This window comes from Streptomyces sp. NPDC020192 (assembly GCF_044388685.1).
In the GTDB taxonomy this organism is placed as follows: domain Bacteria; phylum Actinomycetota; class Actinomycetes; order Streptomycetales; family Streptomycetaceae; genus Streptomyces.
Window position 1 is genome coordinate 1 of sequence record NZ_JBIRXG010000028.1, and the last position, 55,743, is coordinate 55,743.

The 55,743-nt window shown below is 72.3% G+C and carries 55 protein-coding genes and 3 pseudogenes (1 of these 58 only partly in view); 26 read left to right on the top strand and 32 right to left on the bottom strand.

The annotated features are described in order from the left end of the window. The 4 genes and pseudogenes from ACH47Z_RS37335 to ACH47Z_RS37350 all read left to right on the top strand — a co-directional run. Nucleotides 1-244: pseudogene (locus ACH47Z_RS37335) on the top strand (hypothetical protein); the annotation flags it as partial. Next, a pseudogene (locus tag ACH47Z_RS37340) lies at nt 199-1,057 on the top strand (AMP-binding protein); the annotation flags it as partial. The pseudogenes ACH47Z_RS37335 and ACH47Z_RS37340, both read left to right, overlap by 46 nt. After that, a complete protein-coding gene (locus ACH47Z_RS37345; protein WP_228617475.1) occupies nt 1,054-1,401 on the top strand; it encodes a DoxX family protein in 348 nt (115 codons plus the stop codon). The pseudogene ACH47Z_RS37340 and the gene ACH47Z_RS37345, both read left to right, overlap by 4 nt. 72 nt (nt 1,402-1,473) lie before the next feature. After that, the gene (locus ACH47Z_RS37350; RefSeq protein ID WP_399081882.1) at nt 1,474-2,178 is read left to right on the top strand and encodes a hypothetical protein; all 705 of its coding nucleotides are present in this window, start codon (nt 1,474-1,476) and stop codon (nt 2,176-2,178) included. A gap of 70 nt (nt 2,179-2,248) precedes the next feature. Here the strand turns inward: ACH47Z_RS37350 and ACH47Z_RS37355 are convergent, their stop codons facing one another. Continuing rightward, on the bottom strand, nt 2,249-2,464 hold the full coding sequence (locus ACH47Z_RS37355; RefSeq protein WP_399081884.1) for a hypothetical protein: 216 nt from the start codon (nt 2,462-2,464) through the stop codon (nt 2,249-2,251). Nucleotides 2,465-2,984: 520 nt separating this feature from the next. On the opposite strand from ACH47Z_RS37355, the gene ACH47Z_RS37360 reads away from it, so the two are divergent. Together ACH47Z_RS37360 and ACH47Z_RS37365 are read left to right on the top strand one after the other, a co-directional pair. Continuing rightward, a complete protein-coding gene (locus ACH47Z_RS37360) occupies nt 2,985-3,875 on the top strand; it encodes a PP2C family protein-serine/threonine phosphatase (RefSeq protein WP_399081886.1) in 891 nt (296 codons plus the stop codon). Then, nucleotides 3,760-4,422 (top strand): ATP-binding protein, encoded by a 663-nt coding sequence (locus ACH47Z_RS37365; RefSeq protein WP_399081887.1) that lies wholly within the window; start codon nt 3,760-3,762, stop codon nt 4,420-4,422. The genes ACH47Z_RS37360 and ACH47Z_RS37365 overlap by 116 nt, the downstream gene beginning before the upstream one ends. Before the next feature lie 547 nt (nt 4,423-4,969). Here ACH47Z_RS37365 and ACH47Z_RS37370 read toward each other — a convergent pair. Continuing rightward, nucleotides 4,970-6,148, bottom strand: coding sequence for an acyl-CoA dehydrogenase family protein (locus ACH47Z_RS37370; protein WP_399081889.1), 1,179 nt, complete (start codon nt 6,146-6,148; stop codon nt 4,970-4,972). 185 nt (nt 6,149-6,333) lie between these two features. On the opposite strand from ACH47Z_RS37370, the gene ACH47Z_RS37375 reads away from it, so the two are divergent. Beyond that, the gene (locus tag ACH47Z_RS37375) at nt 6,334-6,699 is read left to right on the top strand and encodes a DUF6479 family protein (protein ID WP_399081891.1); all 366 of its coding nucleotides are present in this window, start codon (nt 6,334-6,336) and stop codon (nt 6,697-6,699) included. A 19-nt stretch (nt 6,700-6,718) separates the two neighbouring features. Here ACH47Z_RS37375 and ACH47Z_RS37380 read toward each other — a convergent pair whose 3' ends face one another. From ACH47Z_RS37380 to ACH47Z_RS37390, 3 genes are read right to left on the bottom strand one after another with little or no spacing between them, the layout of a single operon-like run. Then, nucleotides 6,719-7,174: an RpiB/LacA/LacB family sugar-phosphate isomerase gene (locus tag ACH47Z_RS37380; RefSeq protein ID WP_399081893.1), complete on the bottom strand. Its 456-nt coding sequence runs from the start codon at nt 7,172-7,174 to the stop codon at nt 6,719-6,721. 26 nt (nt 7,175-7,200) lie between these two features. Beyond that, entirely contained in the window at nt 7,201-8,466 is a 1,266-nt protein-coding gene (locus ACH47Z_RS37385) for an ANTAR domain-containing protein (protein ID WP_399081895.1), read from the bottom strand. Next, nucleotides 8,463-8,957, bottom strand: coding sequence for an anti-sigma factor antagonist (locus tag ACH47Z_RS37390; RefSeq protein WP_399081897.1), 495 nt, complete (start codon nt 8,955-8,957; stop codon nt 8,463-8,465). The genes ACH47Z_RS37385 and ACH47Z_RS37390 overlap by 4 nt, the downstream gene beginning before the upstream one ends. A 286-nt stretch (nt 8,958-9,243) precedes the next feature. Between ACH47Z_RS37390 and ACH47Z_RS37395 the strand changes: the two genes are divergently transcribed. The 4 genes from ACH47Z_RS37395 (at nt 9,244) to ACH47Z_RS37410 (ending at nt 12,195) form a co-directional block, all read left to right on the top strand. Beyond that, nucleotides 9,244-9,981 carry a response regulator gene (locus ACH47Z_RS37395; protein ID WP_399081899.1) on the top strand — a complete coding sequence of 246 codons (738 nt, stop codon included), beginning with the start codon at nt 9,244-9,246 and terminating at the stop codon, nt 9,979-9,981. A gap of 124 nt (nt 9,982-10,105) precedes the next feature. Further along, nucleotides 10,106-11,098 (top strand): dihydroxyacetone kinase subunit DhaK, encoded by a 993-nt coding sequence (gene dhaK / locus ACH47Z_RS37400; protein ID WP_399081901.1) that lies wholly within the window; start codon nt 10,106-10,108, stop codon nt 11,096-11,098. A gap of 83 nt (nt 11,099-11,181) precedes the next feature. Beyond that, nucleotides 11,182-11,781 carry a dihydroxyacetone kinase subunit DhaL gene (dhaL, locus tag ACH47Z_RS37405; protein WP_399081902.1) on the top strand — a complete coding sequence of 200 codons (600 nt, stop codon included), beginning with the start codon at nt 11,182-11,184 and terminating at the stop codon, nt 11,779-11,781. A 3-nt stretch (nt 11,782-11,784) separates the two neighbouring features. Beyond that, complete coding sequence (locus ACH47Z_RS37410) at nt 11,785-12,195, top strand: PTS fructose transporter subunit IIA (RefSeq protein ID WP_399081904.1); 411 nt, start codon at nt 11,785-11,787, stop codon at nt 12,193-12,195. Nucleotides 12,196-12,350: 155 nt separating this feature from the next. Here the strand turns inward: ACH47Z_RS37410 and ACH47Z_RS37415 are convergent, their stop codons facing one another. Beyond that, nucleotides 12,351-13,079 (bottom strand): glycoside hydrolase family 75 protein, encoded by a 729-nt coding sequence (locus tag ACH47Z_RS37415; protein WP_399081906.1) that lies wholly within the window; start codon nt 13,077-13,079, stop codon nt 12,351-12,353. 456 nt (nt 13,080-13,535) lie between these two features. Here ACH47Z_RS37415 and ACH47Z_RS37420 point away from each other — a divergent pair, with 456 nt between their 5' ends. Further along, entirely contained in the window at nt 13,536-14,510 is a 975-nt protein-coding gene (locus ACH47Z_RS37420) for a fibronectin type III domain-containing protein (protein WP_399081908.1), read from the top strand. Between the two features lie 176 nt (nt 14,511-14,686). Continuing rightward, a complete protein-coding gene (locus ACH47Z_RS37425) occupies nt 14,687-15,214 on the top strand; it encodes a hypothetical protein (protein WP_399082087.1) in 528 nt (175 codons plus the stop codon). A gap of 16 nt (nt 15,215-15,230) precedes the next feature. Here ACH47Z_RS37425 and ACH47Z_RS37430 read toward each other — a convergent pair whose 3' ends face one another. From ACH47Z_RS37430 to ACH47Z_RS37445, 4 genes are all read right to left on the bottom strand, one after another. Further along, a complete protein-coding gene (locus tag ACH47Z_RS37430; RefSeq protein ID WP_399081910.1) occupies nt 15,231-15,776 on the bottom strand; it encodes a PadR family transcriptional regulator in 546 nt (181 codons plus the stop codon). A 31-nt stretch (nt 15,777-15,807) separates the two neighbouring features. Beyond that, nucleotides 15,808-17,823, bottom strand: coding sequence for an FAD-dependent oxidoreductase (locus ACH47Z_RS37435; protein ID WP_399081912.1), 2,016 nt, complete (start codon nt 17,821-17,823; stop codon nt 15,808-15,810). A 190-nt stretch (nt 17,824-18,013) separates the two neighbouring features. Then, a complete protein-coding gene (locus ACH47Z_RS37440; protein ID WP_399081914.1) occupies nt 18,014-18,385 on the bottom strand; it encodes a hypothetical protein in 372 nt (123 codons plus the stop codon). Between the two features lie 106 nt (nt 18,386-18,491). Continuing rightward, the gene (locus ACH47Z_RS37445) at nt 18,492-19,373 is read right to left on the bottom strand and encodes a hypothetical protein (RefSeq protein ID WP_399081916.1); all 882 of its coding nucleotides are present in this window, start codon (nt 19,371-19,373) and stop codon (nt 18,492-18,494) included. 341 nt (nt 19,374-19,714) lie between these two features. On the opposite strand from ACH47Z_RS37445, the gene ACH47Z_RS37450 reads away from it, so the two are divergent. Then, complete coding sequence (locus tag ACH47Z_RS37450) at nt 19,715-21,793, top strand: SpoIIE family protein phosphatase (protein ID WP_399081918.1); 2,079 nt, start codon at nt 19,715-19,717, stop codon at nt 21,791-21,793. 3 nt (nt 21,794-21,796) lie between these two features. Here ACH47Z_RS37450 and ACH47Z_RS37455 read toward each other — a convergent pair whose 3' ends face one another. Continuing rightward, entirely contained in the window at nt 21,797-22,585 is a 789-nt protein-coding gene (locus ACH47Z_RS37455; protein ID WP_399081920.1) for a putative protein N(5)-glutamine methyltransferase, read from the bottom strand. A gap of 312 nt (nt 22,586-22,897) precedes the next feature. On the opposite strand from ACH47Z_RS37455, the gene ACH47Z_RS37460 reads away from it, so the two are divergent. The 3 genes from ACH47Z_RS37460 (at nt 22,898) to ACH47Z_RS37470 (ending at nt 26,905) form a co-directional block, all read left to right on the top strand. Continuing rightward, nucleotides 22,898-24,361, top strand: a complete 1,464-nt coding sequence (locus ACH47Z_RS37460; RefSeq protein WP_399081922.1) for a hypothetical protein — start codon at nt 22,898-22,900, stop codon at nt 24,359-24,361. Between the two features lie 67 nt (nt 24,362-24,428). Beyond that, nucleotides 24,429-25,658 (top strand): AAA family ATPase, encoded by a 1,230-nt coding sequence (locus tag ACH47Z_RS37465; RefSeq protein WP_399081923.1) that lies wholly within the window; start codon nt 24,429-24,431, stop codon nt 25,656-25,658. Further along, nucleotides 25,655-26,905 carry a VWA-like domain-containing protein gene (locus tag ACH47Z_RS37470; RefSeq protein WP_399081925.1) on the top strand — a complete coding sequence of 417 codons (1,251 nt, stop codon included), beginning with the start codon at nt 25,655-25,657 and terminating at the stop codon, nt 26,903-26,905. The genes ACH47Z_RS37465 and ACH47Z_RS37470 overlap by 4 nt, the downstream gene beginning before the upstream one ends. A gap of 413 nt (nt 26,906-27,318) precedes the next feature. On the opposite strand, the gene ACH47Z_RS37475 is transcribed toward ACH47Z_RS37470, so the two are convergent. Further along, nucleotides 27,319-28,413, bottom strand: a complete 1,095-nt coding sequence (locus ACH47Z_RS37475; RefSeq protein WP_399081927.1) for a hypothetical protein — start codon at nt 28,411-28,413, stop codon at nt 27,319-27,321. 82 nt (nt 28,414-28,495) lie between these two features. Here ACH47Z_RS37475 and ACH47Z_RS37480 point away from each other — a divergent pair, with 82 nt between their 5' ends. Then, nucleotides 28,496-28,936 carry a MarR family winged helix-turn-helix transcriptional regulator gene (locus tag ACH47Z_RS37480; protein WP_399081929.1) on the top strand — a complete coding sequence of 147 codons (441 nt, stop codon included), beginning with the start codon at nt 28,496-28,498 and terminating at the stop codon, nt 28,934-28,936. Nucleotides 28,937-28,966: 30 nt separating this feature from the next. Here ACH47Z_RS37480 and ACH47Z_RS37485 read toward each other — a convergent pair whose 3' ends face one another. Further along, nucleotides 28,967-29,728 (bottom strand): GNAT family N-acetyltransferase, encoded by a 762-nt coding sequence (locus ACH47Z_RS37485; RefSeq protein WP_399082090.1) that lies wholly within the window; start codon nt 29,726-29,728, stop codon nt 28,967-28,969. Between the two features lie 50 nt (nt 29,729-29,778). Further along, nucleotides 29,779-30,702, bottom strand: coding sequence for an NADP-dependent oxidoreductase (locus tag ACH47Z_RS37490; RefSeq protein WP_399081931.1), 924 nt, complete (start codon nt 30,700-30,702; stop codon nt 29,779-29,781). 191 nt (nt 30,703-30,893) lie between these two features. Between ACH47Z_RS37490 and ACH47Z_RS37495 the strand changes: the two genes are divergently transcribed. The 5 genes from ACH47Z_RS37495 to ACH47Z_RS37515 all read left to right on the top strand — a co-directional run bounded on the left by ACH47Z_RS37495 (nt 30,894) and on the right by ACH47Z_RS37515 (nt 35,215). Then, the gene (locus ACH47Z_RS37495; RefSeq protein ID WP_399081933.1) at nt 30,894-31,499 is read left to right on the top strand and encodes a sulfite oxidase-like oxidoreductase; all 606 of its coding nucleotides are present in this window, start codon (nt 30,894-30,896) and stop codon (nt 31,497-31,499) included. A gap of 97 nt (nt 31,500-31,596) precedes the next feature. Further along, a complete protein-coding gene (locus ACH47Z_RS37500) occupies nt 31,597-32,316 on the top strand; it encodes a ferredoxin reductase (RefSeq protein ID WP_399082093.1) in 720 nt (239 codons plus the stop codon). Between the two features lie 293 nt (nt 32,317-32,609). Next, nucleotides 32,610-33,194: a hypothetical protein gene (locus tag ACH47Z_RS37505; RefSeq protein WP_399081935.1), complete on the top strand. Its 585-nt coding sequence runs from the start codon at nt 32,610-32,612 to the stop codon at nt 33,192-33,194. 189 nt (nt 33,195-33,383) lie between these two features. Next, a complete protein-coding gene (locus tag ACH47Z_RS37510) occupies nt 33,384-34,352 on the top strand; it encodes an acetylxylan esterase (protein WP_399081937.1) in 969 nt (322 codons plus the stop codon). Between the two features lie 122 nt (nt 34,353-34,474). Further along, nucleotides 34,475-35,215 carry a GntR family transcriptional regulator gene (locus tag ACH47Z_RS37515; protein ID WP_399081939.1) on the top strand — a complete coding sequence of 247 codons (741 nt, stop codon included), beginning with the start codon at nt 34,475-34,477 and terminating at the stop codon, nt 35,213-35,215. Here ACH47Z_RS37515 and ACH47Z_RS37520 read toward each other — a convergent pair. Both ACH47Z_RS37520 and ACH47Z_RS37525 read right to left on the bottom strand, forming a co-directional pair. Then, complete coding sequence (locus ACH47Z_RS37520) at nt 35,185-35,940, bottom strand: class I SAM-dependent methyltransferase (protein ID WP_399081941.1); 756 nt, start codon at nt 35,938-35,940, stop codon at nt 35,185-35,187. The two genes, ACH47Z_RS37515 and ACH47Z_RS37520, sit on opposite strands and share 31 nt — an antisense overlap. 4 nt (nt 35,941-35,944) lie before the next feature. Next, a complete protein-coding gene (locus ACH47Z_RS37525) occupies nt 35,945-36,508 on the bottom strand; it encodes a PadR family transcriptional regulator (protein WP_399081943.1) in 564 nt (187 codons plus the stop codon). 72 nt (nt 36,509-36,580) lie between these two features. Here ACH47Z_RS37525 and ACH47Z_RS37530 point away from each other — a divergent pair, with 72 nt between their 5' ends. Next, nucleotides 36,581-36,979, top strand: a complete 399-nt coding sequence (locus ACH47Z_RS37530) for a nuclear transport factor 2 family protein (RefSeq protein ID WP_399081945.1) — start codon at nt 36,581-36,583, stop codon at nt 36,977-36,979. A 16-nt stretch (nt 36,980-36,995) separates the two neighbouring features. Here ACH47Z_RS37530 and ACH47Z_RS37535 read toward each other — a convergent pair whose 3' ends face one another. Together ACH47Z_RS37535 and ACH47Z_RS37540 are read right to left on the bottom strand one after the other, a co-directional pair. After that, a complete protein-coding gene (locus tag ACH47Z_RS37535) occupies nt 36,996-37,901 on the bottom strand; it encodes a hypothetical protein (protein ID WP_399081947.1) in 906 nt (301 codons plus the stop codon). Nucleotides 37,902-37,953: 52 nt separating this feature from the next. After that, complete coding sequence (locus ACH47Z_RS37540; RefSeq protein WP_399081950.1) at nt 37,954-39,237, bottom strand: cytochrome P450; 1,284 nt, start codon at nt 39,235-39,237, stop codon at nt 37,954-37,956. A 345-nt stretch (nt 39,238-39,582) separates the two neighbouring features. On the opposite strand from ACH47Z_RS37540, the gene rho reads away from it, so the two are divergent. Then, on the top strand, nt 39,583-40,731 hold the full coding sequence (gene rho / locus ACH47Z_RS37545; RefSeq protein ID WP_399081953.1) for a transcription termination factor Rho: 1,149 nt from the start codon (nt 39,583-39,585) through the stop codon (nt 40,729-40,731). A 124-nt stretch (nt 40,732-40,855) separates the two neighbouring features. Then, nucleotides 40,856-41,659, top strand: a pseudogene (locus ACH47Z_RS37550) (D-alanyl-D-alanine carboxypeptidase family protein); the annotation flags it as partial. 98 nt (nt 41,660-41,757) lie between these two features. Here the strand turns inward: ACH47Z_RS37550 and ACH47Z_RS37555 are convergent. From ACH47Z_RS37555 to ACH47Z_RS37620, 14 genes are all read right to left on the bottom strand, one after another. Further along, complete coding sequence (locus ACH47Z_RS37555) at nt 41,758-43,113, bottom strand: glycosyltransferase family 87 protein (RefSeq protein WP_399082096.1); 1,356 nt, start codon at nt 43,111-43,113, stop codon at nt 41,758-41,760. Nucleotides 43,114-43,124: 11 nt separating this feature from the next. Further along, a complete protein-coding gene (gene mptB / locus ACH47Z_RS37560) occupies nt 43,125-44,528 on the bottom strand; it encodes a polyprenol phosphomannose-dependent alpha 1,6 mannosyltransferase MptB (protein ID WP_399081956.1) in 1,404 nt (467 codons plus the stop codon). Between the two features lie 322 nt (nt 44,529-44,850). Beyond that, on the bottom strand, nt 44,851-45,789 hold the full coding sequence (locus ACH47Z_RS37565; protein WP_399081959.1) for a glutaminase: 939 nt from the start codon (nt 45,787-45,789) through the stop codon (nt 44,851-44,853). A 50-nt stretch (nt 45,790-45,839) separates the two neighbouring features. Next, entirely contained in the window at nt 45,840-47,252 is a 1,413-nt protein-coding gene (gene aspA, locus ACH47Z_RS37570) for an aspartate ammonia-lyase (protein ID WP_399081962.1), read from the bottom strand. Nucleotides 47,253-47,303: 51 nt separating this feature from the next. Then, on the bottom strand, nt 47,304-48,320 hold the full coding sequence (locus tag ACH47Z_RS37575; RefSeq protein ID WP_399081965.1) for an asparaginase: 1,017 nt from the start codon (nt 48,318-48,320) through the stop codon (nt 47,304-47,306). Between the two features lie 40 nt (nt 48,321-48,360). Beyond that, entirely contained in the window at nt 48,361-49,800 is a 1,440-nt protein-coding gene (locus ACH47Z_RS37580; protein ID WP_399081968.1) for an amino acid permease, read from the bottom strand. Continuing rightward, the gene (locus ACH47Z_RS37585) at nt 49,797-50,477 is read right to left on the bottom strand and encodes a FadR/GntR family transcriptional regulator (RefSeq protein WP_399082099.1); all 681 of its coding nucleotides are present in this window, start codon (nt 50,475-50,477) and stop codon (nt 49,797-49,799) included. Before ACH47Z_RS37585 ends, ACH47Z_RS37580 begins: the two co-directional genes overlap by 4 nt. 172 nt (nt 50,478-50,649) lie before the next feature. Further along, nucleotides 50,650-51,486 carry an undecaprenyl-diphosphate phosphatase gene (locus ACH47Z_RS37590; RefSeq protein ID WP_399081971.1) on the bottom strand — a complete coding sequence of 279 codons (837 nt, stop codon included), beginning with the start codon at nt 51,484-51,486 and terminating at the stop codon, nt 50,650-50,652. A gap of 73 nt (nt 51,487-51,559) precedes the next feature. Continuing rightward, entirely contained in the window at nt 51,560-51,934 is a 375-nt protein-coding gene (crcB, locus tag ACH47Z_RS37595; RefSeq protein ID WP_399081974.1) for a fluoride efflux transporter CrcB, read from the bottom strand. Beyond that, nucleotides 51,931-52,311 (bottom strand): DUF190 domain-containing protein, encoded by a 381-nt coding sequence (locus ACH47Z_RS37600; protein WP_399081977.1) that lies wholly within the window; start codon nt 52,309-52,311, stop codon nt 51,931-51,933. Before ACH47Z_RS37600 ends, crcB (ACH47Z_RS37595) begins: the two co-directional genes overlap by 4 nt. Next, on the bottom strand, nt 52,308-52,769 hold the full coding sequence (gene crcB / locus ACH47Z_RS37605; RefSeq protein WP_399081980.1) for a fluoride efflux transporter CrcB: 462 nt from the start codon (nt 52,767-52,769) through the stop codon (nt 52,308-52,310). Before crcB (ACH47Z_RS37605) ends, ACH47Z_RS37600 begins: the two co-directional genes overlap by 4 nt. 83 nt (nt 52,770-52,852) lie before the next feature. Then, the gene (locus ACH47Z_RS37610) at nt 52,853-53,140 is read right to left on the bottom strand and encodes an ArsR family transcriptional regulator (RefSeq protein ID WP_399081983.1); all 288 of its coding nucleotides are present in this window, start codon (nt 53,138-53,140) and stop codon (nt 52,853-52,855) included. Nucleotides 53,141-53,330: 190 nt separating this feature from the next. Further along, on the bottom strand, nt 53,331-54,893 hold the full coding sequence (locus ACH47Z_RS37615; RefSeq protein ID WP_399081986.1) for a glycosyl hydrolase 53 family protein: 1,563 nt from the start codon (nt 54,891-54,893) through the stop codon (nt 53,331-53,333). A 107-nt stretch (nt 54,894-55,000) separates the two neighbouring features. Then, nucleotides 55,001-55,743, bottom strand: the final stretch of a protein-coding gene (locus tag ACH47Z_RS37620; RefSeq protein ID WP_399081990.1) for a beta-galactosidase. 1,279 nt of this gene lie beyond the right edge of the window; the window shows 743 of its 2,022 coding nt (coding positions 1,280-2,022); its start codon lies off the right edge, out of view; it ends in the stop codon at nt 55,001-55,003.

The following is a 55,743-nucleotide window of genomic DNA, read 5'->3' on the forward strand; positions in this document are numbered from 1 at the left end:
CGTCGCGGTCGCCGTGGGCTGGGCCATGACCGGCGGCCAGGGCCGCGGTGCGGCCCTCCGCCGGGCCGTGGTGGGCGCGGCCTGCCGCATCCCCGATGTGACCGCGGCAGTGAGCCGCGACCTCAGCCCCGCACTGACCGCCGGCCCACTCGTACGGCGTCACCCCCGGCCGGCCGGCCGCGCACTGGCCGGGACCTTCTGCCCGCAACCCTGGGCACCGGCGACTTCGCCGACACCTGGATGATGTGGAACCTGGTCGTCTCCACCCTGCTGACCGGTGCCGCCACCTGCACCTACGACGGCAGCCCCGCGCCGCAGGCCCGCCCGGACATCCTGTGGAAGCTGGCGGCCCGCCACAAGGTCACCGTCTTCGGCACCAGCCCCCAGTACCTGCTGGCCATGACCAAGCTCGGCATCGAACCCTCCGCGCACGACCTGTCCGCCGTCCGCGCCATCGGCAGCACCGGCTCCACCCTGCCCGCATCCACCTACCCCTGGGTCCGCGACCACGTCGGCGCAGGCGTCCAGCTGGCCTCCACCAGCGGCGGCACGGCGACTGGATCACCCACACCTCGCACGGCTCGGTGATCGTGCACGGCCGCTCCGATGCCACCCTCAACCGCAACGGCGTACGCCTGGGCAGCGCCGACATCCACGACATCGTCGAACACCTCCCCGAGATCACCGAGGCCCTCGTCATCGGCGCGGAGGAACCCGACGGCGGCTACTGGATGCCGTTCTTCGTGGTCCTCGCCGACGGGGTCGGTCTGGATGAGTCCCTGTGCGAGAAGATCCGCGACGCGATCCGCACCGGCGCCTCACCCCGACACGTCCCCGACACGTCCCCGACGAGATCCTCGCCGTACCGGCCCTGCCTCACACGAAAACCGGCATGAAGCTCGAGGTCCCCGTCAAGCGCCTCCTCCAGGGCGCCCGCGCCGACCAGGTCCTCAACCCCTCCGCGGTCGACAACCCCGACCTGATCGCCTACTTCGCCGGCCTGGGCGCCGAACGCCGCCAGGCCCGCCGCCCGCACACCCCCGAAGGCGCGTCGTGATCCTCTCTGCCTCGCTGACCTGTCTCATCGCGTTGATCTTCGCCCTGCTGGGCGCGGCCAAGATCCTGGCCCTGGGTCCGATGCCCGAGCTCGCCGCCCACGCCGGCTTCACCACCGCGGCCTACCGGGTCATCGGCGGGCTGGAGCTGGCGGGCGCCATCGGCGTGGCCCTCGGCCCGGTCGTACCGCTGTGCGGCGGCCTGGCCGGCATCGGACTGCTGATGCTGCTCGCCGGTGCCGTGACCACGCACGTACGCAAGGGCGACGGGCTGACCAAACTCCTCCCCGCAGTGACATGCGCGGCCCTGGTCGCCTGGTATCTCGTACTCCTCGCCGGCCTCTGACCCGTTCCGGGAGACTGCCGGCGGCCACTCGTCCTGTTAGCGAGCCCACGGCGGGGCTGGCAGACTGAATCTGTGGTTCCGCTGATGGTCGCGGCGGATCAGATCGCGTCCTCATCGCTTACCGGCGCCAGTGTGGTATCAGTCTGCGCACTGCTCTTCACCGTCGCGTCGTTCTGGTGGCTCAACGCCCGACAGGGACGCCTGCAGGCGTGGGAACCTCATTCCTTCGCGGCGATCGTCCACGGTTCCACGGCACGCCTACGACTGCCGCTCGTCCTGCACAACACCGGTCCCAAACCGATCGTCGTGCAGGACCTCATCCTGACCTTCCCCGATGAGCCCGCCTCTCATCTGCCACTCCTGTGGGTGTCCTCCCCGTCCCGGCTCCAACCGGGGCCGGACGAGGAGGCGAAGCTGCCGGCGGGGTTCGTCGTGCCCGGCAGAGAAGCGCAACAGCTCTTCCTCGAGTTCGAGGCACCGTTTTCCGGATTCCTTCCGGAGGCCCGTGACTACAAGGCCCAGATACAGGTGCGGGTCGGCCACCGCAAGGGTTGGCGCCCCTTGCTGACGTTCAGCTTGAGGGCCGCCAACATCATCGATCCAGATCGCTACACCGTTTACAACAACGCACCGCTCGAGCTGACGAAGGAAGACCAGAAAAGAGCGGATGCCGCGCTCGTCGAACTGCTGGAAGAGCACGGGGACGGCTCCCCTCCGGGCGGCAGGAGACAGGGAGACCCTCCGAATGACGAAGGTGACGCCGACACGAGCCGCTGACATCGCCGTCCGTCCTGACGTGGACAGCGGTGGCACCGGCCCCGCCGGGCCACCACAGCCACCGCACCGATCACTCGCGCCAGTCGACGCAACCGGCCGCCGCGAGGTCGAGCGCAATGTCCGTGATCATGTCCGCCTGGCCGCCGACTATCCTGCGCCAGTCGGCTTCGACAAGGATCGCCCGGGTGTCCAGGCCGTGACGGCGCGCCGCGGCAACGGCGTGCCCGAGGAAACCGGAGTCCACGCCCGCGTACCCGGGGGCGAGCGTCTCGCGGTCCGCCCGCACCTCGCGGGCCTGCAGGGGGCGGACGCTGTCGGTCGGCAGCGTCCATCAGGCGGAACAGGTCGCAGCTTCCGCGACCATGAACAGCCTGCCGACCACGCGAGGGCGCAGGGAGGAGACCCCGGGGGGGCAGCGGTGCCGACGCCGGAGCTGCAGCACACCCGCCCAGAAGCCCCCGCCGGCCGGCCTGACCTGCTGTTACGCGCCCGCCCTGGACTGACGTGGACGCCCGAAGACGGCCCCTACAACCTGGTACCGGTGCTGGACATGGAGGCCCATCTCGGCCCGTGGGTCCACCACGACCCGGCGCGGGCGCAGAACGTGCGTGACAGCGGCGTCCATTCCTTGATGGTCGTACCCATCCGCGCGCGACGCTGCGTGCTGGGACTGGCGCTGTTCGGCCGCTCCAGGGAACAGGCACCCTTCCAGGAGGACGTCCTCGTACCGGGCCTGGGCGATCTCGCCGCAGTCGACCTTGCGCACGCGGTGTTCGACCGAGAGGAACCCGCGAAGCACCTGGGTGTTGGAGACATGGACAACGCCGCCCTGGCGCCGGTCGCTGCAGCATGGCCGGCGGGCGTCAACCGGGGGCGACCCCATCCCGTCCTTCCCCGACCACCCCTTCCTGCACAGCTTCCGAGAGGGCAAGACAGTTGCCCTCGACCTTGACGACTTCATTGCCGTGGTCGCCGACCCGCAGCTGGTCGAGTATCTCGTCCCGATGGACGCCCATGCCGTGATGGTGGCACCGTTGCTCGCCCGCGGTCTCACTCTCGGCGCCATATCGGTATGGCGCTGCGGCCGATCCGGCCCGTTCACCGAGGACGAGGCGGATCTCATGACGCAGATCGCCTCGCGGGGGGCACTCGCCATCGACAACGCCCGCCGCTACACCCGCGAGCACCGGGCGGCAGTAGCACTGCAGCAGCGGCTTCTTCCTCCGGCCACGACCGAAACCCCGGCAGCCCAGACCGCCGGCGTCTACCGGCCCGCAGGCGACGGAGCGGAAATCAGCGGCGACTGGTACGACGCCATCGCTCTGCCCTCCCTGCGGCTGGCCCTTGTCGCCGGGGGCGTGGTCGGCCACGGCATGGCCGCCAGCGCCACCATGGGCCGCCTGCGCGCAGCCATCCAGACGCTCGCGGACATCGAACTCGAACCGGACGAGCTGCTCACCCGGATCGCGGATCTGGTCCAACGCCTCGCGGCCGAGGCCCCACCGGGCGACCACGACATCGTCGGCGCGACATGCCTGTACGCGGTCTACGACCCCGTCACCCGCCGCTGCGCCATGGCCAGTGCCGGGCACCCGCCGCCCGTACTGGTGCGGCCCGACGGGACCACCGAGCCCATCGGGATCTCACCCGGCCAGTGTCCTCGCGCTCTACACCGACGGCCTGGTCGAACATGGTGAAGCCGGCAGCGACGAAGGGCTCCGACGCCTGACGGACATGGTCGCCGCCATGTGCCGCCCGGACCGCGCTCTCGATGAAACCGGCCGGGCCCTCCTCGCCGACCTGGTGGACGCCGAGCCGTGCGACGACGCCACCCTGCTGTTGGCACGCACGCGCGCCGTGCCTGTGGAGGACATCGCTCACTGGGAGATCCCGGCGGATCCTGCCGCCGTGTCCAAGGCGCGGGAATGGACGGCCCGCCAACTCACCACGTGGGGGCTGGATGACCTGCTCTTCACCACCGAAGTCATCGTGAGCGAACTGGTCACCAACGCGATTCGCTACGGCCGCGCGCCGGCGGAGCTGCGGCTGATCCGCCACAACGTTCTGGTCTGCGAGGTCACCGACTCCAGCAGCACCCAGCCTCGCATGCGCCGCGCCCAGACCACGGACGAGGGAGGCCGGGGCCTGTTCCTCGTCGCCCAACTCGCCGGACGCTGGGGCTGCCGCCATGGCCAGAACCGCAAAACGATCTGGTCCGAGCAGTCCATCGAGCGCTCGTGCTGATGGAAGCCAGTTCGTCACTGTGAGGTCTTACGGCGGTGGATGACGCGGCGGGGCTTCTACGCGTGTTGCTCTGGCACCGGGCTGGTGATCGTGTGACCGCGCTCGACCTGAGCCGGCGAGGCGCTGACCTGTGAGTCTCCAGGCGGCTCGCCGACACTTCCCGCCATTCCAGGGCCTACGTCAGGGCGACGGAGTCGACCTCCGGTGCCGAGCTGGTCGACGACACCTACAGCCAACAGCATCGCTGACCCGTCGCAGGGGCAGCGATGCTGATCCTGAGCTGCGGCTGGGTGGCCGAACGTAGGGCCGTTGAACTGGGGTGAAGACCAGGTGCCTGACGATGTGCTGTGGACATTGACGCAATCAGTCGTGGCCGTGTGAGCACCCCGAGCACATCGCTGTTTCACGCCCTCCTTGGTCGCTGAAGCCGTGCCGCAGAGGGCATGTGCGCACAACACCAGCTGACCGCCGAGCCAGCTGCCTGCCGACCTTTCACCAAGGTGTAGCGCCACCGTCGATGCCGGCGTGCGTCTGTGGTCGCAGCAGGCTAGCGCCGTACCCGCGGCATCCCCAGGCCGATCCAGGAGATGATCTCGCGCTGGATCTCGTTGTTGCCGCCCCCGAAGGTGAAGATGACCGCCGAGCGGTAGCCGCGCTCCAGTTCGCCGTGGAGCACGGCGCCCGCCGAGCCCTCCTTCAGCGGTCCGGCCGCGCCGACGATCTCCATGAGCCAGGCGTAGGCGTCCCGGCGGGCCTCGGAGCCGTAGACCTTGACGGCGGAGGCGTCCTGCGGGGTGAGGGTGCCCTCCTGGACGGCCGTGACCATCTGCCAGTTCATGAGCTTCATCGCGTCGAGCCGGGTGTGGGTGCGGGCGAGCAGCCGCCGCACCCAGGGCAGGTCGGCGACCCGGCGGCCGTCGGCGAGCTTCGTCTCCCTCGCCCAGCGCTGGACGTCGTACAGGGCGCGGATGGCCATGGTGCCGTGGGCGGCGAGGGTGACGCGTTCGTGGTTGAGCTGGTTGGTGATCAGCCGCCAGCCCTGGTTCTCCTCGCCGACGCGGCGGGAGACGGGGACGCGGATGTTCTCGTAGTAGCTCGCGGTGGTGTCGTGGGAGGCGAGGGTGTTGATGAGGGTGCAGGAGTAGCCGGGATCGGAGGTCGGTACCAGCAGCATGGTGATGCCCTTGTGCGGCGGGGCGGCGGGGTCGGTGCGCACCGCCAGCCACACCCAGTCCGCGGTGTCGCCGTTCGTCGTCCAGATCTTCTGCCCGTTGACGACGTACTCGTCGCCGTCTCGTACGGCCCTGGTCTTGAGCGACGCCAGGTCGGTCCCGGCGTCGGGCTCGCTGTAGCCGATCGCGAAGTCGAGCTCGCCGGAGAGGACGCGCGGCAGGAAGTACGCCTTCTGCTCCTCGGTGCCGTACCGCATGAGCGTCGGGCCGACCGTGTTCAGTGCCATCAGCGGCAGCGGTACGCCGGCCTGTGCGGCCTCGTCGAAGAAGATGAACTGCTCCATCGCCGTCATCCCGCGCCCGCCGTACTCCTTGGGCCAGCCCACGCCGAGCCAGCCGTCGGCGCCGAGCCGGCGGATGGTCTCGCGGTAGAACCGCTTCTGCGCGGCCGGGTCGGCGTACCGGTCGTAGGCGTGGTCCGGGACCAGCTCGGCGAAGTAGGCGCGCAGCTCGGCGCGCAGTCGCTGCTGCTCGGGCGTGTGGTCGAGGTGCACGGCGCCTCCAGGCTCCCCAAGGGCGGTCCTGACGGCGCACACCGTAGAACGTGTTCCAGAAATTGGGAATGACGCGCCCGGGGCGAATTCCGGCACCGGCCCGGCCCCATGGTGTCGCCGTCCGTCCATCACCGGTCACGCAATGTGTCCGGTTCGCCCTGGTTTGAGCGGGGTATTCCTTTGCTATGGAAACCGCATCCACGCAGCTGGCCGCGGCGAGCGGCCTGATGAGCCTTGTCCTGTTCGTCGTAGCCATCGGCGTGCTCGCGTTTCTCGCCGGCGGCTACTGGATGACCTCCCGCGTCAAGTACCGCGAGTCCCCCCGGCCGCGCCCCGAGGAGCAGCCCAAGCTGCCGCCGGAGGGTGCGGTGCGCGAACTACGGGAGAACAGGGAATCCCAGGAGGTTCCCGTGCCCCCCGAGGGCGGCCGCCCGCTCCTCCCGTACGAGCTGAGCAACCAGGACACCAGGCCGAGCGAGTCGAAGGACCGGCCGCGCTGGAGCAAGGGGTCCAGCGGCTCGTTCGGTGGCGGCGGACTCGGCGCCCACTGACGGAGTTCGACGACTGGACCTAGGAGTCCTTCCCGGCGGCGTCCAGACGGCCGACGCGGGCCACGTTCTGCCGGTCCTCGGGGTCGTCGCTGGGCTCGGCGGCGAACCAGGCGTCCAGGATCTCCGTCAGCAGCGGACCGGAGGTCAGGCGCAGGCTGAGCGCGAGGACGTTGGCGTCGTTCCAGCGGCGGGCGCCCTCCGCCGTCACGGCGTCCGTGCACAGGGCCGCGCGGACGCCGGGCACCTTGTTGGCCGCGATGGACGCGCCCGTGCCGGTCCAGCAGCACACCACCGCCTGGTCGGCCGCGCCCTCGGCCACGTCCCGGGCGGCCGCCTCCGAGCAGACGGCCCACTGGGGGTCGGCCCCGGGTCGCAGCGCGCCGTGCGCCCGCACCTCGTGGCCGCGTTTCTCCAGCTCGGCGAGGAGGAGCCGGGCCACGGGTTCGTCCATGTCGGAGGAGACGGAGATCCGCATAGGGAGGAGGGTAGTCGCTCCGCTGTTCAGGGACGGTCCGCCAGAACCCGGTGCAGGTGTTCCAAGGCGTCGAGCAGGACCGAACGGTGGTACCAGCTCAGCCAGGCCGCCGTGTCGGACGCCAGCTGGGCGAGGGCCTCGGTCCGGTCGGCGGGCGGGCGGTGTCCGGCGTCGGGCCAGTGCAGGGTCAGTACGGCGGTGCAGGACCCGGTCCCGGACAGTACGGGGATGCTCTGGACGGCGCGGGTGCCCGTGGCCAGCAGGACGCGCCGGGACTCCTCGGAGAGCAGCGTGTCGGCGGCCACGTCTGGCACGCTCACCCGGCGTCCGCGCAGACACGCGACGGCGTCCGCCGTGCCCTCGTCCCAGCCGCGCACCAGATGGTCCAGAAACGTATCCGCACAGCCGTGGTCGGACTCCAGCACCAGCGCGTTCACGGCCGGGTCGACGCAGCGCAGGTACCCCGACGAGGCGTGCCCGAGGGTGAGCGCCTCGTGCAGCACGGCGTCGATCATCTGGCGCCGGTAGCGGGGATCCCGGCCCTCGCGGGCCAGGATCCGCAGCGGCGGCACGGGCAGCGGGCGGCGGCCCGGGAACCACACCGCGCCGTCCGGCGCTCGGGCCACCACCACGGCGGAGACGAGGACGCGGAGCGGCACGTTGAACCGCTGCGAGACCTCGCGCAGCACCCGGAAGGCGGTGCCGGAGTCCGGCAGGCCGTAGCGGACCATGATCACGCCCTGCGCCATGCCGATGACCGGGGCGGTGCGCACCCGGGCGCGCAGCGCGCGGACCTCCTTGCGCAGGTCCTCGTAGCTGGGCCGCAGCGGGTCCGCCATCTGCGACCGCCAGGCGGGCAGGTCCGCACGGTGGGCGGCGGCGCGGGCGAGCTCACGCAGAGCCTCGTCGAGGGTGGCGTAGAGCCGTACGCCGTCCAGGCGCGCGAGGTGCACGGCCTCGCGCACCCCGGGCCGGGCCCGGACGATGATCAGGTCCGGGCGGCCGGTGCGGGCCCGGGTCGTCTCGCCCAGCGCGCGCAGTACGGCGGCGCCGCCCAGCTGTACATGGGCCATGTCGAGGACGGGCCGCAGCCCCGCGAGGTCCGCCTGTTCCAGGTGGCCGCGCAGCTCCGCCGACCAGGACCGGGCGCCCTCGGCGTCGAGGCTGCCGGACATGCGCAGCAGCAGCGCGCCCTCGGCGGGCAGTCCCTCGACCACGGACGACTCGATCATCAGCGGGGCCGGGACGCCGGGGGTGCTGGAGGCCTCGGAGGTGCCGGAAGAGGGTGTCATGGCCCCGCCCGTCGTCGCGTCGTCGCGGCGTCGGTTCCGGCCCCCGGCTCTGTGCTTCCGTCCGGCACGGCGTCCCTTCGGGCCTCCAGGGCGTTCATGGCGGACGCCATCGTGGCGTGCACCCGGACGCCCGGCAGCCCGGCCGTGCGCAGCGCGTCGCGCGCATGCGGGCGGGGCTGTACGACGGGCAGGGCGCGGCCGGAGAAGGCGAGGACGCCGGTCGCCCGGTCCAGGGAGCGTACGGCGGCGGCGCAGGCGAGGTACATCTCGGTCATGTCCAGCAGGGGGTGTTCTCCGGTCCTGTCGGCGTGGGCGATGTGCTCGGCGAGCACCTCGGAGAACTCCACGGCGTTGGAGGCGTCCACCGTGCCCCGGGCCTTCAGGACGCTGATCCCGCCGACCTCGGGACGCCGCTCGTGCACGGTCTGCAGGAGCAGCGGGGCCGGGCCCAGCGGGTGGGCGCGGGCACGGGACGGCTGACCGTTTTCCATGGGATCGGGCTTCCTGGGTGGGGAAGGATCAGCCAGCCGCGTCTTGACCGGGGCTTCACTGTGCTCCGCGCGTGCGCCCGATGCAACGACTTGCCCCGGGCGTGTCGCCCCCGGGTGGTGGTACGGCGACGGGGAGGGCGTGAAGAGCGGTGCGCGCACCCGGAGTTCCCGCGTCACCGCGACCGCGTCGTGGACATCCGATTCCTGTCGCCGCCAGGCGCGTTGCGGCTGCTGCGCCGGTTCGCGGAGTGCCGGCGGGGCGGCGGGCCGGCTGACGGGCCGGCTCGTGCGGACCGGCTACCGGAACACCAGTGCGCACGCCTCGCCGGGCGCCTGGATCTTGCTGCGCGCCCTGCGGTGCGCCAGTCCCGGCACGCTGGTGCGCGCGGCGGTTCCGGCTCTGTGGGGTCAGGTGGTCAACTGGCCGACCGTGCCGGTGTGGTGGAGGCTCGGGTTCGCCGTGATCGCGACGGCGGTCACTGTGTTGCTGGCGCGGGCGCGTTCCGGGCTGTCCTGGCGGCGGTCACCGACCGGCCGCCCCGGGAACAACTTACCTGACGGAGTACGTGAGTTGGCGGCCAGTCGGGGCGAGGCGCCGCAAGGGCACGACGCCGAGCCGCGGCGCATCGAACGCGATCCGCACAACGGGGTCGGGCCGGGATCGCGGCCGTGTCGCTGCGACTTGGAGGCTCCCCTGCGGGTCCTCGTCTCCGAAGACGACGCCCCGCTCCGTGACGGCCTGGAACTGCTCCTGGCCGGCGAGGGGTACGACGTGTGCGCGACCGTCGACAACGCGGACGACCCGCGCCGATGGTCGGACCGCGAGCGGCTGCCGGTCCTGAATCCCGAGGTTGTCTCCCGGCTGATGATCCGTAAGGCGGCCGGCGATCCGCTGGAGGCGCTGACGCGGCGGGGCACGGGGTGCTCGCGCCGACGGCGCAGGGCATGCCGACCCCGAGAGCGGCCACCGCCGGGGGCTCGCGGTACCGGCCTGTCCGCGGACTCTCGATCACGGTCCGGGTGACGCCCATCGCGCTCCGTGACCACTGCGTCTACGCGTGACCTCGCCCGGTCCAAGGTCGATACTGCCAATAGCTCCGTAGCTCCGTACTCCACCCAGCTCCCGCAAGGCGCACGAGGAGACACCGATGAGGATGTTGATCAACGTTCCGGAGACCGTCGTGGCGGACGCGCTGCGCGGAATGGCGGCCGCGTATCCCGATCTGACCGTGGACGTGGAGAACCGGGTGATCGTCCGCCGGGACGCCCCGGTCGCCGGGCAGGTCGCGCTCGTGTCGGGCGGTGGGTCGGGGCACGAGCCGCTGCACGGCGGGTTCGTGGGGCCGGGCATGCTGTCCGCCGCCTGTCCGGGCGAGGTGTTCACCTCGCCGGTGCCGGACCAGATGGCCCGTGCCGCAGCCGCCGTGGACAGCGGTGCCGGGGTGCTGTTCGTCGTGAAGAACTACACCGGTGACGTGCTCAACTTCGACATGGCGGCCGAACTGGCCGAGGACGAGGGCATCCAGGTCGCCAAGGTGCTCGTGAACGACGACGTGGCCGTCACCGACAGCCTCTACACGGCGGGCCGGCGCGGCACCGGCGCGACCCTGTTCGTGGAGAAGATCGCGGGCGCCGCCGCGGCCGAGGGGCAGCCGTTGGAGCGCGTGGAGTCGATCGGCCGTCAGGTGAACGAGAACTCCCGCAGCTTCGGCGTGGCCCTGAGCGCCTGTACGACGCCGGCGAAGGGCAGCCCGACCTTCGATCTGCCGGACGGCGAGCTGGAGTTGGGCATCGGCATCCACGGCGAGCCGGGCCGGGAGCGGCGGCCGATGATGACCTCCGGGGAGATCGCCGACTTCGCGGTCAACGCGATCCTGGAGGACATGCCCCCGCGCAACCCCGTACTGGTGCTGGTCAACGGCATGGGCGCCACCCCGCTGCTGGAGCTGTACGGTTTCAACGCCGAGGTACAGCGGGTGCTCGCCGAGCGCGGTGTGGCCGTGGCCCACACGCTCGTCGGCAACTACGTCACCTCCCTGGACATGTCGGGTGCCTCGGTGACGCTGTGCCAGGTCGACGAGGAGCTGCTGCGGCTGTGGGACGCGCCGGTGAAGACCCCGGCGCTGCGCTGGGGGATGTGACACGGCGCAGACGCCGGCCGCGACCGACACCTCCCTGCCAGCCACGCACGCCGATCAAGTCCCTTATCACGCAAGGAGATCCAGTGCTCGACGCCGACTTCTTCCGCCGCTGGATGACGGCGACCGCCGCGTCCGTCGACCGTGAGGCGCAGCGCCTCACCGCCCTCGACTCGGAGATCGGGGACGCCGATCACGGCATCAACATGCAGCGCGGCTTCACCGCCGTGACGGCCGCACTGGAGGAGGAGGCGCCGGACACCCCGGGTGCCGTGCTGGTCCTGGCCGCGCGGCAGCTCATCTCCAAGGTCGGCGGCGCGTCCGGGCCGCTGTACGGCACGCTGTTGCGCCGTACCGGCAAGGAGCTCGGCGACACCGCCGAGGTGGGCGAGGAGCAGTTGGCCGCGGCGCTGCGGGAGGGCGTGGACGCGGTGATGAAGCTCGGCGGGGCTGCGCCCGGTGACAAGACCATGATCGACGCGCTGGTGCCGGCCGTGGACGCGCTCGCGGACGGTTTCGCCGCTGCGCGGGCCGCCGCCGAGCAGGGCGCCGAGGCCACGATCCCGTTGCAGGCCCGCAAGGGGCGGGCGAGTTATCTCGGCGAGCGCAGCATCGGCCACCAGGACCCGGGGGCGACCTCGTCGGCGCTGCTGATCGCCGCGCTGGAAGAAGCGGCAGAGGGCTGATCGGTGAGCGAGGAGAAGCTGGTCGGGATCGTGCTGGTGTCGCACAGCGCGGAGGTGGCCGCGGCGGTCGCCGAGATGGCGAAGGGGCTCGCGGGCGGGGCCACGGAGGTGCCCGTGGCCCCGGCGGGCGGCACCGAGGGCGGCGGGCTCGGCACCAGCGCCGAACTGATCTCCGCCGCGGCGGCCTTGGTCGACCGGGGTGCCGGGGTCGCGGTCCTCACCGACCTCGGCAGCGCCGTACTCACCGTGAAGGCGCTGCTCGCCGAGGGCGACGAACTGCCCGACGGCACCCGGCTGGTGGACGCGCCGTTCCTCGAGGGCGCGGTGGCCGCGGTGGTCACCGCCGCCTCGGGCGCCGACGTGGACGCGGTGGAGGCCGCGGCGACGGAGGCGTACGGCTACCGGAAGGTGTGACCCGGCCGCGGGTGCCGGCGAGAGCGGGGCCGGTCAGGGGCGCGCGGCCACTGGTGCGGCTGGTCATCGGCGCGCGGCCGGGACCGGAGCCGGTCATCGGCGTCATCGGCGGACGACCACACCTTCCACCGGCACGCGGCCGGGACGGCACCCGGTCAGCCGTGCGCGACCGGGGGCGGAGCCGGTGAGTGGTCGGTGGTGAAGAGGCGGGCCAGCCGTTGCCCTGCCTCGACCGCGGCCGTGTGGTCCTCGATGGGGTCCACGCGGGTGTTCCTGAAGACGACGTAGGTGACGCCGGAAGGCGCTCCGCCGCCGCGCGGGTCGGCGTGGATGCCGAGGCCGCGGGCGGTGGCGTAGGAGGCCTCGCCGATGAGGTCGCGCGGGCCGGTGTCGCCGACCACCGCGTACTGCACCCGGTCCTGGTAGACGACGGCGGCGACGGAACCGCCCCGCACGCCGGCGGCTCGGTGGTCCCAGATCCGGCTCGGTGCCGGGACGACGATGTAGGGCAGCGTCTCGGCGTTCAGATGGCGGCCGTCGGACTGCTGGAACGAGGTGGTGGCGGCGAACACCGGGTCGGAACGGCGGTTGCAGCGGGCGGTGGCCTGGCCGTCGCAGTCGATGTCCATGTCGGCCTTCCAGAAGACGGCGTCCGGGGTGCCGCACACGGGGACGGTCGCGGGACTGCCGGCGTCGGTGCGGTACCGGCCGTGGGAGATCTGGTGGCACTCGCCCAGCCGGGCCAGCAGGTCGGCGGCGGCGACGGCGCCCTCGCTCCGGGCCACGGACCGCTGCGGCGGCGGGACGGCGGCAGGGCCGTTCAGCACGGCCGGGGCGAGCAGCGCCGCGCCGACCGCGGCCGGCGTCAGCGACGGGACACGCACGATCGGGACCCTCTCGTCGAGGACGGACGGACATCCAGGCCACTGTGGTGCGGGCCCGCGCCCCGGGCCGTCCGGACCGCTGCGAAGGGGCCGGATGGAGCACGCTTCTGACGCCCCGTGAGGGACAGAAGGAATATGCGACGGACACCGACGGACATGGACGCCGGGGACAACAGGGGCCGGGGATCCAGGACGTTTCCGGCCCGGATCCCCCGGCCGCCCGCGTCGGCGCGGCTTCGGCGACGACAGCGTGTCCGCGCCAGCGGCTGAACTCCCCTGCATTCTCGGGTAGTTCAGCCGTAGGGAGCCTCAGCATACGTAACTCTCCCGGGTGCTCACCAACGCGGGGCCCCTGCGCCGGTCACCCCGCACGGCCCCTTGCCGCCGCCGCACCCGGCGGGCATATTGGTCCGGACCTTTGCGTGATGCCGATGCCGTCCCCGGGGAGGCAGAGCCGTGCGACGCGTACCCCTGCCGCTCGTACCGGTCTGCGGAGCCCTGCTGCTGGTCGTGTCCTGCGGCTGGAGCCGGGCCGACGACGGCGCGGAGGGCCGGGCACCCGGCGCTCCGACCGGGATCACCGCGCAGGCGGGCAGTGCCACGAGCGTGCACGTGATGTGGAACGCGGTGCCGGACGGTCCCGGCATCCGCTCCTACGAGGTGTATCAGGGCACCACGAAAGCGACCGAAGTCCCGGGTTCACAGCACATGGTGGACGTCACCAGGCTCAGGCCGTCCACCCTGTACACCTTCACCGTGCGGGCCCGGGACACCGCCGGCCGCCTCGGCCCGCCGAGCCGGGCGGTACGGGCCCGGACACCGGTTCGGGTGGCGGCGGACCGCTCGGCACCGACCCGGCCGTCGTCACCCGCCGGCCGGGTCGCCGGCAGCCGCGCGGTCCAGCTGTCCTGGGGCGCCTCCCGGGACGACCGGGGTGTGGCGTCGTACGACGTCTACCAGGGCGGGGTGAAGATCCACAGCGTGGGCGGGAACCAGACGGCGACCGTGCTCACCGGGCTGCGCCCCGGCACACCGTACGTCTTCACGGTCCGGGCCCGGGACGCGGCCGACAACCTCTCCCCCGCGAGCGCCCCGGTCCGCCTCACCACCCCGGGCACCGACGACGGCCGTGACACCGCCCCCACCGGCTTCACCGCCACGACCCACCGGTCCGGCGGCGCCTCCTACATCGACCTCTCCTGGAACCCACCACGCACGGACGGGGTGATCACCGAGTACCAGATCCAGCTCGACGGCACGGCGGCCACCTCACTGGTATGGGGCGGCACACCGCCGACGGGCCGAGCGGCCTACAGCTTCTACACCGGCGCCACCACCGGCGAGGCACACCGGGTCCGGCTGCGAGCCCGACTGCCGGATGGCACATGGGGCGGCTGGTCACCGGAGCAAACGATGACCACGGGCAGCTGACGGGCACACCAACCAACCCAGCCGGCCGCCAGCCGAAGGAAACCGTCACCTGACCGGGCGCCTCCCGAGTGCGGGCACGCACAGAGAAACGTTGGCTGCTCACAGGCGCACGGACGTTTCCCCACCCTCGGCGGCGCATGGGACGTACCGCCGACCGTGCCGCCGGAGGCCGGCCCATGCACACCAAGCGACTCCTCCTCCGCTCCGGACCGATCCTGGCGGCCACCCTCGCGCTTCCCGTCGGGCAGACCGCCGCGGTCTCGGGCATCTCCGTCAGCACCACCGGCTCCACCGTCTCGGTGGTCACCAGCGCGTGCGCGCGGATCAACGGCAGCTGGGGCAACGCGGCCCTGCTCACCAGCAGGCAGGCGAACTTCGCGCAGGGCCGGCAGGCGGCCCTGGCGGGCACCACCGTCCGCCAGTCCGCGGCCTGGTCGGGAGTGAGCCCGGGGACGTACACCGTGGCCGTGGTCTGCTCCAGCGGCAGTACGGCGGGCTCCCAGTCGGTGATCGTCTCGTCGGCCTCGGCGCCGGCGGTCTCCTCCACATCCTCGTCGGCACCCGGGGGTGTGCTGGGCGGTATGGGCGGCGCCGCCCGGGACTACGGCCCGCTGACGCTGGGCATCGGCTCGGCCCTGGTCGGCACCGGCGTGATCGCCACAGGCTGGTGTATGCGCCGCCACTCGAAGCCGTACCGGCTCTGAACGGAGCGCGCGGGACTCACCCGGTGTCGGGCAGGTCCGCGAACTCCGCCAGAGCGTGCGTGAGCCACTGGATCCAGAACGTCTCCAGATCGATGCCGGCGCGCAGCACGAGATGGCGCAGCCGGTCCTCGGGAGTGTCGCGGTCCGGCGGGAAATCGCGCTGCTCGATCTCCTGGTACTCGGCCAACTGCCGCCGGTGCAGCTCCAGATGGCGGCGCATGTCCGCCCCGAGACCCGCCGTGCCGACCACCGCCGCGGCCCGCAGCCGCAGCAGGAGCACGTCCCGCTGGGGCTTGGGGTCCTGGGCGGCGGCGGTCCAGCGGGCCAGTTCGGCGCGGCCCGCGGGCAGCACCTCGTAGCTCTTCTTCTGCCCGCGGGCCGGCTGCTGCGACGGCAGTGCGCGGATGAGCCCCTCGGCCTCCAGCTTCCCCAGCTCGCGATAGATCTGCTGGTGCGTCGCGGACCAGAAGTAGCCGATCGACTTGTCGAAGCGGCGGGTCAGTTCCAGTCCCGACGACGGCTTTTCCAGCAGAGCGGTGAGGATCGCGTGCGGGAGTGACATGGGCTCATCCTAAGGACCCCTCGTGCGGGGCCTACAGCGCCGCCGCCAGCTCGGTGCCCTGCTTGATGGCCCGCTTGGCGTCCAGCTCGGCCGCGACGTCCGCGCCGCCGATCAGGTGGACGCTGCGTCCGGCGGCGGTCAGCTCCTCGTACAGGTCGCGGCGCGGCTCCTGGCCGGTGCACAGGACGACCGTGTCGACCTCCAGGACCGTGCTCTCCTCGCCGACGGTGATGTGCAGGCCGGCGTCGTCGATCCGGTCGTAGCGCACGCCCGGGACCATCGTGACGCCGCGGTGCTTCAGCTCGGTGCGGTGGATCCAGCCGGTGGTCTTGCCGAGTCCGGCGCCAACCTTGGTGGTCCTGCGCTGGAGGAGGTGGACCTGGCGCGGCGGGGCGGGCCGCTCGGGTGCGGCGAGGCCGCCCGGCACCCGGTAGTCCATGTCGACGCCCCAGGCGCGGAAGTACGTCTCCGGGTCCTCGCTCGCCTTGTCGCCGCCGTCGGTGAGGAACTCGGCGACGTCGAAGCCGATGCCGCCGGCGCCGAGGATGGCGACCCGGTCGCCGACGGGGGCGCCGTCGCGCAGCACGTCCAGGTAGCCGAGGACGCGGGGGTGGTCCACGCCGGGGATGTCCGGGGTGCGCGGGGTGACGCCGGTGGCGACCACGACCTCGTCGTAGCCGGCGACGGTCTCGGGAGTGACCCAGGTGTCGAGGCGTACGTGGACGCCGTGGGCGTCGAGCTGGTGGCGGAAGTAGCGCAGGGTCTCGTCGAACTCCTGCTTGCCGGGGACCTTGCGGGCGACGTTGAGCTGGCCGCCGATCTCGCTCGCGGCGTCGAACAGCGTGACCTCGTGGCCGCGTTCGGCGGCGCTGACCGCGCAGGCGAGGCCGGCCGGTCCGGCGCCGACGACGGCGACGCGCTTCTTCAGCCGGGTCGGGGAGAGCACCAGCTCGGTCTCGTGGCAGGCGCGCGGGTTGACCAGGCAGGAGGTGATCTTCCCGCTGAAGGTGTGGTCGAGGCAGGCCTGGTTGCAGCCGATGCAGGTGTTGATGGCCTCGGGCGTCCCGGCGGCCGCCTTGGCGACGAAGTCGGGGTCGGCGAGCATCGGGCGGGCCACGGAGACCATGTCGGCGTACCCCTCGGCGAGCAACTGCTCGGCGACTTCCGGGGTGTTGATGCGGTTGGTGGTCACCAGTGGCACGGACACCTCGCCCATGAGCTTCTTGGTGACCCAGGTGTAGGCGCCGCGCGGCACGGAGGTGGCGATGGTGGGGATGCGGGCCTCGTGCCAGCCGATGCCGGTGTTGATGATCGTCGCCCCGGCGGCCTCGACCGCCTTGCCGAGGGCGATCACCTCCTCCAGCGAGGAGCCGCCCGGGACCAGGTCCAGCATGGACAGCCGGTAGATGACGATGAAGTCCTCGCCGACGGCCTCGCGCACCCGCTTGACGATCTCGACCGGGAAGCGCATCCGGTTCTCGTAGGAGCCGCCCCAGCGGTCGGTGCGCCGGTTGGTCTGCAGGGCGATGAACTCGTTGATGAGGTAGCCCTCGGAGCCCATGATCTCCACGCCGTCGTAGCCGGCCTGCCGGGCGAGGCGGGCGGCGCGGGCGTAGTCGGCGATGGTCCGCTCGATGTCGGCGTCGGTCAGCTCACGCGGCACGAACGGGCTGATCGGCGCCTGGAGCGGGCTGGGGGCGACGAGGTCCTGGTGGTAGGCGTACCGCCCGAAGTGCAGGATCTGCATCGCGATCCGGCCGCCCTCGCGGTGCACGGCCCCGGTGACGGCCCTGTGCTGCTCGGCCTCCGCCTCGGTGGTGAGCCTGGCGCCGCCCTCGTACGGCCGGCCCTCGTCGTTGGGCGCGATGCCGCCGGTGACGATCAGGCCGACACCACCGCGCGCGCGGGCCGCGTAGAACGCCGCCATTCGCTCGAAGCCGCGCTCGGCCTCCTCCAGGCCGACGTGCATGGAGCCCATGAGGACGCGGTTGGGCAGGGTGGTGAAGCCCAGGTCGAGCGGGGTCATCAGGTGCGGGTAACGGCTCATCGGGCCCTCCGTGCGCGGGTGTCGTCGCCTCTTGTTGTAGAGGACGCGAGCACCTTTATGCAACTAGTTGCATAAACACCGGAGGGTGACACCAGCCACTCTGTGTACCTTCGGCCGCGGGACGGCGCAGTACGCCCCGGACGGCGGGGAGCCGGCCGGGGCGTCGTCGTAGCACCGCGCAGAACTGTCGTCAGGCGCTTTCCAGGCGCAGGTGCAGGTCCCGCTCCTGGTCGCCGGAGGCCGCGCAGGTCTCCCGAACGGTGAAGATCGAGTCCAGGGTGTGCCGGAACCGGTCCACGGCCCAGTAGCCGCCCTGGACGTCCGCCTGCACCGGCGCATCGAGGTGGACCGGCGAGCAGTGCGGCACATGCTCGTCCGCGACGTCGTACGTGCCGAGCCACACCATCGGCCGGACCTCGTGGAGCTGCTGCGGCACCTCGTCCGCGCCCCGGTCGGACGCGAAGCAGGACCTCAGGGCGTCGAAGACGATCCGGGCGTCCTCCTTGGAGCCGCTGATCTCCACCGTGACGGTTTCCGGATGCGACCGCTTCGTGTGTGCCATGGAGCGCTCCTTTCGTGGCCGCGCCGCGGTGGGACGGGGTACCCGCCACGCCGCGTCCCTCCTCAGGAAAGCACCACCGGCCGCGGAACACACCCCCAGCCGGGACTCAGCCGCGCGAGAACTTGTACGTCTTGCTGTCGGTCAGGATGCAGAAGCCGGGCGACATGACGATGACGCGCAGGATGCCCGTGCGCCGGTCGTAGTCGATGCCCTCGACCTCGAAGGTGCCCGAGCAGGAGCTGCGCAGCGGCAGCTGGCGCAGGGCGGTGACATGACCGGTGACGTCCGAGGAACCGCCCGGCGCGGCCGACAGGTCGATGCGGAGCAGGGGCTTGGTCATGCCGAAGAGGCTGCCGTCGGGGTCGTCGGAGGAGCACAGCAGGGTGGTGGGGCCGGAGAAGTCGCAGCCCTGGACGTCACGGACGGGGTGGTCCAGGTCGACCTTCGAGGCGAGCGGGAGGTCGGCCGAGGGCGAGGTGCTCGCGTTGACGCCGGGCGTCGGGAAGACCAGCAGGCGGTTCATCGTGCCCCACTCGCCCGAGAGCATCCACTGGCCGTCGGGCGAGATCGCGTCCCAGGAGTTGTTCAGGGCCTCACCGGAGCTCAGGGTGTGCACGTACTCCGACCAGGTGCCGTCGGGCGCCTGCACGCGGTACATCTTCGAGTTGCCGGAGTCCTGCTGGTAGGGCTCGATGTAGTAGCCGTTGTACGAGGCGTCGGGGTCGCCGACGTGGTTCCAGCCGCGGACGGAGACGCCGATCGGGATGGTGCCGATGCCGGTGTACCGGTTGGGGCTGTTGGCCGGGACCTCCACCGAGGTCAGCCCCTGACTCTCGGTCAGCGGGTCGGCGCGGTCGGAGCCGGTCTCGGTCCAGGTGTCGGCCGCGGAGGCGGGCACGGGCGCGGCGAGGGAGACGACGGCGGCGGTGGCCAGGGTGACGAGTCCGGCGAGGACTGCGTGACAACGTTGCCGGGCGGGCGCGGGCATGGCCGACTCCTAGGGCAGGGGGGCGGTGGTACTCGATCGGCGGACAGTCTGGCGTGGCCCGGTGGTCATGTACAGACCAATAAGCAACATGAGCGTGAACTCTCCCGGCCCGCGCCCGGCGCGTGCAGGATGTGCGGGGCGGGAACCCGTGACGGGTACGGCGGCGCCGGCGCGGGAGCGGACCCCCGGCACGGCGGCTTCGGCGGACGTGTGCCGCCGTGGTGAGAGATGGTGGAGGTAGCCGGCCAAGGCGCCGGGGAGTCGGGTGTGACGCGGTGGACCTGAGGGGAACCGGCACGGGGGACGACGTGCCGAGCCGACGGGCGAAGGCGGTGCAGGGCATGAGTGCAGCCGAGGCTCCGGTGGCGCAGGGCGATGAGCCCGTGCGTGGGCCGGTGCGGGCGGGCGGCCTGCTCGACGTGCTGGGCGTGGCGTCGGTGGTGCTGGACACCGACGGCCGGATCGTGCTCTGGAGCCCCCAGGCGGAGGAGCTGTTCGGGTACAGCGCGCACGAGGCACTCGGCCAGTACGCCGCCCGGCTGATGGTCCACGACCGGCACATCGAGCTGGTCGGCAGGCTCTTCGCCGACGTGATGCGCACCGGGCAGAGCTGGGCAGGCGGCTTCCCGATCAAACACAAGGACGGCAGCACCCGTCTGGTGGAGTTCCGCAACATGCGGCTGCTGGACGACCGCGGTGACGTGTACGCGCTCGGACTGGCCGTCGACCAGTCGACCGTGCGGCGGCTGGAGCAGGACGTGGCGCTGTCCGAGCGGATGGTGGAGCAGTCGCCGAGCGGGCTCGCCGTCCTGGACCCGCACCTGCGGTTCGTCTCGGTGAACCCGGCGCTGGAGCGGATCAACGGACTGCCCGCCGCCGAGCACGTGGGGCGCCCGCTGGCCGAGGTCCTGCCCCAGCTGGAGACCGAGGCCCTGGAGGCGGAGGCCCGACGGGTGCTGCGGACCGGGGTACCGGTGATCGACCGGCCCGTGGTCGGCCGTACGTCGGCCGATCCGGAGGAGGACCACACCTGGTCGCTGTCGCTGTACCGCCTGGAGGACGCGCTGGGCAACGTGCTCGGGGTCGCGGCCTCCATGGTCGACATCACCGAGGCGCACCGGGCCTCCGTGGAGGCGGAGGCGGCCCGGCGCCGGCTCGCGGTCATCGCCGACGCCTCGGCCCGGATCGGTACGACGCTGGAACTGGACCGCACCGCCTGCGAGCTGGCCGACGTCGCCGTACCGGAACTCGCCGACGTGGCCGCCGTCGACCTGCTGGACGCGGTGATGGAGGGCCGGCCCAGCACGCTGGGACCGGCGGAGCCGGCGGTGATCCGGGCCCTCGCGGTGCGCCCGCAGGACGACTCGGACGCGGTACGAGCCGCCGACACGCCCGGCCGGATCGCGCGGTACGGGCCCGACCGTCTGGTCACCGAGTGTGTGCGCTCGGGCGAGGCGGTGCTGGTGCCGCAGGTCAAGGACGACGACCTGCCGCGCATCGCCCGCTCCCCCGAGGCGGCCGCGCTGCTGGACCGGGCCGGACTGCACTCGTATCTCGCGGTGCCGCTGATCGCGCGCGGCGAGGTGCTCGGCGCCCTGGACCTCAAACGCACCCGCAATCAGGCGCCGTTCGACGCGGACGACGTCCTGCTCGCCCGCGAGCTGGCCAACCGCGCGGCGGTGCAGATCGACAACGCGCGCTGGTACCAGAACGCCCGCAACACCGCCCTCACTCTCCAGCGCAGTCTGCTGCCCAGCCATCCCCCGGTCACCACCGGCCTGGAGGTGGCCTCCCGCTATCAGCCGGCCGGGGCCACCAGCGAGGTGGGCGGCGACTGGTTCGACGTCATCCCGCTGGAGGGCGGCAAGACCGCGCTCGTGGTGGGTGACGTGATGGGCAGCGGGATCAGCGCTGCCGCGACCATGGGCCGGCTGCGTACGGCGACCACCACGCTGGCCTCCCTCGACCTGGACCCGGCGCTGCTGCTGGAGCACCTGGACAAGACGACGTCGGCCCTGGACCACTCCATCGCGACCTGTGTGTACGCCGTCCACGATCCGCATCTGCGGCAGTGCCGGATCGCCAACGCCGGCCATCTGCCGCCGGCCCGGGTCCGCCCCGGCCGGCCGCCGGAACTGCTCGAGCTGCCGACCGGGGTGCCGTTGGGGGTGGGCGGGATCGCATTCTCCACCGTCACCGTCGACTTCGAGCCCGGCGACGAACTCGTCTTCTACACCGACGGGTTGGTGGAGACCCGCCGCCACTCGCTGGACGAGCGGCTGGACTTCATGCTGTCCCTGCTCGACGATCCCGCCCGCCCGCTGGAGGAGACCTGCGACCTCCTCCTGTGGACCCTGCACCACCCCGACAACCACGACGACGTCGCGCTGCTCATCGCACGGGCTCAGCAACTTCCGTAACGGCTACGGCAGTTCGCCGATCACCACATGTGCGTACAGCTCCTCCGAGACCGCCAGACGGGCCGTCAGGCCCGCGTCGGTGAAGGCCTGTACGGCGTCCGATGCCTGGCGTTCGCTGGTCTCGGTCAGCACGCGGCCGCCCGGGGCGAGCCACTCGGGCGCCCCCGCGGCCACCCGGCGCAGTACGTCGAGGCCGTCCGTGCCGCCGTCCAGGGCGACCAGCGGCTCGTGGTCGCGGGCCTCGGCCGGGAGCAGCGGGACCTCGGCGGTGGGAACGTAGGGCACGTTGGCCAGGAGGACGCCGACGCGGCCGCGCAGCGCGGGCGGCAGGGCGCCGTAGAGGTCGCCCTCATGGGCCCGGCCGCCGAAGGGGGCGAGGTTGCGGCGGGCGCAGCGGACGGCGGCCGGGTCGATGTCGGCGGCGTGCACCTCGGCACCGTCCAGGGCGTCGGCGAGGGCCGCGCCGAGCGCCCCGGAGCCGCAGCACAGGTCCACGACGACGGACGCGTCCGGCGCCTGGGCCAGCGCCTGCTCGACCAGGAACTCGGTACGGCGGCGGGGCACGAACACCCCCGGTTCCACATGGATGCGCAGGCCGTGGAACTCGGCCCAGCCGAGGACCTGTTCGAGCGGGAACCCGGCGACGCGCCGGTCCACCATCGAGGTCAGTTCCTCGGCGCTGCGGGCGGTGGCGAGGATCAACTCCGCCTCGTCCTCGGCGAAGACGCACCCGGCGGCGCGCAGCGCGGAGACGACGGCGGAAGGGGAAGCGGAGGAAGAAGAGAAGTGCACGGAGGGCGAGAGCCTTTCGGGAGCGCGATACCGGTGGGCGCTCCCGCGGTCACCGCTGCCGGTGCACCGCGCCGTCCTGAGGAGAGAGCACCCCGGCTGACACAGCGGTGATGGGTCCCACCTCCTCGACGCTCGGGGCCGCGACCGTTCGCGACCGGACGGCCACCCTACACCGACAGCCGCGCGGAGTTGCCGTAGCGAGCCGTCGGGAAAAACGGGGTGACGCACCGCCCGGAGCGTGGTTACGATCCTCGCGATGACCACTCACTCGACTCTGAGATTGGGGGTCCCGTCCGCGCAAGGTGAGTGCTGATGCCCACCTTGACCGCGCACCGGGACACCTGGCTTTCCCTGTGGCAGCGCGTGCGTGCGTACGCCGTGCCACCGTCCATGATCGAGCTGGCCGCCGGCCGCCGTGCCGTCGGCGACTGGGCGGGGGCCTGCGCCGCCGCCCGGATCGACGTCGACCTCGATCTGCGTGCCGTCGCCCGCGCCCACGGCCGGGAACTGGCGGCCCGGCTCCGTGCCGATCTCCGTCATCTCGCCCCTGACCTGCTGCGCTGGCACATGCCGAGGATCGCGCCCGACGGACTGTTGCGCCCCGGGCTGACCCTCACGCTGGCCCGGTACGGCGGGTCCGGCCGGGCCGGTCCGCTGCATCTCGTGGCCCGCACCCCGCCGGCCTGGGCCGATGCCGGCCAGCGGGTCAGCCTCGCCCTGTGGGATCCGGCCGGCGCGCGGACCGGCGGCCATCCGCATCCCCACCCCAACCGGCGCTACCGTCTCGATCTCCACCGGCACCTGTGGGACTCCCGCAGGACCGCCGAGCTGCGCGACCGCTCGGGGGCCGGCGGGCCCGCACCACCGGACGCCGACCCGCTGGGACTCGCACCACCGGGACAGGGCTGTGCCGTGGGCCGATGGGCGGCCGAGGCGCGCATCCTGCTGAGCGCCGAGGAACGGTCCGCCGGTGTCTTCACCGTACGGCTCGGCGGCGGTCGCAGGCTGATTCTGGCGCTGGGGGCGGACGTGGGCGACGCCCCGGATCCGGCCGGACACCGGCGCGCGGCGGGCCCGCCAGACGGGCCCCCTGGCCTGTACGGGTTCCGGCACCATGACCACCCGTACCTCGCCGCGGGCGGCGACAGTGCGCCGGACCTGCGGATCGTCACCGGGCGCGTCCCGGGCGGCCTCTCCGCCGCACCGGTGTTGCCCGATGCGGCGACGTGGGTGCCGCCCGATCTGGAGTTGCTGCGTGCCGGACTGCTCGCACCGGACCGGCTGCACCCGCTGGTGGCCGCCGCGCTGGCCCCCGGTCACCGGACGGACGGGCCGCCGCCCGACGCCGATCCGGTGGCCGAGGCACGTCTCGTGGAATGCCGGGGCGAGCGGCACCGGATCGGTCTGGTCGACGGTGTCCTGGTCCCGCTGGACCACCCTGCGGACCAGATCCGGCGCGAGGAGCTGCTGGTCGCGCTCGGCGGTCCTCCGCTGCCCTGCCTGCGGGTCATCGACGAGGCGCACCGGCGTCCGGACTGTCTCACCGGCGTCCGCGAGCGGCTGGACCACGGCGACAGCGCCGGGGCCCTGGCCGTGGTCGAGGCGCTGCTGGGTCCGGGGGCGGTACTGCGCGACGGTCCGCTGCGGGACGAACTGGCGGCCGCGGCCGAACGGCGCATCGCCTACGGCCTCTACCGGGCCGGCCTGGCCGACCCGGGCCACGCCCCCGCCGACCCGTACCGCAAGCGGCCCGGGCACCGCCGACGCGGTCGCTGAACTCCCCGGCTTCGACGCCTACTTGGCGAACTCCCCTCTCTCTCCTACTGACTTCAGGTGATCCCATATGACTGCTTCCCTCACGCCCGTCCCTCAACTCGACGTGGCCGAGGCCCTGTTGACCCTGCTCGGTGATACGACCACCGAGCCGCGCCCCGACACCCAGCTGGAGGCGCTGACCCTGGCCGTGGCCGCCGATCTCCCGGTCCTGCTGTGGGGTGAGCCCGGCATCGGCAAGACGGCCGCACTGACCCAGCTGGCCGCCGCCCTGGACCTGCCGCTGACCACCGTGATCGCGAGTGTGCACGAGCCGTCCGACTTCTCGGGGCTGCCCGTCGTAGGAGACGACCCGGCCGTGCAGGGCGTCCCGATGGCGCCGCCGGACTGGGCGGTACGACTGGTGCGCGCCGGGCGGGGACTGCTGTTCCTGGACGAGCTGTCCACCGCTCCCCCTGCCGTGCAGGCAGCGCTGCTGCGGCTCGTGCTGGAGCGGCGGATCGGCGCCCTGCGGCTGCCGTCCGGGGTGCGGATCGTGGCCGCCGCCAATCCGCGCTCCTCGGCCGCCGACGGCTGGGAGCTGAGCCCGCCGCTCGCCAACCGGTTCGTGCATCTGCAGTGGACCCACGACCACGACGTCGTCGTACGCGGTCTCGGCGGGACCTGGCCGCGGGCGACTCTGCCCCGGCTCGACCCGGAACGGCTGCCCGAGGCGGTGGACTTCGCCCGGCGCGCGGTGTGCGCCTTCCTTCAGGCGCGGCCGGGGCTCGTGCACCGGCTGCCCAGCGGGGAGAGCCGGCGGGGCGGGGCGTGGCCGTCGCCCCGGAGCTGGGAGGCGACCTTGCGGCTGATCGCCTTCGCCACCGCCGCCGGATCCTCGCGGGACGTGCTGTCGCTGCTGGTCCGGGGCACCGTGGGGGACGGTCCCGGGCTGGAGCTGCTGGCGAGCCTGGACCGGATGGACCTGCCCGACCCGGAGTCGCTGCTGGCCGACCCGGCCGGTGCCGTGCTGCCCGAGCGCGGGGATCTGCGCCAGGCCGCGCTGGACGGGGTGGTGGCCGCGGTCCGCAACCGGCCGGAGCGGCAACGCTGGGACGCTGCCTGGGCGTTGCTGGTGCGGGCGATGGAGACCGGCGCGCCGGACGTGGTGGTCGTCCCGGCGACCACACTCGCCTCGCTGCGCCGGGAGGACTGGGAGGTGCCGGCGGCGGTCGAGCGGCTGGCCGGGGTGGTGTCCCTGTCCCGGCGCGCCGACAAGGCCGCCCACCGGTCCGCGGTGGCCGCCGGGGCCCGGCGATGACGGCGGACGCGCCCGGGGCGCTGGATCTCGGCAAGCTCTTCGCGGCACGGCTGCACGCGGCCCGTGTCCGGCCGTATCTGGCGACGGCGTTGTTCGCGCTGCGCCCGGTGGAGTCACGGCAGGTGCCGACGATGGGCGTCGACCGGTACTGGCGCTGCTACGTCTCCCCCGCCTTCGTGGACCGCACCCCGGTGGAGGAGCTGGCCGCGGTGTGGGTGCACGAGGTGGCGCATCTGCTGCGCGACCACCACGGACGCGGCGACCGGGTCGCCCGCGAGCGCGGACTGACCGGCCCGGCGGAGCGGCTGCGGATGAACATCGCCGCGGACTGTGAGATCAACGACGACGTGTTCGGCGACGGTCTGGTGTGCCCCGAGGACGCCGTGACACCGCAGAAACTGGGCGTGCCCGCAGGCTGGTTGATGGAGGACTACCTGCGGCATGTCCGGCTCGGGCCACCGCTGGACCGGCTGGGATGGCTGGACTGCGGCAGCGGCGCCGACGGGCTGGAGCGGGCGTGGGAGCTGGGGCCCGACGGCGCACACGGGCTGAGCGAGCAGGAGCGGGACGCGGTGCGCTTCCGGGTGGCCCAGGGCATCAACGGCGCACCGGGCAACGCCCCGCAGAGCTGGCGGCGCTGGGCCGAGGAGGTGTTCCATCCTCCGCAGCCCTGGCGGCAGTTGCTGGGGTCGGCACTCCGGTCGGCCGTCTCCGCACCGGGCGCGGGCGAGGACTACCACCGCGGCCGCCCGGCCCGCCGCTCGGCCGGACTGCCCAAGGTGGTGCTGCCGAGCCTGCGCCGCCGTCCGCCGCGGGTCTGCGTCGTCGTCGACACCTCGGGCTCGGTCAGCGACGCCGAACTGGGCAGCGCGCTGCTGGAGGTGACCGCCATCTCCCGGGCCCTCGGCGGGCGGCGGGACCTGGTCTCCGTGCTGTGCTGCGACGCCGCGGCCCGGACCGTGCAGCCGCTGTGCCGGACAGAGGGCATCGAGCTGACGGGCGGTGGCGGAACGGATCTGCGCACCGGGTTCGCGCGGGCACTGCGCACCCGTCCCGACGTGGTGGTGGTCCTGACCGACGGCCAGACCCCGTGGCCCGAGTCCCGGCCCGCCTGCCGGACGGTGGTGGGGCTGTTCGCGCGGGCCGGCGGATCGTCCATGTCGTACGACGAGAACGATCCCGACCACCGGCCGGACACACCGCCCGCGTGGGCACGGGTGGTGACGATCGGCTCGGCGTCGGGGTGAGGTGGTGGGGTGCTGCGGTGGGGTGCGGCGGCTCGGCGTCGGGGTGAGGTGGTGGGGTGCGGTGGTGGGGTGCGGTGGCTCGGCGTCGGGGTGAGGTGGTGGGTGACGGGTCGGGGCGAGGCGTGGGGATGGCGGCCCGGCAGGGGGCTCCGCCCGGTGAGGACCGGCGGGGGTTCCGGCCGATGAGGCCAACAGGGGGTTCCGCCCGCTGGGACCGGCGGGGACTCCCCCGATGAGGCCCTGCAGGGGGCTCCGCCCGTTGCCGGGCGGTGCGCTCCCTGTCCGTGGTGGCTGGTGGCGCAGGGCTTGGCCGGTGGCAACATGCTCCGCCGGGGAGTCCTTGGCCGGTGCCGGGGTCCCCCGGTCGGCGTCAAAGTCCCTGGCCGGCCCCGGAGTTCCTGGCTGGTGTCGGGTCAGACGCCGACCGTCTCCTCGACCTCTTCCTCGATCTCCTGCTCGGTCTCCTGCCGGGTCTCGTCCGCTGCGGTCTGCGCGGCGGCCGGCACGGAGGTCGGCTGCGGGTGGGCGGTGGTCTCGTCGTGGGCGGCGGCGTGGCGGGGCCGCTCGTACAGGGCCGCGACTCCGGTCACCACGAGGCCCACCAGCAGCCAGACCAGAAGGGTCCACACAGTGCGCGCGAGGCCGTCGTTGCCGAAGTACAGCAGGCTGCGGAGGCCCTCGACGAAGCCGGCGCCGTTCCAGAAGGCGTGCAGGGTGCCGAAGAAGCCGTTCTGCAGCTCGGGGCGGAACAGGCCGCCGGAGCTGGTGAAGTTCAGCATCACGAACAGCACCATCATGGTCAGCGTGGTCCACCGCTTCAGGAAGGTGTGCAGGCCGACGCCGATGAGGAGGATGCCCGCCGAGTACAGCCACGCCATGCCGAACACACCCGCGAGGTCGTGGTGCGCGAGGTGGAACACCGGTCCGGCGAGCAGCGTGCCGATGCCGCCGACCACCGCGGAGACGCCGAGCGCGAGCAGCGCCCGTACCCGCATGGGCAGCGCGGCACCGGCGGCGCCGAGCGCGGCGACCGAGGCGTAGGAGCCGATGCTGACCGCGATCAGCAGGAAGAACAGCCCCTGGCCGGTGGGGTCGTCGGAGACCGGCGCGGCCACGTCGGTGACCTTCAACGGAACGCCCTCCTCGGCGGCGACCGGTGTGAAGACCTTCTCCACGGCCGTGGCACCCATGTCGGAAGCGGCGCTGGCCACCAGCAGCTCGGGCTTGTGTGCGCTCGGCACATAGGCGCCGGTCACATCCCGGGACTTCAGCAGGTGTACGGCTTCGGCGCGGTTGGCGACCGTGCGGACGTCGAGCTTGTCCCCCGCGGTGTCCTTGACCGTCTGGGCGAACACCTTCGCCTGCGGGGTGGTGCCGACGACGGCGACCGGCAGATGGTGCGGCTCGGGGGTGACGAAGGCCCCCATGTACGCGAGCCCCATGCCTATGCACATCAGCAGCGGGGTGATCAGGTGCGTGAGCACATGGCGCAGCGCCGGTGACCTCATCGCGCGGACCTCCAAAGGTTGGCTTATACAACTCTCACAGCAAGTTGTACTATACAACTAGAACGCCTGAGGAGGTATTCCCGTGAGCGCAGCGGAGTCGGCCGTCGAGACGATCCAGCGCGAGATGACGATCTTCGCCCGCCGGGCCAGGGCCTCGGCGGGCCGGATGCACCCCGAACTGTCGCTGGTGTCGTACACCCTGCTCGGCCACCTGGAGGAGCAGAGCGGCTGCCGGGCGACGGACCTGGCGGCGCACTACGCCCTGGACAAGTCCACGGTGAGCCGTCAGGTGGCGGCGCTGGAGCAGGCCGGGCTGATCGAGCGCCGGCTGGACCCGGAGGACCACCGGGTCCAGGTGCTGCATCTGACGGAGGCGGGCGAGGAGATCCTCGCCCAGGTCACCCGCAGCCGCCGGGCCGCCTTCCGGGAGCGGCTCGCCGACTGGCCGGAGGATGACCTGATCCGCTTCGCGGCCTATCTGGAGCGGTACAACGCGGGTCCGGGCGGCACCGCGTCCGACTGACCGGGGCACGCCCGCGCATGCCGGTGAGGGCTACGCCACCGGCACCGCCGTGCGGCCGCCGGCCAGGTGTTCCGGGGCGCGGGCCGCGCCGAACGCGGTGTGGCGGCGCAGGCGGAAGCCCAGGGACTCGTACAGCCGGATCGCGTTCGTGTTCTGGGCGCCCGTGTGCAGGAACGGAGTCTCGCCGCGCTCGCGGATGCCGTGGGCGACCGCGCGGATCAGCCGGGTGGCGAGGCCCTCGCCGCGGTGGGTCGGGTCGGTGCAGACCGCGCTGATCTCGGTCCAACCCGGCGGGTGCAGCCGCTCCCCCGCCATGGCGATCAGCGCGCCGTCGCGACGGATGCCGAGGTAGGTGCCGAGTTCGATCGTGCGCGGCAGGAAGGGTCCGGGCTGGGTGCGCGCCACGAGGTCGAGCATCTCGGGCACGTCCGCCGGACCGAGCCGCACCGCCTCCGCGTCCGGCTCGGCGGCGAGGCCGTCGTCCACCAGCTGTACGCCCTCGATCCGGAAGGTGATCTCCCAGCCCTCCGGCACCTCGCCGCGGAAGCCCGGCAGCGGGACCTCCGCACCGGGGCCCGCCAGCGCGGCGAGGTCCGCCCAGTCCCGCGCGTCCGGCTCGTCGGGCAGGGCGAGCCACGGGGAGACGTCCACCGGGTAGCGCACCACCCGGCCGCGCCGCTCGGCGAAACGGGCGTGCGGGCCGGTCAGCGAGGCCAGGGCGGGGTTGTCGAGGACGTGCGGGGCGGCGGGTCCGTCCAGGATCTGCGCGGCGGCGGTGGCGGAATCGTCCAGGACCTGCGGGGCGGCGGTGGTCGGGGCGTCGCCGCCCCCGGCTATGTGGCTCACGCGGCCACCTCGATGACGATCTTGCCGCGGGTGTGCCCGTCCTCGACGGCGCGCAGCGCCTGGCCGGCCTGCTCCAGCGGGAAGGTGCGGGTGACGTACGGCTTCAGGTCGCCGCGTACGACGAGGTCCACGAGCGCTTCCAGGACGGCGGCGGTGCGGGCCCGCTGAACACGGTCGCCACCCAGTTCGGCGACCGCCTGCAGCGGGGAGCCGGCGGTGACCAGCTTGCCGCGGTCCTTCAGCAGCTCGGCGGCCTCGGCGAGCACCGGGCCGCCGACCAGGTCGTACACCCCGTCGATCCCGTCGGGCACGGCGGCCCGCACCCGCTCGACAAGGTTGGGTCCGGAGGCCACGTGGACGGCGCCGAGCGCCTCCACGAGGTCCCTCTTGCCCTCGCTCGCCACGCCCACGACCCGCAGTCCGAAGGTGCGGGCGATCTGCACGGCCGCGCTGCCGACCCCGCCGCCCGCGCCGGTGACCAGCAGCGTGGTCCCACCGGGCAGGTCGAGCTGGCGGACGCCGTCGTAGGCGGTGGCCGCGGCGACCGAGAGGGTGGCGGCGTCGGTGAAGGACAGCGCGGCGGGCTTGACGGCGGCCACATCGGCGCTCAGCAGGGCGTACTCGGCGTACCCGCCGTGGACCGTGCTGCCGAACACCTCGTCGCCGACGGCGAAGCCGGTCACGCCCGGGCCGACCTCCGCCACGACCCCGGCGGCCTCGCTGCCGAAGACCACGGGGAAGTCGGTCGGGTGCTCGCCGGGGCGGAGAAAGCCCTGGCGCAGCTTCCAGTCGACGGGGTTGACCCCTGCCGCGCGGACCTCGATCAGGATCTCGCCGGGACCGGGGCGGGGACGGTCCAGCTCGGTCAGCGCCTCGGCCTCCGGTCCGCCGTGCCGCGTGTAGACGTACGCCTTGGGCATGCTCTTTCCTCGCTTCTCTCGCGCTGCCACCGGTGTACCGGTGCCGGCATCGAGCGCAAAGGAGAAGCGCCGCAGACCTATTCCCTCGGCCCGAAAGAGTTCATACGGACGCAATGGTCCGGGCGGTGACCTGGGAGAACCGGGCGGTGGTCGGGGACGGAGCACGGGGGACGACAGCGTACGGTTGAAGGATGAACGTCACGCGAGGCTTCACGGGCCGCCCGCGCGTCTCCGACCCGGGGCTGCCGCCCGGGCAGTACGACGCGGGCGAGGACTGGCCCGTCCTGTCCGCCGAGGTCACCCCCGACCTCGCGCCGGCCGACTGGTCCTTCCGCATCGACGGCCTGGTCGAGCGGCCGACGACCTGGGACTGGGACGCGGCGCACGCGTTGCCGGCGTCGGCGTACGACGGGGACATCCACTGTGTGACCGGCTGGTCGAAGTTCGGCGTGCGGTTCGGCGGAGTCTCGCTGGACGCGTTCTTCCATGTGGTGCGGCCCCATGTGTCCGCCACCCATGCCGTCGCCCACTCCCACACGGGCTACACCACCAACCTGCCGCTCGCCGACCTCACCGGCGGGCGGGCCTGGATCGTCTGGGAGTACGACGGCGAACCGCTGCCGTCCGAACACGGCGGCCCGGCGCGGCTGATCGTGCCCCACCTGTACTTCTGGAAGAGCGCCAAGTGGATCGCGGGTCTCACACTGCTCGATCACGACGAGCCGGGCTTCTGGGAGCGCAACGGCTACCACGAGCGCGGCAACCCCTGGGAGGAGCAGCGGTACTCCGGTGACTGAGACGGTGACGACGAACCCCACGGCCGCCGCCCCCGCCCCGGGCACCCCGGCCACCACCCCGCCCGGCGGCCCGGCTGTTCCCGCGACGCGGTTCGCCGTGCCCGGGCGGATCGAGGTGAGCGACCGGGCGGCGGCGGTGTGGCAGACCGCGACGCTGACGGAGATCCGTCGCGAGACGCCCCACGCGGCCACGTTCCGGCTGGCGGTGCCGGACTGGGCGGGGCATCTGCCCGGTCAGCATCTGCTGCTGCGGCTGACCGCACCGGACGGTTACACGGCGCAGCGCCACTACTCCATCGCCTCGCCACCCGACGATTCCGGGCACATCGAACTGACCCTCGACCATGTGCCGGACGGCGAGGTCTCCGGCTGGTTCCACACGGTGGCCCGCCCCGGTGACACGGTCGAGGTGCGCGGGCCGCTGAGCGGCTTCTTCGCCTGGCGGGGCGACCGGCCAGCGCTGCTGCTCGGCGCCGGTTCCGGGGTCGTACCGCTGATGTCGATGGTGCGGCACCACCGGCTGCGCGGCCTCACCGTGCCGCTGCGCCTGCTGGTGTCCGCGCGCAGCCCCGAGGAGCTGTTCTACGCGTCGGAACTGGGCGCGGAGACGATGCCGGTGTTCACGCGCAGTGCCCCACAGGGCGTGCCGGTGGGGCGTATGGCGGGCGCACATGTGGCCCCGCTCCTGGCCGATCAGCCTCCCGGTGGGTGGGAGGCCTATGTGTGTGGCTCCAACGGATTCGCCGAACACGCTTCCCGGCTCCTGGTCGCGGCCGGCCAGCCGGTGGACCGGATCCGCATCGAACGCTTCGGCTGAATCACCGACCCGAGCCTCCGGAAGCCCTGTCCGCGTCCGCAAGGGCGGCCATCTCCGCGTCCGCACACCGGGCATGCGGGGCGCTCGGCGTGGGGTGGGCGCGCGGTCGCAGGGCGCGTGGCTCGTTTCGCGCTCCAAGCGGGCTTGAACTCGCGGTTCGCGGCGTGAACGAGGGGCACCGTACGGGGTACGAGACGGATGTGGACGCTCGTGTGCGTGAGCGGTGGGGGATGGCGGGCCCGTAACCGGCGGTCCGTCCGCCGCTCCGGCTCCGACGGGGCGAGGAGGTGGACATGCGAACCCGGGTGCGTGGCTGGCGCTGGCAGCGCAATCCGTTGCGGCGCCGCTCGGACGTCGTGGAGGCGTGGACGGTGCTGGTGGTCGCCGTCCTGCTGTTCGTCGTGGCTCCCCTGGCCGGGGTGGCCGCGGGCCTGCACGCGCATGACCAGGCCCGGGCGTTCGCCGCGGCGGCCCGCGCCGAACGCCACCAGGTGCGCGCCGTGGTAATCGGCGACCCACCCCGGCAGGTGTCGGCGGCGGAAGGTGACCGCCGGCCCCCGTACCGTGCCGAGGTCCGCTGGACCGAGCCCGGCAGGGGCACCCGCACCGCCTGGACCCGGGTGCCGGCGGGGACCCGGACCGGCGACACGGTCTCGGTGTGGTTCGACGCCCGGGGCCGCGGTGTCGCCCCGCCCCCGGGCGACGCGGCCGTCTGGCAGCACTCGGTCACCATCGGCGTGTGTGCGGCGGGCGGTTCAGCGGCCGTGGTGCTCTTCGGGTACGCCGTGGAGCGCCGGATCGCGCTGCGCCGCCGGATGGCGGAGTGGGAGCGTGAGTGGGCCCGGACCGGGCCGAGGTGGACCCAGCACCAGGCCTGACGGTGACCCGATCACCTCGTCCCGTCCAGTGAGTCCTCCACTCCCGCGCAACAAGCGCTTACTCACCGTATGACCAGGCGCATCGATCGCCAAGAAACCGTACGGGCACGCCTCCCGGGCCCTGGTCAGTCATCCGATCATCCACGTACGGTGAGCCGACGCACTGTCCCTTCACCAAGGCGGTTGTTGATGGCCCTGTTCGACCTTCCCCTCGAGGAACTGCACGCGCACCGGAGCGAGTCCACCGAGCCCGAGGACTTCGACGCCTTCTGGGAGAAGACGCTGGAGCAGGCGCGCGAACACGAACTGGGCGCCCGTTTCGAGCCGGTGGACACCGGGCTGTCGACGGTCGAGGTGTACGACGTGACGTTCGCCGGGTTCGGCGGTCACCCCGTCAAGGGCTGGCTGCGGCTGCCGGCCGGCGCCACCGAACCCCTGCCGCTGATCGTGGAGTTCATCGGCTACGGCGGCGGGCGCGGACTGGCGCACGAGAACCTGCTGTGGGCGTCGACGGGCCGCGCGCACTTCACGATGGACACCCGCGGCCAGGGCAGCGCCTGGGGCGCGGGCGGCGGCACGGCGGACCCGGTGGGCGCGGCCCCGGCGTACCCGGGCTTCATGACGCGGGGCATCGACGCGCCCGAGAACTACTACTACCGGCGGGTGTTCACGGACGCCGTGCGCGCGGTCGAGGCGGCCCGTTCGCATCCGCTGACCGACGCCGCCCGCACGGTGGCGCTCGGCGCGAGCCAGGGTGGCGGGATCACCCTGGCCGTCGGCGGTCTGGTCCCGGACCTGGTCGCGATCGCACCGGACGTCCCGTTCCTGTGCGACTTCCCGCGCGCGACGACCTTGACGGACCGTCACCCGTACCGGGAGATCGGCCTGTTCCTCAAGACGCACCGCGGCCGCTCGGTGGAGGTCCAGCGCACCCTGTCGTACTTCGACGGCGTGCACTTCGCGGCCCGGGGCCGGGCGCCGGCGCTGTTCTCGGCCGCGCTGGAGGACCAGACCTGCCCGCCGTCGACGGTGTTCGCGGCCTTCAACGCCTGGGCGCACGAGGACAAGGCGATCGAGGTGTACGACTTCAACGACCACGAGGGCGGCGGCCCCTTCCACGAGGCGGCGAAGGTGCGCTGGCTGCGGTCGTACGTCTGAGAGCGCGGGCGGGTTTCGGCCGAACCGGCAGGCCGCTCTTCCCTTGTGGTTTAGACCAATGCTAATTGTGGTCGCGCAATGAGCCCGCACGGCTACGTCTTGTCACCACAGGAGGGCGCGGCATGGCCCGCACCACCCCGCACGAACCCCCGCAGTGCGCCGACCGGCCCCTGTACGCGCAGGTCGCCGCGCTGCTGCTCGACGAACTGCGCGCCGGCACCATCCCCCCGGGCGAACGTCTGCCGGGCGAACGGCACCTGGCCGCCCACTACCAGGTGAGCCGGGAGACCGTCCGGCAGGCGCTGGAGGTGCTGCGCCGCGGCGGTCTGGTCGCGACCGACCGGCGCGGCAGCCATGCCACGCTGCCCGGCCGGCCGGTCGAGGCCCCGGCGACGCCGGTCTTCCCGCTGGGCGCCCGCTCGGCGGACCCCTGCGCGGTCGACCGGGCCACGGTGACCTGGGAGGCACCGCCGCCGGAGCATGCGCAGGCGTTGGGGCTGGCCCCGCACCGGCCGACGCTGGTGCACCGCTACCGGTCGGCGACGCCGGACGGCCGGTCGCTGCGCACGGCGGTGACGTCGTTCTCGGCGGTGGCGCTGGCCGAGGTGGCGGAGCTGGCCCGGTATCGCGACCGGGCCGACGGGGCCACGCCCGCGCAGCTGCGGCGGGCCTACGACTGGATGCGCAAGGCCGGTCTGGCCCTGCACCACCGGGACGCCATCAGCCAGGTCGGCGACGCCTCCTCGGTGCGGGTGACCCGGTGGGTGCGCGACCAGTACGCCCGGCCGCTGGAGATCACCGATCTGGTGGTGAACGAACAGGACACGCTGGTCTACGAGTTCACGCTGCCCGCCGCGGGCTGAGACCGTCGGGCCACCACCAGCCGGGCCCGCGGACTGCCGTCCTCGCGCCGCCCGAACTCCGGCAGGGGGTGCAGCTCGACGTCGAAGCCGGCCCGTCCCAACTCCCGTAGTACGTCGCCGAGTCGGAAGGTGCGGTAGTACATGACGAACGGCGGCCGCCACAGGGCGTTGCGCACGCGCATCGCGGTGTCGAAGCCGAGCAGCATCCAGTAGCCGGGCCGTGTCGGGCGCGGCGGGGCGAGCACCGGGAAGGCGAACCGGCCGCCGGGCCGCAGCACCGCGTGGACCCGGCTGAACAACCCGGGCAGTTCGCGCGGCAGGAAGTGGCCGAACGCCCCGAAGGAGACGACGAGTTCGAAGGCGGCCGCGAACGGCAGGGCTCGGGCGTCGCCGCGCACCCAGGCGACCTCGGGCCCGCCGGCGGGCAGCCGCGCCCGGCGCCGGGCCATGTCGAGCATGCCCGCGCTGAAGTCGACGCCGGTGACGCTGCGCCGGCACAGCCCGGCCAGCACCTCCACGCCCGCGCCCGTGCCGCAGCACAGATCGAGCCCGTCGTCGAACGGGCCGAGCGGGGCGAGCACCCGCGCGACGGACTCCAGCACCGCGTCGGGTGTCCGGAACGGGGTGTGGTCGAACTTCGGGGCGAGCAGGTCGTAGCCGCGCTCGACGGACGACAGTGCCTGGGCCGCGAGTTCGCGCAGGCTGGGACCTTCGGGACCGAACATCGTCTCAGCCCAGGGTCACTCGCTCGGCGAGGACCGCGAGGACCCGTCCGCACCAGCGCAGGTTGTCCTCCTCGAAGGCGATCCCGGCCATGAGGGTGAGGTACGGGCCGACGCGGTCGGCGGTGCGCAGGTACTCCTCCTCGGTGCGCCCGTCCAGGAGACGCTCGCGCACCCGGCGGTAGCGGTCGAGCTTTCCGCGCGCCCATCCCATGCGCTCCTCGATCAGCGCCCGGGTGACCTCCGGGTCACCGCCGTCCATCGCCTGGATCTTGATGAGGAGTTCGTCGCGGATCGCCGTGGGCCGCTTCGGCGGCTCGGCGGCGAACGCGCTCAGCTCGGCCCGGCCGGTGTCGGTGAGCGTGAACATCCGCTTGTTGGGCCGCCGCTCCTGCTGCACGGTCCGGGCCTGGACCAGCCCGTCCTGCGCCAGGCGCTCCAGTTCCCGGTAGAGCTGCTGCGGGGTGGCGGGCCAGAAGTTCGCGAGCGAGACGTCGAACGACTTCGACAGCTCGTAACCCGAGGCCTCGCCCTCCAGCAGGGCGGCCAGGACGGCGTACTTGAGCGACATGTGGACAGGCTAGCAGCCATTGATTAATCTCATCCGCACCTATTCAATTAATTGACTATGCGAGGTGATCCGATGCGCGCGTTCCGCGAGGCGGTGGAGGCCGGGGACATCGACGCCGCCGTGGCGCTGCTGGCCGAGGACGTCGTCTTCACGAGCCCGGTCGTCTTCAAGCCGTATCCGGGCAAGGCGATCACCGCGGCGATCCTGCGCGCGGTCTCCCGGGTGTTCGAGGACTTCCGGTACGTCCGCGAGATCGGCACCCCCGACGGCGCCGACCATGCGCTGGTCTTCACGGCCCGAGTGGGCGACCGCGAGCTGACCGGCTGCGACTTCATCCATGTGAACGAGGACGGCCTGATCGACGACCTCATGGTCATGGTCCGCCCGCTGTCCGGCGCCCACGCCCTCGCCGAGGCCATGGGCGCGCGGTTCGACCAGATCGTGAAGGAGGCGGAGGCGCGGCCGGCGTGAGCATGCCGTTCACACGTCAGCCCTTGAGCTGCCCCAGTGTCGCCTTGGCGTCCTTCTTCAGCCAGTCGGTCACGCTGCTGAGCGTGGGCGGGTTCTTGTCCTGGTCGTACGAGCTGAGGTACGCGCTGTAGGTCATCTCGTACGTCACCCAGCCGTCGCGTACGGCGAGCGTGGCGTAGCGGGAGCCGCTGGTGGAGGAGCCGCCGGTGGTGTCCTGGCTGACCAGGTAGGCCTCGTCACCGATGCCGCTGACCCTGGAGACATCGTAACCGGTGTGGCTGTCACCGTAGTTCTTCCACATGGCGGTGAACTCGGGCCCGGGGTCCGTCTTCCTGTGCAGGTCCAGCTGCATGGTGAGATAGGCGTCGGCGTAGGTGGAGCCGGTCTTCTTCAGGCCGAGGCTGCAGTAACTCTCGTCCAGCGCCGGGTTCTTGAGGGTGTTCTTGGTCGGCGTGCTGTCGTCCTGCGGGTACTCGCTCTTGAAGGAGGAGTAGTCGGCGCTCGAGCACATGTTGGCGGGTGCCGAGTAGCCCCGCAGGTCCGCGCTGTCGCCCTTGCCGCCGATGAGGAAGACACCGCCGGCCCAGATGACGGAGGCGACGACCGCACCGACGGCCGCCCACAGCACCGCCTTGCCCGCCCCCCCGCCACCGCCTGGCGGAGGGACGGGCACACCGGGGCCGTACTGGGGTGCCTGGGCGTAGGGGTTGCCCGGCTGGGGCTGTCCCGCCTGGCCGAACTGGCCCGGCTGCACGGGCTGTCCGGGAGCGGGCTGACCGACCAGCGTGGGCTGCGCGTAGAAGTTCCCGGGCGGCGCGGACTGCGGGCTCGGGTACGGGTAGGCCGTCGGCTGCGGCGGGACGACCGGCTGCTGCGACGGCTGATCGGCCGGCTGCGGAGGCTGCTGCGGTGGCGTGGACATGTCCTGAACATAGTGCACGCTTGACCGGCAAGTCCCCTGACGTCCAGGATCGTTATGGTCTGAGGACATGTGAGACACCACCATGACAGGCGGGGGCGAGCCGCACCGGCAGGGTGCGCACGCTGTTGCCGACGAAGCCGGAGTGCGGCAGCAGATCGGTTTCGGACGCGGCGAGTTCGAGGTCGGGGAAGCGGGCGAACAGTCGCTCCAGCGCGATCCCGGCCTCCAGCCGGGCCAGCGGCGCGCCGAGGCAGTAGTGCGCGCCGTGCCCGAGGGAGAGGTGCCGTACGGCGTCGGGCCGGGCGGGGCGGGTGACGTCGAAACGGTCGGCGTCCGGGCCGTGCGCGGCGCGGTCGCGGCCGGCGGCGGAGTAGCCCGCGAGGACGGGGGTTCCCGCGGGGATCAAGGCGCCGTCGACGGTCAGGTCCCGCACCGGGTAGCGGAACGGGAAGTAGCTGACCGGCGCGTCCCAGCGCAGCGTCTCCTCCACCACGTCGGCCCAGCTCGCTTTGCCCGCGCGCACCAGATCGAGCTGGTCGCGGTGGGCGCACAGGGCGCGTACGGCGTTGGTGACGAGGTTGAGCGTGGTCTCGTGCCCGGCGATGATCATCAGGACGAGGGTGCCGATCAGCTCCTCGTCGCTCAGCCGGTCGCCGCCCTCGTCGCGGGCGGCGATGAGCGCGCTGGTCAGGTCGTCGGCGGGGTGTGCGGCCTTCGCCGCCGCGATCTCGCCGAGCACGGCGACGAGTTCGCGGTTGGCGGCGATGGCCCGGGCCGGCGTAGTGTCGGTGGCCACCACCTGGTTGCTGAGGTGGTGCAGCCGGTAGCGGAACTCCACGTCCACGCCGAGGAGTTCGCTGATCACGCCCATCGGGAGGGGAAGGGCGAAGTGCCGGCGCAGATCGGCGACGCCGTCGCCCGCGTCGGCGGCACGGGCGAGTTCGTCCAGCAGCGTGGCGGTCAACTCCTCGATCCGGGGCCGCAGTTCCTCGACCCGGCGAGGCGTGAAAGCCCGGCCCACCAGGGATCGCAGCCGACGGTGGTCGTCGCCGTCGGCGGTGGTCATGCCCCGTACGGTCGCGAAGGTCAGCAGCGGCCAGCCGGGGCCGATCCGCCCCTCCCGCAACGCCACGAAGTGCCGTGCGTCCTTGGCGACTTCGGGATGCTGGAGGAACTTCTTCAGCGCCTCGTGCCCGAGTACGGCCATCCCCTCGATGCCGCCGGGCAGTTCGACCGGGGCCACGGCACCCTCGGCCAGCAGCCGCGCGTTGACGGCGTGCGGACAGCCGCCGGAAGGGTCCAGACGGTGCGGGGGCCGGGCGGGAGAGGTCTCCACGGGTTCTCCTGAGGGTCGGGCGGACAGTGGCGGTAAGAGGCATCGGCGCGGGAATAGCCGCGGACGCCCTCATGTTGACGGAGTCGGACGTACGGGTATAGTGCGATCAGCGCATGTGCGTGTCCCGTCGTACGGACACCGGTGCCGCCGTCTTCTCCATCAGCCCCTCGGCCAAGGCTTTCGACCGGCCCGGGCTTCCTCTCAGCACCACCTCGTGACCAGGGCGTTTCCGCCGTACCCGAGGTGTCGTTCCCGCCGCCCGAAGGCAGCTGTGCCCGCCTCCCGCTCGCGGCCTCTCCCCCCTTCCCACGTTCTTCTCTTCCGTCCGCGAAAGGACCTCCCACCATGACCACCACACTCGACCACCCTCCCGTGGTCCCGCAGACCGCGGCCGCCCGGCTCGTCACCGGTGTCCTCGACATCGACGCGCAGGGGAAGGGGCATCTGCGGGCCACGAACCTGCTGACCACTCCCGCCGATCCCCAGGTCCCGGCGGCGCTGATCCGGCGCCACGGGCTGCGCAAGGGCGACCTCGTCGAGGGCGTCCGGGGCGACAAGCGGACGCTGACCGAGGTCACACGCGTCGAGGGACGCGATCCGGCGGGCCTGGGCGGCCGGCGCCGCTTCCGTGACCTCACCCCCCTCCACCCGCACGACCGCATCCGCCTCGAACACCCCGCGTCCGGACCGGCCGGCCGCGTCACCGATCTCCTCGCCCCGGTCGGCAAGGGCCAGCGCGGCCTCGTCGTGGCCCCGCCGAAGAGCGGCAAGACGGTCCTGCTGCAGCAGCTCGCCGCCGCCGTGGCCGGCAACCACCCCGAGTGCCGGCTGATGGTCCTGCTGCTGGACGAGCGGCCCGAGGAGGTCACCGAGATGCGCCGCTCGGTGCGCGGCGAGGTGTACGCCTCCACCTTCGACCGGTCGCCCAAGGAGCACATCGCGCTCGCCGAACTCCTCGTCGAGCGGGCCAAGCGCCTGGTCGAGGCCGGCGAGGACGTCGTCGTCCTGCTGGACTCGCTGACCCGGCTGTGCCGGGCCCACAACAACGCCTCCGCCGCCGGCGGACGCACCCTGAGCGGCGGTGTCGACGCGGGCGCGCTGCTCGGCCCGAAGCGGTTCTTCGGCGCCGCCCGCCAGGCCGAGGAGGGCGGCTCGCTCACCATCCTCGCCACCGTGCTCGTGGACACCGGTTCCCGCGCCGACCAGTACTACTTCGAGGAGCTGAAGAGCACCGGCAACATGGAGCTGCGCCTCGACCGGGAAGCGGCCGCCCGCCGCCACTTCCCCGCCGTGGACATCGACGCCACCGGCACCCGCCGCGAGGAACTCCTGCTCACTCCGGCCGAGTTGACGGCCGTACACGGTCTGCGCCGCGTCCTGCGCACCCGCGAGGGCGGTCCCTCCGGTCTGGAGACCCTGCTGGAGCGGCTGCGTGCCACTCCCGACAACGCCGCGTTCCTGCGACAGATCCGGCCCACGCTGCCCGCCGGATGACCAACGGCGCGGGATGCCTCGTCCGGGTTGCTCGCGTGGGCCGAACGGCCCGGACGGCGCGAGGAACGGCAGACCCGTTCCTACGTTGATTCATATGATTACCGGACTTTCTCAACGGGCGACGATGTCGGCCTGTGCTGTGTGTGTGGTGGGGGTGCTGGCGTTCACGCCGGCCGCCGGCTCCGCCGGGCACCGGGCCGGAAACCCCGCTCCTCCCGGACCGACGGCGGCGACGCCCGGGCCGTCCCTGCTCTACCGCGACGGCACACAGGTCCGGCCGCACCGGGACGCGCCCGAGGTGCCGCAGGTGTCGGCGCTGTCCTGGGTGGTGGCCGACGCGGGCAGCGGGGAGGTGCTGGCCGCGAGCGACGCGCACCGCAGGCTGCCGCCCGCCAGCACCCTGAAGACGCTGTTCGCCCTGACCGTGCTGCCCGGCATGCCGGGCGGGACGCGGCACACCGTGCGGAGCGAGGAGCTGGAGGACATCGGCCCGGGCAGCAGCCTGGTCGGCATCCAGGAGGGCCGCACCTACGAGGTGGCCGATCTGTGGCGCGGGGTCTTCCTCAGGTCCGGCAACGACGCCGTCCACGTGCTCGCCTCGATGGCCGGCGGCTGGGACACCACGGCCAGGAAGATGCAGGCCAAGGCCCGCTCGCTGGGCGCGCTGGACACCGATGTCGTCTCCCCCGACGGGTACGACGCGGACGGCCAGGTGTCCTCCGCCTACGACCTCGCGGTCTTCGGCCGGGAGGGGCTGCGCAACCCCGACTTCGCCCGCTACTGCGCCACCTCCGAGGCCACCTTCCCCGCTGACGGATGGTCGTTCGGGATCGCGAACACCAACCGGCTGCTGACCGGCCGGGACGGGGTCGCGCCGTATCCGGGGCTCATCGGCATCAAGAACGGCTACACCTCCCACGCGGGCAACACCCTGGTGGCCGCGGCCCGCCGGGACGGGCGCACGCTCGTGGTGACCGTGATGAACCCTCAGAACGGCGGCGGGTTCACGGTGTACGGCGAGGCCCGTCAGCTGCTGGACTGGGGCTTCGACGCGGCCGGGCGGGTGGATCCGGTCGGCTCGCTGGACGGGCTGCGCGCCAGGTCCCAGCCGGCCAAGCCGGCGGCCGTACCGGTGGCGGCGGCCGCGTCGCAGGCCCCGGACGACGATACGGACTGGTCGGGCACCGCGGTCGTCGCGGGGCTCTCCGGGCTCGGCGCCGGGGCCGTGGCGCTGGTGCTGCGGGCCAGGGGCAGGGGCAGGGGCGGGGCCGCACGCGACTGACCCACCGGGAGGCCGAGCAGCAGGCCCAGCGTGATCCACGTGTAGAGGTTGCCGCCGAGGAATCCGCCGACGCCCGCGGCACCGTCGTACCAGAGCCACACCACGCTCGTGCACATCACCGCGTACACGGCCCCCGCGATGCGCGGGTGCCCGGCGCGGACCAGGACGGCGAACGACGGCAGCAGCCACACCAGGTGGTGCACCCAGGTGACCGGGCTGACCAGACAGGCCGCCGCCCCGGTGAGCGCGAAGGCCGCCGTCCAGTCGCCGGCCGTCACCGCCCGCCGGGCCCGCCAGGCCCACACGCACAGGGTCAGCAGGACCACCGTCGCCCACAGCGGGCGGCCGGTCTCGCCGAGGCGGGCCAGCACGCCCTGCAGCGACTGGTTCGAGACGTAGGCGAGGCGGCCGACCCGGCTGGTGTCCCACAACGCGTCGGTCCAGTAGAAGCGGGAGGCCTCCGGGTCGGCCCAGGCGGCCAGCCCGGTCGCCCCGGCGGCCATGGCCGTCGCGATCCCGGCCGCCCGGCGGCGCCCGGCGAGCAACAGCAGGCCGATGAACAGGGCGGGCGTCAGCTTCACGGCGGCGGCGAGCCCGATCCCGGCGCCCGCCCAGCGCCCCCGTCCGGTCGCGAGGAGCCAGGAGTCACCGAGGACGAGGGCGAGGAGTACCAGGTTCACCTGGCCGAAGCTGAAGGTGTCCCGCAGCGGTTCGAACAGCGCGAGCAGACACAGGGCGAGCGACCAGCGGTACCAGCCGTGCCGCCGCCGGCCGGAGCCGGCCAGGATCCGCAGGACCACCGCGAGCGCGGCCAGGTTCACCAGCAGGGAGAGCGTGATCGCGGCGCTCCGGCCGACCAGGGCCAGCGGCAGCATGGTGAGGGCGGCGAACGGCGGATAGGTGAAGCCGTACATGGTGCCGGGCACGTGGTAGTCGTAGATCCGGCCGCCGTGGTGCACCCAGGTGTGCACGGTGCCGTAGTAGACGCGCAGGTCGAAGAAGTCGCGCAGCAGCGGCACGGTCGCGGTGAACACGGTGACCGCGGCGGCCAGGGCGAGGACCAGCAGCAGTCGACCCCGGGGCGTACGCGGCCCGGTCACGCCGAGCGCGCTCACGCCGTGCGTCCCGGGGCCGGGGCCTGGGCCGCCTGGTGGGCCTGCCACAGGACGACCACGCCGAGCACCGCGCCGGAGACGGCGAGCACCAGCTGGCCGAGGTCGGCGGGGCCGCCGCTGGGCAGGACGGCGAGGGCGAGGACACCGGCCAGGGCCGCGCCCCGGTGCCGTATCGAGGTGTCGGGCGCGGCGGCGGCGATCAGGAACAGGCCCCACAGCACGTACCAGGGGCGGATCGCCGGACCGAACACGGCGACGGTCAGCAGGCTCAGGCCCAGCGCGTACACCGGCCTCGGGCGCAGCCGGAGCCATATCAGCGCGACGACGACGGCGGTGACCGCGAGGCCCAGCAGATGCCAGGCCGGGACGGCGAGCGGGGCCAGGCCGCTGCCGAGGTGGTCCAGGAGGGCGCCGGTGGCCCGGCCGAGCAGGCTGGTCAGGGCCCAGTTGTGCGGGGAGACCGGGGTGGTCAGGGCGCCGATCCAGCCATATCCGGTCCCGGCGACGGCGGTGGCGGCGACCGTGGTCGCGGCGGAGGCGGCCGCGGTGGTCAGGAGGGCGGGCAGCGGGCGGCGGCCGGAGCGGACCTGGAGGGCGAGCACCGCCAGGAGTCCGAGCGCGGCCGGTGCCTTGACCAGGGCGGCCAGGGTGACGAGGACGGCCGCGCCGATCCCGGCGGCCGGCCGCCGGCCGCGCGCGGCGACCAGGCCGAGCCCCAGCAGGCCGAGCATGAGGGCGTCGTTGTGGGCGCCCGCCACCAGGTGCAGCAGGACCAGCGGGTTGAGCGCGCCGAGCCACAGGGCGGCGGCCGGGTCGGCGCCGCTGTGCCGGGCGAGCCGGGGCAGCGCGAGCGCCATGAGGGCCACACCGAGCAGCGCGACCAGCCGCATGCCGAGCAGGCCCGCGGGCAGTTCGCCCCGGGTCAGACCGGTCAGCGCGGAGGCCAGCCCGAGGAAGGCGGGGCCGTAGGGGGCGCCGGTGTGCTGCCACATCGGCGCGACCTCGTCGGCGAGCGGACCGCCGAGCTGGTCCGGGCCGTGGGCGTAGACGTCCATGTGGGCGTCGACCATGGCGCCCTGCGCGAGATAGCTGTAGACGTCCCGGCTGAACAGCGGCGGTGCGAGCAGCAGCGGGGCCGTCCACACGGCCAGCACGAGCAGCAGGGCGCGCGGGCTCGGCGGCCGCGGTCCGCGCACCAGCCGGCCGAGCAGCACCCAGGCCGCTATCAGCAGGACGACACCGAAGTACACGCCGACCAGCCCGAGCGCCGCCTGCACCGAGGCGGGCGCCAGCAGGTCCTGCACGGGCAGCGCACCGGCGGTCTCACCGCCCAGCGCGAGAAAGGCGGTACCGGCCAGCCCGAGCAGCTGGCAGGGGCGGAGCTCGACGGGAAATGCCATGGCCAACACTGGTTCAGCGTGTCAACGCCGGGTGGCCGGAAGGCGACGGTCCGCTCACCTTCGGGCGGCCCGCACGTGACCGGCGTGTGTGCACCGTCGTGCCTGAGGCGTACGCGAGCATGACCGTATGCCGATGTGGATCCGCGTGAACGACGACGACCAAGATCTCTGGCGGTAGAGGACGGTGCTCCGGTGACCGCACTGACGAGATCGAGGCGGAGGAGTTCGAGCGGGTGTGGCTGGATGCCCGGCGCACCCTCGGCTCCACCGCTCCTCACCCTGACGGGTACTGACGGCAGGGCCGACATGTCGACACGCCCCCTCAGAACACCGAGAGACCGGTCAGCGTGGTGAACCGGTCGAGGGCCGCCACGCCGGCCACCGAGTTGCCGCGCTCGTCCAGGCCCGGGCTCCACACGCACAGGGTGCAGCGGCCCGGTACGACCGCGATGATGCCGCCGCCCACGCCGCTCTTGCCGGGCAGGCCCACGCGGTAGGCGAAGTCGCCGGCCGCGTCGTACGTCCCGCAGGTCAGCATCACCGCGTTGACCTGCTTGGCCTGGCTGCGGGTGAGCAGCCGGCCGCCGTCGGCGCGGATGCCGTGCCGGGCGAGGAAACCGGTGGCCAGGGCCAGGTCGGCGCAGGAGGCGGCGACGGAGCACTGCCGGAAGTACTGGTCGAGCAGGACCGGCACGTCGTTGTCGATGTTGCCGTACGACGCCATGAAGTGGGCGAGGGCGGCGTTGCGGTCGCCGTGGGCGGTCTCGGAGGCGGCGATCTCCTTGTCGAAGTCCAGCGCCGGATTGCCGCTCTCGGCGCGCAGGAAGGCCAGCAGCTCCCCGGCCGCGTCTCCGGTACGGGTCTGGAGGCGGTCGGTGACGACGAGCGCGCCCGCGTTGATGAAGGGATTCCGCGGGATGCCGTTCTCGTACTCCAGCTGGACCAGGGAGTTGAAGGGGTTGCCGGAGGGCTCGCGGCCCACGTGCTCCCAGAGTTCGTCGCCCTCACGTGCCAGGTCCAGGGCGAGCGTGAAGACCTTGGTGATGGACTGCGTGGAGAACGGCTCCCGCCACTCCCCCATCCCGTACACGGTGCCGTCCAACTCGGCGACCGCCATCCCGAAGCTGCGCGGATCGCGGGCGGCGAGGGCCGGGATGTAGTCGGCGGGACGGCCGCGGCCAGGGGTGCGGCCTATCTCCTCGGCGATGCGCTCCAGGACCGGCAGGAAGGTGGGGGACGACGTCGTTGTCATGATCACCATTGTGCCTCCCGGCCGGTCCCGGAGCGTAATCGAGCGGGCGTCACCGCAGGTCAGGCAGCCGGTGCCCCGCTGCCCGCGACGACCTCGGGGCGCAGCAGGTCGGCCAGCCTCTCGGCGGGCAACAGACCCTTCTCCAGCACCAGTTCGGCCACGCCGCGGCCCGTGACGAGGGCCTCCTTGGCGATGTCGGTCGCCGCCGTGTAGCCGATGTGCGGGTTGAGCGCGGTGACCAGACCGATGGAGTTCTCCACGGTCGCGCGCAGCCGCTCGGTGTTGGCGGTGATGCCGTTCACGCAGCGCTCGGCGAGCGTCAGACAGGCGCTCTGCAGATGCGTGATCGACTCCGACAGGGAGTGCAGGATGATCGGCTCGAAGGCGTTGAGCTGGAGCTGTCCGGCCTCGGCGGCCATGGTGATGGCGACGTCGTTGCCGATCACCTCGAAGGCGACCTGGTTGACCACCTCGGGGATCACCGGGTTGACCTTGCCCGGCATGATCGACGAACCGGCCTGCACCGGCGGCAGGTTGATCTCGCCGAGGCCCGCGCGCGGACCGGAGGACAGCAGCCTGAGGTCGTTGCAGCTCTTGGAGAGCTTGACCGCGATCCGCTTGAGCACCCCGGACATCTGGACGAAGGCACCGCAGTCCTGGGTGGCCTCGACCAGGTTGGCGGCGGTGACCAGCGGCAGCCCGGTGATCACGGCCAGGTGCCGGCGGGCGGCCTCGGCGTAGCCCGCCGGGGCGTTGAGTCCGGTGCCGATCGCCGTGGCGCCCAGGTTGATCTCATGGATCAGCTCGACGGCCTCGGCAAGACGGCTGCGGTCCTCCTCGATCATGACGGCATAGGCGGAGAACTCCTGACCGAGCGTCATCGGCACCGCGTCCTGCAACTGTGTACGGCCCATCTTGAGCACGTCACGGAACTCGACGGCCTTGCGGGCGAACGAGTCCTGCAGTACGGCCATCGCCTTGAGCAGTCCACGTACCGCGAAGATCGTCGCGATCTTGACGGCGGTCGGGTAGACGTCATTGGTCGACTGACCCAGGTTGACGTCCTCGTTGGGGTGCAGGTACGTGTACTCGCCCTTGGCGTGCCCGAGGAGTTCCAGCGCCCGGTTCGCCACGACCTCGTTGGCGTTCATGTTGGTGGACGTGCCGGCGCCGCCCTGGATGACGTCGACGACGAACTGGTCGTGCAGCGTGCCCGTCCGGATCTCCCGGCAGGCGGCGACGATCGCCTTCGCCTTCTCGGGCGCCAGCAACCCGAGTTCCTCGTTGGCGAGCGCGGCGGCCTCCTTGACGGCGGCCAGGGCGTCGATCAGATGCGGGTACGCGGAGATCGGCGTACCGGTGATGGGAAAGTTCTCGGTGGCACGCAGGGTGTGCACACCCCAGTAGGCGTCGGCGGGTACGTCACGGTCGCCGAGCAGATCGTGCTCGCTGCGGGTGGCGGCGGCGGTCATGAGGGTTCGGGTCCTCTTTCTGGGATACAGGGGTGATCTGTGTTCGGCGAACTACGCGCACGTGGTGAACGGAACCGGATCCAGCGCACGCACCACACGCACGGACCCCACCGGCTCCCCACCCCCGAGCAGCTGCTCGCCCGCGAACTCGGTCAGCAGCCCGGGGTCGACGCCCGCGCGGGCAAGTGCCGCCGCAGCGACGGGAACCCGCGCACGGTTCGCCCCGTCGGCGATCTTCACCGCGACGGCCCGGCCGTCCGGCAGCGCGGCGACCTGAACGCCCTCGAACCCGTCCTTGGCCAGCAGCCCCGGCACGGCCCGCATCAGCGCGGCCACGTCCCGCCCCGAGCCGGAGGCCATTTCGGCGTGCGAACGCATGGCGTCGGCGACCTTGGCCTCCGGCGTGCCGGCCGGGGCCGAGGCGATCCGGGCGACGGCGCGGGCGAGGCCGTGCAGGGAGATGGAGAACAGCGGGGCGCCGCAGCCGTCGACGGTGACCCGGGCGACGCGCTGGCCGGTCAGGTCCTCGACGATCTCCTGGATCGCCTGCTGGAGCGGGTGCGCCGGGTCGAGGTAGTCCTCGAGGGTCCAGCCGTTGAGCTTCGCGGTCCACAGCATGGCCGCGTGCTTGCCGGAGCAGTTCTGGGCGAGCCGGGAGGGCAGGCGGCCCTCGCGGATCCAGGCGTCCCGGACGACCGGGTCGTACGGCAGGTCGGGGACGTTGCGCAGGTCGTCCTCGGTGACCCCGGCGAGTTCGAGGATGCGCCGGGTGCCGGCGAGGTGGCGTTCCTCGCCGGAGTGGCTCGCGGCGGCCAGCGACAGCAGGTCGCCGTCGAGCGGCAGCCCGGCCCGCAGCATGGCCACGGCCTGGACGGGCTTGACGGCCGAGCGCGGGTAGAACGCGGCCTCGATGTCGCCGAGCTGGAACTCCACCCGGCCGTCGGCGCCGAGGACGACGACGGAGCCGTAGTGGATGCCCTCGACGACCCCGCCGCGGACGAGGTGGGCGACGGGGGCGTGGAGGGGTTCGCGGACGACGGGTGCGTCGGCGGGGGAACTGCTGTACATCACTGCCTGCATCGATGGTTGGGGTGGGCCGGTTCGCGGGTCACGCGTCGGCGCCGGTGGACGTGCGCGCTATGCGGCCGCGGATGCCGTACCAGCCCGCGACCAGCGCTGCGACGACCAGCGGCAGACACAGCACGGTGGTGCGTCCGGCGCCGCCGTCGGCGTACATGAGGACCAGGACGGAGGCGAGGAACGCCAGCGTCACGATCTCGGTCCAGGGGGAACCCGGCAGCCGGTAGGCCGGCCGGATCAGCTCGCCCTTCTGGGTCTTCCGCCAGAAGAGCGCGTGACAGATCATGATCATGCCCCAGGTCGCGAGGATGCCGATCGCCGCGAAGTTGAGGACGATCTCGAACGCGTCGGCGGGGACGACGTAGTTGAGGCCCACGCCGAGGACACACATACCGCTGGTGAGCAGGATTCCGCCGTACGGGACCTGGCTGCGGCTCATCTTCGCGGTGAACTTCGGGGCCGAGCCGCTCATGGCCATGGAGCGCAGGATGCGGCCGGTGGAGTACAGGCCGGAGTTGAGCGAGGACATGGCCGCGGTGAGGACGACGAGGTTCATCACGCCGCCGGCCGCGGGAACGCCGATGTGCGACAGGACGGTCACGAAGGGGCTCTCGCCGGCGTGGTACTTGTTCCAGGGCAGCAGCATCGAGAGCAGGACGACGGAGCCGACGTAGAACAGGCCCACGCGCCACATGATCGAGTTGATCGCCTTCGGCATGATCTTCTCGGGGTTCTCGGTCTCGCCGGCGGCCACGCCGACCAGCTCGACGGAGGCGTAGGCGAAGACGACGCCCTGGATGATCAGCAGCATGGGCAGCAGGCCGTTGGGGAAGATGCCGCCGTTGTCGGTGATCAGGGACGGGCCGGGGTGGTGGCCGGCGACCGGGTGCTGGGTGACCAGCAGGAAGATGCCGATGCACATGAAGACGACCAGCGCGCTGACCTTGACGATCGCGAACCAGAACTCCAGTTCGCCGAAGATCTTGACCGAGATCAGATTGACGGTCAACACGACCGCGAGGGCGATCAATGCGATCAACCATTGAGGGATGTCCGAGAACATGCCCCAGTAGTGGGTGTAGGTGGCGACCGCGGTGATGTCGGCGATACCGGTGGTGGCCCAGTTCAGGAAGTACATCCAGCCCGCGGTGTACGCGCCCTTCTCCCCCAGGAACTCCCGGGCGTACGACACGAAGGCGCCGGAGGACGGGCGGTACAGGACGAGTTCGCCGAGGGCGCGCACGACCAGGAAGGCGAAGACGCCGCAGACGGCGTACGCGATGAAGAGGGAGGGCCCGGCGTCGGCGAGCCTGCCGCCCGCGCCGAGGAAGAGGCCGGTGCCGATGGCTCCGCCGATGGCGATCATGTTGACGTGCCGGTGCTTCAGGCCTTTGCTGTAGCCGGCGTCTCCGGCGTCGACATGGCCGGACGAGGGGCGCGTCTCGTCTTTGAGGTGCTGCTCGCTCACGCCTCGGGTCCGCCTTCCGTGGGCAGGTCGTCCGTCCGCTGGGGACGCACGATGTCGGTGAGGGTCGTCTCGACGCGGTCCAGGTGGTGGCTCATGGCCTCCACTGCGTCGTGTTCGGAACCGTCGATCAGCGCTTCGACGATCGCCCGGTGCTCGCGGTTGGACTGCTCGCGGCGCCCGCCCAGTTCGTTGAGGAAGGCCGACTGACGCGCCAGTGCGTCGCGGATCTCCTCGATGACCCGGCGGAAGACCGGGTTCTGGGCGGCCTCGGCCACGGCGAGGTGGAAGAGGGTGTCCATCGCGACCCACGCGGTGGTGTCCGTCTCCCGCTCCATGCGGTCGAGCAGGTGGGCCAGGTGGTCCAGGTTCTCCGGGGTGCGGCGGGCGGCCGCGTACCCGGCGACCGGGATCTCGATGTGCCGGCGCACCTCGAGCAGGTCGCTGGCGGCGTAGTCGCCGAAGGTGGGGTCCTCGACGGCGCTCGCGACGACGAAGGTGCCCTTGCCGGTCTTGGAGACGGTCAGGCCCATCGTCTGCAGGGCCCGCAGGGCCTCGCGCAGGACGGGCCTGCTGATCTCCAGGGTGCGGCACAACTCCGCCTCGGAGGGGAGCTTGTCGCCGATGGCGTACTCGCCGCGCTCGATGGCGCCGCGCAGATGCGCCAGCACCGCTTCTATGGCGCTCACACGCCGCGGAGGCTGACTGGCTGTCCGGCTGTCTGACAGGTTCACGGGAGCGATCCTGCGGGTTGCGTCAGGGAACTGTCAAGACATCGCGTAAGGAAACATTCACGGGGTGCGGCGCCTGAAAACAGGCATCCGCACCCCGTGGGTGATCAGCAGCGTTCGGTCAGGCGTCGAGCACGCCCGTGGCGAGCAGACCGAGCAGGCCCACGCCGATGACGATCCGGTAGAGCACGAACGCGTTGAAGGAGTGCTTGGCGACGAACTTCAGCAGCCAGGCGATGGAGGCGTAGGCGACCACGAAGGACACGATGGTGCCGACGGCCAGCGGGGCCGCGCCCACGCCCGCACCGAGGGCGTCCTTGAGCTCGTAGATGCCTGCACCGGTCAGGGCCGGGATGCCGAGGAAGAACGACAGCCGGGTGGCGGCGACGCGGTCGAGGTCCAGGATGAGCGCGGTCGACATGGTGGCGCCGGAGCGGGAGAAGCCGGGGAAGAGCAGGGCGAGGATCTGGGAGCAGCCGACCCACATCGCGTCCTTGAACGAGGTGTCGTCCTCGCCGCGCTTGTGCCGGCCCATCTGGTCGGCCGCCCACATCACGCCGGAGCCGACGATCAGCGAGCCGGCCACCACCCAGAGGGAGCCGAGCGCACCGTCGATCAGCGGCTTGGCCGCCAGGCCCACGAGGACGATCGGAAGGGTGGCGGCGATCACCCACCAGGCGAACTTGTAGTCGTGGTGGTAGCGCTCCTCGCGGTTGGTGAGGCCACGGAACCAGGCGGAGACGATCCGCTTGATGTCCTTGAAGAAGTACACGAGCACGGCGGCGATGGCGCCGACCTGGATGACGGCGGAGAAGCCGACGACGGACTTGTCGTCGACCGGGATGTGCATGAGCCCCTCGGTGATCTTCAGGTGGCCGGTGGAGGACACCGGGAGGAACTCGGTCACCCCCTCGACGACTCCGAGGACGACGGCCTGACCGACGGAGATGGCGCTCATGGGATCCAGTTCTGAGGAGAGTTGGTCGACAGTGCTGTAGACACTCTTACTATGCCCGACCGTAGAGCAAGAGTTAGGCGAAGAGCACGCCGGCGAGCGCGAACCCGGCGAACGCCGCCGCGAGCCCGGCCGCCACGCTCGCGACGACGTTGACGGCGGCGTAGAGCCCGGAGCCGGCCTCGGTCAGCCGCAGGGTCTCGTAGGAGAACGTCGAGTACGTGGTCAGCCCGCCACAGAGCCCGGTGCCCAGCAAAAGCTGCAGGTGAGGACCGGCGGCCCCGGTGGAGACGGCGCCCGTGAGCGTCCCGAGGACCAGGCAGCCGACGACGTTCACCACGAAGGTGCCCCAGGGGAAGACCGAGTCGTGGCGGGCCTGGACGGCGCGGTCGGTCAGATAGCGCAGGGGTGCGCCGACCGCGGCCCCGACGATCACCAGGAGCCAGTTCACAACGAATCCTTACCCTTCACTTTCCCCGCGTCCGGACCTCCGGGCCGCCCCACGTACCGGACGACCTCGCACTCCTCCAGCGTGACGAGCCCCTCGTCGACGAGTTCGTCGAGCTGCGGCAGGAACGCCCGTACCCGCTCCTCGGTGTCCACGACGACCACCGCCACGGGCAGGTCCTCGCTCAGGGAAAGCAGGCGGGAGGTGTGGATGCGCGAGGAGGCGCCGAAGCCCTCGATGCCCCGGAAGACGCTGGCCCCGGCGAGTCCGGCCGCGTGGGCACGGTGCACGATCTCGGAGTAGAGGGGCTTGTGGTGCCAGGTGTCGTCCTCGCCGATGTAGACGGTCAGCCGCAGGGCCCGGCCGCTGAGCGACGTCATCGCTGCCTCCTGGTCAGCACCCGGCGGGCCGCGACCGAGCCGAGCCACACGGCCGCGAGCGCGGCGCACAGCGTCCCGGCGAGATAGGCCAGCCCGGTGCCCGGGCGGCCGGCCTCGACCAGCTTGCGGATGTCGACGGCGTAGGTGGAGAAGGTGGTGAAGCCGCCGAGCACGCCGGTGCCGAAGAAGGGGCGGACCAGGCGGTGGGCGGCCCACACGTCGGTGATGAGCACCATGAACACACCGATGACGGCACAGCCGATGACGTTGGTCCAGAAGGTCGCCCAGGGGAAGGAGCCCGCCGGCGTGGGCCAGGCGAGGCTCAGCCCGTACCGCGCGCACGCGCCGAGGGCGCCGCCGAGGGCGACCACCGCGACGACGGGCGCCTGGGTACGCCACTCGGACCGCCCCCGCGGCGCGGAACGGACTCGGATGCTCTCGGCTTCCGGGGCTGTCATGCTCGTACGTCTCCTGTTCGGCCTACCCCGACGGGTGATCAAGGCCGGGCACCAGGGTACCGCCGCGTTGCCGGACGGCGTGCTCACCAGCCCTTCTCGAACACCTGGGACACCTCGGCGATACGGATCTCGTCGCGCCGGTAGCGGACGCGGCACCGTACGCGACGGGTGCGCAGCAGGCCGAGGCGGGCGAGGAAGTCCAGGTGGGCGCGGGCGGTCCGGCGGGGTACGCCCAGCTTGGCGGCCACGGCCCGCGCGGTGACACCGGTCTCGGCGAGGTCGCCGTGGCAGCGGGCCGGGAAGTGGGCCGCCGGGTCCTTGAGCCATTCCAGGATCGTCTGCCGCATCCGGCCCGAGGGAGTTCCCGTCATCCGTCCGCCCTCCGTCCCGGCGTCCTCGTACGCAGTGTTCCCACTGTGGCCCGGGCGACGCCGGCGCATGCGGGACTCGGCGGTCGTTGTCCGGTACGGAACGGACATGCGGCCGAGGAGTAACGGGCCGGGCCCGTGAACAGGGCGAGGGCCCGGCCGCCCCTTACGGCCGGGCCCCGTCACGGGTGGTTCAGCGGTGGCTGAACCACGTCATGGAGGACAGCGCCTTGTCGTCGTAGCCGAACAGGGCCTGGTTCTCCCAGCCGTTGCCGGAGGTGGCGTCGGTCGGGTCCCAGCCGTTGCCGGTGACGGCGGTCCAGGTGGCCTCCCAGTAGAAGACGCCGAGGCCGCGGCCGTTGGGGACGGCCTCCACGATGCTCGCCACGTCGTTCATCCACTTGGTCTGGCCGGCCACCGTCGCCGGGTAGCCGGAGACCAGCTTGGCGGTGGTGTCGATCTGGTTCTCCAGCGAGTCGTCGTTGGCCAGCGTGAAGGGGTAGGCCGTCTCGGCGACGAACACGGGCTTGCCGTAGCGGGAGGCCGCGTCGTCCAGCGTGGTCTGGAAGTCGGACAGCGGGCCGTGCCAGTAGCCGTAGTACGACAGGCCGATCGCGTCGAACTTCACGCCGCCCGCGACCGCGTTGTCGAAGAACGTCTCGGTGCCGGCCTTGTCCCCGCCCTTGGCCAGGTGCAGCGCGACGACCGTGGAGGAGCTGACCGCCTTGGCGGCGCCGTAGCCGGAGTTGAGCAGGCCGGCGAGCTGGCTCCAGTTGGACGTGGATCCCTCGGACCACAGGATGCCGCCGTTGATCTCATTGCCGATCTGGACCATGTCGGCAGTGGTGCCTTGGGCCTTCAAGGCGTTCAACACGTCGTACGTGTGGTTGTACACATCAGTCTTGAGTTGACTGTATGTATGGCCCGTCCATGCGGCCGGCTTGGTCTGGGCGCCGGGGTCGGCCCAGGTGTCCGAGTAGTGGAAGTCGACCAGGAGCTTCATGCCCTGCGCCTTGATGCGCTTGGCTATCGCGAGGACGTGCGTCTTGTCGTTGAAGCCGTCCGCCGGGTTCACCCAGACCTTCAGGCGGGCGTAGTTCATGCCGTACGACTTCAGGACGGCGAGCGCGTCGCCCGTGGTGCCCGAACTGGTCTTGTAGACACCGCCCTTGGCCTCGCTCTTGGCGAGGGAGGAGATGTCGGCGCCGTGGATGGACGTGCCGGTGGTGCCGGACGTGAAGGTCAGATCGTCGACGTTGATCCAGTTGCCGGCGTTCGCGTCACTGTTGACGCTGATGGTGCACTGACTGTTCGTCACATTGATCGGCGTGACGATACGGATCCACCCACTGGACGAGATGGGCAGATCGGTGCGCTGCTCCGAACTCCCACAGTTCTTGAGCGCTATGTACGCGGCGTTCTGCCCACCACTGGAACGGACCCAGGCGGTCAACGTGTAGGTGCCGTTGGTCAGGCCCGACAGGTACTGGTACGTCTCCACCTTGTAGGCGGAGGCCGAGTAGTGGGTGAGACGGTAACTGCCGCTGTGGCCACCGGACTCGGTGTACGAGGCGCCGGTGTCGCCGTACTCGGACCAGCCGGTGGGCACGGCCGTACCGGTGCCGTCGGCCTCGAAGCCGCCGTTGGTCAGCGTGCTCGCGGCGTGCGCGGCCTGGGCGGGCAGGAAGGTGAGGGCGAGCCCGGCCGTGAGCGGCAGCAGCAGGGCCCTGATGGTGCGTCTGGGATGGAACTTCATCGTCCGTCGTCCCTTCGACGTAACTGGGGAGGGGGTCCTCCGGTGGGGCTGGAGGAGACCCCTCCGCCCGCGGCTCTCGTGGCACACGCGGGCGGAGGGGAGCCGGCTCAGCCGTCGAGTCGTACGACCCGGACGGCCCCCGCCGGGACCGGGAGGCGGCCCGCGGCGCGTTCGCCCGTCAGCAGCTCGGTGCCGGGCGTGTCCAGTGGCACCTTGGTGTCGCCGGCGGTGTGGTTGATCACGAAGAGGTAGGTGCCGGACTCTCCGCTGCGGCGCACCACTTCGACGTCCCGGGGCAGGTCGGCGCGCGGCGCGAGCCGGGCGTCGTCGGCCGCCCAGCCGATCAGGGCGTCGAGGCCCTGGGCGTCGAGGCGGGTGGAGACGTACCAGGCGGTGCCGTTGCCGAGCCGGTGCCGGGTGACGGCCGGGTGGCCCGCGGTGAGTCCGTCGGCGTAGGTCCACACGGTCTCGGCGCCGCGCGGCACGACGAACTCCGTCCACACGTCCCCGGTCAGCTCCGAGCCGTCGGGGCCGGTCAGCCGCGCTCGCTGGTCCTTCAGCAGCGGCGAGAACTCCTCCACCGTCAGACCGAGGACGTCGCGCAGCGCACCCGGGTAGGCGCCCTCGTGCACGGCGTCGTGCTCGTCGACGATGCCGGAGAAGTACGACACGACGAGCGTGCCGCCGTTCTCGACGTACTCCCTGAGGTTGTTCCCTGCCGCCTCCGTCATCAGGTACAGGGCCGGTACGACGACAAGGGGATAGGCCGACAAGTCGGCTTCCGGGTGGGCGAAGTCGACCGTGAGGTGGCGGTCGTAGAGGGCCTCGTAGAAGGAGTCGGCGCGCTCGC

Coding starts and splice junctions, on each gene's coding strand:
- ACH47Z_RS37375 (WP_399081891.1), top strand. CDS start 6,334: ATGGAAACCGCATCCACGCAGCTGGCCGCGGCGAGCGGCCTGATGAGC.
- ACH47Z_RS37380 (WP_399081893.1), bottom strand. CDS start 7,174: ATGCGGATCTCCGTCTCCTCCGACATGGACGAACCCGTGGCCCGGCTC.
- ACH47Z_RS37385 (WP_399081895.1), bottom strand. CDS start 8,466: ATGACACCCTCTTCCGGCACCTCCGAGGCCTCCAGCACCCCCGGCGTC.
- ACH47Z_RS37390 (WP_399081897.1), bottom strand. CDS start 8,957: ATGGAAAACGGTCAGCCGTCCCGTGCCCGCGCCCACCCGCTGGGCCCG.
- dhaK (WP_399081901.1), top strand. CDS start 10,106: ATGAGGATGTTGATCAACGTTCCGGAGACCGTCGTGGCGGACGCGCTG.
- ACH47Z_RS37425 (WP_399082087.1), top strand. CDS start 14,687: ATGCACACCAAGCGACTCCTCCTCCGCTCCGGACCGATCCTGGCGGCC.
- ACH47Z_RS37430 (WP_399081910.1), bottom strand. CDS start 15,776: ATGTCACTCCCGCACGCGATCCTCACCGCTCTGCTGGAAAAGCCGTCG.
- ACH47Z_RS37435 (WP_399081912.1), bottom strand. CDS start 17,823: ATGAGCCGTTACCCGCACCTGATGACCCCGCTCGACCTGGGCTTCACC.
- ACH47Z_RS37440 (WP_399081914.1), bottom strand. CDS start 18,385: ATGGCACACACGAAGCGGTCGCATCCGGAAACCGTCACGGTGGAGATC.
- ACH47Z_RS37445 (WP_399081916.1), bottom strand. CDS start 19,373: ATGCCCGCGCCCGCCCGGCAACGTTGTCACGCAGTCCTCGCCGGACTC.
- ACH47Z_RS37450 (WP_399081918.1), top strand. CDS start 19,715: ATGAGTGCAGCCGAGGCTCCGGTGGCGCAGGGCGATGAGCCCGTGCGT.
- ACH47Z_RS37460 (WP_399081922.1), top strand. CDS start 22,898: ATGCCCACCTTGACCGCGCACCGGGACACCTGGCTTTCCCTGTGGCAG.
- ACH47Z_RS37465 (WP_399081923.1), top strand. CDS start 24,429: ATGACTGCTTCCCTCACGCCCGTCCCTCAACTCGACGTGGCCGAGGCC.
- ACH47Z_RS37470 (WP_399081925.1), top strand. CDS start 25,655: ATGACGGCGGACGCGCCCGGGGCGCTGGATCTCGGCAAGCTCTTCGCG.
- ACH47Z_RS37475 (WP_399081927.1), bottom strand. CDS start 28,413: ATGAGGTCACCGGCGCTGCGCCATGTGCTCACGCACCTGATCACCCCG.
- ACH47Z_RS37490 (WP_399081931.1), bottom strand. CDS start 30,702: ATGCCCAAGGCGTACGTCTACACGCGGCACGGCGGACCGGAGGCCGAG.
- ACH47Z_RS37495 (WP_399081933.1), top strand. CDS start 30,894: ATGAACGTCACGCGAGGCTTCACGGGCCGCCCGCGCGTCTCCGACCCG.
- ACH47Z_RS37505 (WP_399081935.1), top strand. CDS start 32,610: ATGCGAACCCGGGTGCGTGGCTGGCGCTGGCAGCGCAATCCGTTGCGG.
- ACH47Z_RS37510 (WP_399081937.1), top strand. CDS start 33,384: ATGGCCCTGTTCGACCTTCCCCTCGAGGAACTGCACGCGCACCGGAGC.
- ACH47Z_RS37515 (WP_399081939.1), top strand. CDS start 34,475: ATGGCCCGCACCACCCCGCACGAACCCCCGCAGTGCGCCGACCGGCCC.
- ACH47Z_RS37520 (WP_399081941.1), bottom strand. CDS start 35,940: ATGTTCGGTCCCGAAGGTCCCAGCCTGCGCGAACTCGCGGCCCAGGCA.
- ACH47Z_RS37525 (WP_399081943.1), bottom strand. CDS start 36,508: ATGTCGCTCAAGTACGCCGTCCTGGCCGCCCTGCTGGAGGGCGAGGCC.
- ACH47Z_RS37530 (WP_399081945.1), top strand. CDS start 36,581: ATGCGCGCGTTCCGCGAGGCGGTGGAGGCCGGGGACATCGACGCCGCC.
- ACH47Z_RS37535 (WP_399081947.1), bottom strand. CDS start 37,901: ATGTCCACGCCACCGCAGCAGCCTCCGCAGCCGGCCGATCAGCCGTCG.
- rho (WP_399081953.1), top strand. CDS start 39,583: ATGACCACCACACTCGACCACCCTCCCGTGGTCCCGCAGACCGCGGCC.
- mptB (WP_399081956.1), bottom strand. CDS start 44,528: ATGGCATTTCCCGTCGAGCTCCGCCCCTGCCAGCTGCTCGGGCTGGCC.
- ACH47Z_RS37565 (WP_399081959.1), bottom strand. CDS start 45,789: ATGGTGATCATGACAACGACGTCGTCCCCCACCTTCCTGCCGGTCCTG.
- aspA (WP_399081962.1), bottom strand. CDS start 47,252: ATGACCGCCGCCGCCACCCGCAGCGAGCACGATCTGCTCGGCGACCGT.
- ACH47Z_RS37575 (WP_399081965.1), bottom strand. CDS start 48,320: ATGTACAGCAGTTCCCCCGCCGACGCACCCGTCGTCCGCGAACCCCTC.
- ACH47Z_RS37590 (WP_399081971.1), bottom strand. CDS start 51,486: ATGAGCGCCATCTCCGTCGGTCAGGCCGTCGTCCTCGGAGTCGTCGAG.
- ACH47Z_RS37600 (WP_399081977.1), bottom strand. CDS start 52,311: ATGACGTCGCTCAGCGGCCGGGCCCTGCGGCTGACCGTCTACATCGGC.
- crcB (WP_399081980.1), bottom strand. CDS start 52,769: ATGACAGCCCCGGAAGCCGAGAGCATCCGAGTCCGTTCCGCGCCGCGG.
- ACH47Z_RS37610 (WP_399081983.1), bottom strand. CDS start 53,140: ATGACGGGAACTCCCTCGGGCCGGATGCGGCAGACGATCCTGGAATGG.
- ACH47Z_RS37615 (WP_399081986.1), bottom strand. CDS start 54,893: ATGAAGTTCCATCCCAGACGCACCATCAGGGCCCTGCTGCTGCCGCTC.